The organism is Acidovorax kalamii, from assembly GCF_002245625.1.
Classification (GTDB): Bacteria; Pseudomonadota; Gammaproteobacteria; order Burkholderiales; family Burkholderiaceae_C; genus Acidovorax; species Acidovorax kalamii.
In genome coordinates this window covers 1-57671 of sequence record NZ_NOIG01000008.1, presented here as the reverse complement: position 1 = coordinate 57671, position 57671 = coordinate 1, and the positions used below count along the sequence as shown (strand labels likewise).

43 protein-coding genes (1 of these 43 running past the window's edge) are annotated in these 57671 nt (G+C 68.0%); 15 read left to right on the top strand and 28 right to left on the bottom strand.

The genetic code is table 11. From position 1 onward, the window contains the following. Together bcsB and CBY09_RS11665 are read left to right on the top strand one after the other, a co-directional pair. Nucleotides 1–916: the end of a cellulose biosynthesis cyclic di-GMP-binding regulatory protein BcsB gene (gene bcsB / locus CBY09_RS11670; RefSeq protein WP_094289707.1), read on the top strand. Its footprint begins 1409 nt before the window's first position; the window shows 916 of its 2325 coding nt (coding positions 1410–2325); its start codon lies off the left edge, out of view; its stop codon occupies nt 914–916. A gap of 88 nt (nt 917–1004) precedes the next feature. Then, nucleotides 1005–5357, top strand: coding sequence for a cellulose biosynthesis protein BcsC (locus CBY09_RS11665; RefSeq protein WP_240515694.1), 4353 nt, complete (start codon nt 1005–1007; stop codon nt 5355–5357). A gap of 160 nt (nt 5358–5517) precedes the next feature. Here the strand turns inward: CBY09_RS11665 and CBY09_RS11660 are convergent, their stop codons facing one another. The 7 genes from CBY09_RS11660 to CBY09_RS11635 form a co-directional block, all read right to left on the bottom strand. Continuing rightward, the gene (locus CBY09_RS11660) at nt 5518–7092 is read right to left on the bottom strand and encodes a hypothetical protein (RefSeq protein WP_240515693.1); all 1575 of its coding nucleotides are present in this window, start codon (nt 7090–7092) and stop codon (nt 5518–5520) included. A 455-nt stretch (nt 7093–7547) separates the two neighbouring features. Beyond that, the gene (locus tag CBY09_RS11655) at nt 7548–8261 is read right to left on the bottom strand and encodes a Bax inhibitor-1/YccA family protein (protein WP_094289703.1); all 714 of its coding nucleotides are present in this window, start codon (nt 8259–8261) and stop codon (nt 7548–7550) included. Nucleotides 8262–8357: 96 nt separating this feature from the next. Beyond that, a complete protein-coding gene (locus tag CBY09_RS11650) occupies nt 8358–8933 on the bottom strand; it encodes a hypothetical protein (protein ID WP_094289701.1) in 576 nt (191 codons plus the stop codon). A 340-nt stretch (nt 8934–9273) separates the two neighbouring features. Continuing rightward, a complete protein-coding gene (ssb, locus tag CBY09_RS11645; protein ID WP_094289699.1) occupies nt 9274–9831 on the bottom strand; it encodes a single-stranded DNA-binding protein in 558 nt (185 codons plus the stop codon). Between the two features lie 126 nt (nt 9832–9957). Then, on the bottom strand, nt 9958–11136 hold the full coding sequence (locus tag CBY09_RS11640; RefSeq protein ID WP_094289697.1) for an MFS transporter: 1179 nt from the start codon (nt 11134–11136) through the stop codon (nt 9958–9960). A 128-nt stretch (nt 11137–11264) separates the two neighbouring features. Next, a complete protein-coding gene (locus tag CBY09_RS23700; protein ID WP_133066282.1) occupies nt 11265–11654 on the bottom strand; it encodes a hypothetical protein in 390 nt (129 codons plus the stop codon). 133 nt (nt 11655–11787) lie between these two features. Continuing rightward, entirely contained in the window at nt 11788–12855 is a 1068-nt protein-coding gene (locus tag CBY09_RS11635; RefSeq protein ID WP_094289695.1) for a helix-turn-helix domain-containing protein, read from the bottom strand. A gap of 48 nt (nt 12856–12903) precedes the next feature. On the opposite strand from CBY09_RS11635, the gene uvrA reads away from it, so the two are divergent. Beyond that, entirely contained in the window at nt 12904–15993 is a 3090-nt protein-coding gene (gene uvrA / locus CBY09_RS11630) for an excinuclease ABC subunit UvrA (protein ID WP_240515692.1), read from the top strand. Between the two features lie 67 nt (nt 15994–16060). Here the strand turns inward: uvrA and CBY09_RS11625 are convergent, their stop codons facing one another. Further along, a complete protein-coding gene (locus CBY09_RS11625) occupies nt 16061–17047 on the bottom strand; it encodes an alpha/beta hydrolase (RefSeq protein ID WP_094289693.1) in 987 nt (328 codons plus the stop codon). A gap of 230 nt (nt 17048–17277) precedes the next feature. Here CBY09_RS11625 and ompR point away from each other — a divergent pair, with 230 nt between their 5' ends. Both ompR and CBY09_RS11615 read left to right on the top strand, forming a co-directional pair. Further along, nucleotides 17278–18021 carry an osmolarity response regulator transcription factor OmpR gene (gene ompR, locus CBY09_RS11620; RefSeq protein WP_094289691.1) on the top strand — a complete coding sequence of 248 codons (744 nt, stop codon included), beginning with the start codon at nt 17278–17280 and terminating at the stop codon, nt 18019–18021. Further along, nucleotides 18018–19400, top strand: a complete 1383-nt coding sequence (locus CBY09_RS11615) for an ATP-binding protein (RefSeq protein ID WP_094289689.1) — start codon at nt 18018–18020, stop codon at nt 19398–19400. The genes ompR and CBY09_RS11615 overlap by 4 nt, the downstream gene beginning before the upstream one ends. A 32-nt stretch (nt 19401–19432) precedes the next feature. Here CBY09_RS11615 and CBY09_RS11610 read toward each other — a convergent pair whose 3' ends face one another. Continuing rightward, nucleotides 19433–21382 (bottom strand): sigma-54-dependent Fis family transcriptional regulator, encoded by a 1950-nt coding sequence (locus tag CBY09_RS11610; RefSeq protein WP_094289687.1) that lies wholly within the window; start codon nt 21380–21382, stop codon nt 19433–19435. A gap of 313 nt (nt 21383–21695) precedes the next feature. On the opposite strand from CBY09_RS11610, the gene exaC reads away from it, so the two are divergent. Then, nucleotides 21696–23219, top strand: coding sequence for an acetaldehyde dehydrogenase ExaC (gene exaC / locus CBY09_RS11605; protein WP_094290186.1), 1524 nt, complete (start codon nt 21696–21698; stop codon nt 23217–23219). A 171-nt stretch (nt 23220–23390) separates the two neighbouring features. Next, nucleotides 23391–23765 carry a DUF779 domain-containing protein gene (locus CBY09_RS11600; protein WP_094289685.1) on the top strand — a complete coding sequence of 125 codons (375 nt, stop codon included), beginning with the start codon at nt 23391–23393 and terminating at the stop codon, nt 23763–23765. A 50-nt stretch (nt 23766–23815) separates the two neighbouring features. On the opposite strand, the gene CBY09_RS11595 is transcribed toward CBY09_RS11600, so the two are convergent. Further along, a complete protein-coding gene (locus CBY09_RS11595; protein ID WP_094289683.1) occupies nt 23816–25798 on the bottom strand; it encodes a methyl-accepting chemotaxis protein in 1983 nt (660 codons plus the stop codon). A 255-nt stretch (nt 25799–26053) separates the two neighbouring features. On the opposite strand from CBY09_RS11595, the gene CBY09_RS11590 reads away from it, so the two are divergent. Next, nucleotides 26054–26494 carry an acyl-CoA thioesterase gene (locus CBY09_RS11590; RefSeq protein WP_094289681.1) on the top strand — a complete coding sequence of 147 codons (441 nt, stop codon included), beginning with the start codon at nt 26054–26056 and terminating at the stop codon, nt 26492–26494. 138 nt (nt 26495–26632) lie between these two features. On the opposite strand, the gene CBY09_RS11585 is transcribed toward CBY09_RS11590, so the two are convergent. The 12 genes from CBY09_RS11585 to def form a co-directional block, all read right to left on the bottom strand. After that, the gene (locus tag CBY09_RS11585; RefSeq protein WP_094289679.1) at nt 26633–27643 is read right to left on the bottom strand and encodes a M14 family metallopeptidase; all 1011 of its coding nucleotides are present in this window, start codon (nt 27641–27643) and stop codon (nt 26633–26635) included. Further along, a complete protein-coding gene (locus tag CBY09_RS11580) occupies nt 27640–28617 on the bottom strand; it encodes a Bug family tripartite tricarboxylate transporter substrate binding protein (protein WP_094290185.1) in 978 nt (325 codons plus the stop codon). The genes CBY09_RS11585 and CBY09_RS11580 overlap by 4 nt, the downstream gene beginning before the upstream one ends. A gap of 150 nt (nt 28618–28767) precedes the next feature. Then, nucleotides 28768–29664, bottom strand: a complete 897-nt coding sequence (locus tag CBY09_RS11575) for a LysR family transcriptional regulator (RefSeq protein ID WP_094289677.1) — start codon at nt 29662–29664, stop codon at nt 28768–28770. 49 nt (nt 29665–29713) lie between these two features. After that, nucleotides 29714–30541: an orotidine-5'-phosphate decarboxylase gene (gene pyrF / locus CBY09_RS11570; RefSeq protein WP_094289675.1), complete on the bottom strand. Its 828-nt coding sequence runs from the start codon at nt 30539–30541 to the stop codon at nt 29714–29716. Nucleotides 30542–30714: 173 nt separating this feature from the next. After that, nucleotides 30715–31272, bottom strand: a complete 558-nt coding sequence (locus CBY09_RS11565; RefSeq protein WP_094289673.1) for a FlgO family outer membrane protein — start codon at nt 31270–31272, stop codon at nt 30715–30717. Next, nucleotides 31269–31955: a hypothetical protein gene (locus tag CBY09_RS11560; RefSeq protein WP_094289671.1), complete on the bottom strand. Its 687-nt coding sequence runs from the start codon at nt 31953–31955 to the stop codon at nt 31269–31271. Before CBY09_RS11560 ends, CBY09_RS11565 begins: the two co-directional genes overlap by 4 nt. A 205-nt stretch (nt 31956–32160) precedes the next feature. Next, on the bottom strand, nt 32161–33360 hold the full coding sequence (locus tag CBY09_RS11555; RefSeq protein ID WP_094289669.1) for a phosphoglycerate kinase: 1200 nt from the start codon (nt 33358–33360) through the stop codon (nt 32161–32163). A gap of 77 nt (nt 33361–33437) precedes the next feature. Further along, on the bottom strand, nt 33438–33773 hold the full coding sequence (locus tag CBY09_RS11550; RefSeq protein ID WP_063461553.1) for an AzlD domain-containing protein: 336 nt from the start codon (nt 33771–33773) through the stop codon (nt 33438–33440). After that, the gene (locus CBY09_RS11545) at nt 33773–34597 is read right to left on the bottom strand and encodes an AzlC family ABC transporter permease (protein WP_094289667.1); all 825 of its coding nucleotides are present in this window, start codon (nt 34595–34597) and stop codon (nt 33773–33775) included. The genes CBY09_RS11550 and CBY09_RS11545 overlap by 1 nt, the downstream gene beginning before the upstream one ends. Then, on the bottom strand, nt 34594–35568 hold the full coding sequence (gene fmt, locus CBY09_RS11540) for a methionyl-tRNA formyltransferase (protein WP_094290184.1): 975 nt from the start codon (nt 35566–35568) through the stop codon (nt 34594–34596). Before fmt ends, CBY09_RS11545 begins: the two co-directional genes overlap by 4 nt. Before the next feature lie 47 nt (nt 35569–35615). After that, nucleotides 35616–36095 (bottom strand): hypothetical protein, encoded by a 480-nt coding sequence (locus tag CBY09_RS11535; protein ID WP_240515690.1) that lies wholly within the window; start codon nt 36093–36095, stop codon nt 35616–35618. Between the two features lie 35 nt (nt 36096–36130). Further along, nucleotides 36131–36640: a peptide deformylase gene (gene def / locus CBY09_RS11530; RefSeq protein ID WP_094289663.1), complete on the bottom strand. Its 510-nt coding sequence runs from the start codon at nt 36638–36640 to the stop codon at nt 36131–36133. Between the two features lie 199 nt (nt 36641–36839). Here def and CBY09_RS11525 point away from each other — a divergent pair, with 199 nt between their 5' ends. Next, a complete protein-coding gene (locus CBY09_RS11525) occupies nt 36840–38051 on the top strand; it encodes a LysM peptidoglycan-binding domain-containing protein (RefSeq protein ID WP_094289661.1) in 1212 nt (403 codons plus the stop codon). 83 nt (nt 38052–38134) lie between these two features. Beyond that, the gene (gene dprA, locus CBY09_RS11520; protein ID WP_094289659.1) at nt 38135–39313 is read left to right on the top strand and encodes a DNA-processing protein DprA; all 1179 of its coding nucleotides are present in this window, start codon (nt 38135–38137) and stop codon (nt 39311–39313) included. A gap of 71 nt (nt 39314–39384) precedes the next feature. Here the strand turns inward: dprA and CBY09_RS11515 are convergent, their stop codons facing one another. The 5 genes from CBY09_RS11515 to CBY09_RS11495 all read right to left on the bottom strand — a co-directional run bounded on the left by CBY09_RS11515 (nt 39385) and on the right by CBY09_RS11495 (nt 48953). After that, the gene (locus CBY09_RS11515) at nt 39385–41739 is read right to left on the bottom strand and encodes a DUF1631 domain-containing protein (RefSeq protein WP_094289657.1); all 2355 of its coding nucleotides are present in this window, start codon (nt 41737–41739) and stop codon (nt 39385–39387) included. 17 nt (nt 41740–41756) lie between these two features. After that, nucleotides 41757–42707 (bottom strand): protein translocase subunit SecF, encoded by a 951-nt coding sequence (gene secF / locus CBY09_RS11510; RefSeq protein ID WP_094289655.1) that lies wholly within the window; start codon nt 42705–42707, stop codon nt 41757–41759. Between the two features lie 12 nt (nt 42708–42719). Continuing rightward, nucleotides 42720–44603, bottom strand: coding sequence for a protein translocase subunit SecD (secD, locus tag CBY09_RS11505; protein ID WP_094289653.1), 1884 nt, complete (start codon nt 44601–44603; stop codon nt 42720–42722). 137 nt (nt 44604–44740) lie between these two features. Beyond that, nucleotides 44741–45076 carry a preprotein translocase subunit YajC gene (gene yajC, locus CBY09_RS11500; protein WP_094289651.1) on the bottom strand — a complete coding sequence of 112 codons (336 nt, stop codon included), beginning with the start codon at nt 45074–45076 and terminating at the stop codon, nt 44741–44743. Nucleotides 45077–45377: 301 nt separating this feature from the next. Continuing rightward, a complete protein-coding gene (locus tag CBY09_RS11495) occupies nt 45378–48953 on the bottom strand; it encodes an indolepyruvate ferredoxin oxidoreductase family protein (protein WP_094289649.1) in 3576 nt (1191 codons plus the stop codon). Nucleotides 48954–49141: 188 nt separating this feature from the next. On the opposite strand from CBY09_RS11495, the gene CBY09_RS11490 reads away from it, so the two are divergent. The 5 genes from CBY09_RS11490 to CBY09_RS11470 all read left to right on the top strand — a co-directional run bounded on the left by CBY09_RS11490 (nt 49142) and on the right by CBY09_RS11470 (nt 56906). After that, nucleotides 49142–49627: an Lrp/AsnC family transcriptional regulator gene (locus CBY09_RS11490; RefSeq protein ID WP_094289647.1), complete on the top strand. Its 486-nt coding sequence runs from the start codon at nt 49142–49144 to the stop codon at nt 49625–49627. Nucleotides 49628–50014: 387 nt separating this feature from the next. Further along, nucleotides 50015–53026: a DUF2339 domain-containing protein gene (locus tag CBY09_RS11485; RefSeq protein WP_094289643.1), complete on the top strand. Its 3012-nt coding sequence runs from the start codon at nt 50015–50017 to the stop codon at nt 53024–53026. After that, entirely contained in the window at nt 53023–54516 is a 1494-nt protein-coding gene (locus CBY09_RS11480; protein ID WP_094289641.1) for a DUF3999 domain-containing protein, read from the top strand. Before CBY09_RS11485 ends, CBY09_RS11480 begins: the two co-directional genes overlap by 4 nt. 97 nt (nt 54517–54613) lie before the next feature. Then, nucleotides 54614–56371 carry an MFS transporter gene (locus CBY09_RS11475; protein ID WP_094290183.1) on the top strand — a complete coding sequence of 586 codons (1758 nt, stop codon included), beginning with the start codon at nt 54614–54616 and terminating at the stop codon, nt 56369–56371. A 91-nt stretch (nt 56372–56462) separates the two neighbouring features. Then, the gene (locus CBY09_RS11470) at nt 56463–56906 is read left to right on the top strand and encodes a hypothetical protein (protein WP_240515689.1); all 444 of its coding nucleotides are present in this window, start codon (nt 56463–56465) and stop codon (nt 56904–56906) included. A 75-nt stretch (nt 56907–56981) separates the two neighbouring features. On the opposite strand, the gene CBY09_RS11465 is transcribed toward CBY09_RS11470, so the two are convergent. After that, nucleotides 56982–57671, bottom strand: a 690-nt coding sequence (locus CBY09_RS11465) for a DUF3482 domain-containing protein (protein WP_133066281.1), incomplete at its 5' end; no start/stop codon positions are given.

Below are 57671 nucleotides of genomic sequence, written 5' to 3'. Positions count from 1 at the left end.
GTCGCAGCTGCAAATGCACTACTACTACGACGTGGTCAAGCAGGGCGCCTGCAAGGACGTGCCGCTGGACAACGTGAGGGGCTCGGTGGAGGCCGACTCCACCATCGACATCTCTGGCTTCCCCCACTTCATCGCCATGCCGGACCTAGCCGCGTTCGGCAACGCCGGTTTTCCGTTCACGCGCATGGCCGACTTGTCGGAGTCGGCCGTGGTCATGCCCGACAGGCCGGGCGTGCAGGAGCTGGGCACCTACCTGGGGCTCATGGGCCTCATGGGCCGCGTCACGGGGTTCCCGGCCCTGGGCGTGACGGTGGCGCAGGCGCAGCAGGTTGATCGCCTGGGTGACAAGGACCTGCTGGTCATCTCCTCGGGCGGTGGCAACCAGCCCCTGCTCAAGCAGTGGGCCAGCGCCATCCCGGCGGCGCTGCAAGGCGATGCCAAGAGCTTCCAGCTCGCGGACCTGGCCCAGCGGATGCTGCGCTGGTGGGGCTTCGAGGATGAATCGGGCACCCGCGCGCACCGCAGCCAGGTGGCGTTTTCCAGCAGCAGCACCGACGCGTTCATTGCGGGGTTTGAATCGCCCCTGCGCAGCGGCCGCAGCGTGGTGCTGGTGGCCAGCAACCAGCCTGCGGGCCTGGCCCAGGTGATGGATGCGCTGCTGGATGCCGACGCGGTCACCAAGGTGCAGGGGAGCACCACGGTGATCCGTGGCAAGCAGGTGGACAGCCTGGTGGCCGAGAAAAACTACCATGTGGGCCAGCTGGGACCGCTGCTGTACGCGCAGTGGTACCTGTCGCGCAATCCGCTGCTGCTGATCCTGCTGGGGGTCTCGGCGTCGGTGCTGGTGGCCATCATCATGTACCTGTCGCTGCGGGCCCGGGCCCGCGCCCGGTTGAAACAGCAAAAGAAGGGCTGAGGCCGTGCGTGGCACGCCCCGTTGATTCGGAATCACGCAACACCCTCCCGGCCCTGGCGGCCGGGAGACTCGCAGGGAGAAGGTAGGCATGTCCTCCAAACGTCGTCGTCACCACCACACACTCGCCATGGGCCTGCTGGCCTCGCTGATGGCACCCACTGCCGCCTGGGCTCAGACTGGGGCCGAGCAGACCTTGCTGGACCAGGGGCAGTACTGGCAGGAGCGCGGTGATACCGAACGCGCTGGTGAAGCCTGGCAGAAGCTGCTGCGCCTGAACCCGCAGAACGCCCAGGCGCTGTATGGCATGGCGCTGGTCGAACTGAACGCACAGCGCCCCGAAAGCGCGCAGCGCTACCTGACGCAGCTGCAGGCGGCGCACCCGCGCAGCCCGCTGGTGAGCCGTTTGCAGGAATCCATCCGCACCGGGCGCAGCGCGCCCCAGATCGAGACCGCACGCCAGCAGGCCCGTAGCGGCCAGGCCAGCCAGGCGCTGAGCACCTACCAGGCCGCGCTGGGCGAGCGCCCCCCCACCGGGCCGCTGGCGCTGGAGTACTACCAGACCCTGGGCGCTACGGCCGGAGGCTGGGACGAAGCCCGCCGGGGCCTCAGCCGCCTGGCGCAGGAATCCCCCGAAGACCCGCAGATCGCGCTGGCCCTGGCCCAGCACCTGACCTACCGCGAATCCACCCGCCGCGATGGCATCGCGCAGCTGGCACGCCTGGCGGGCCGCCCCGATGTGGGCAAGGCTGCCACCGAGAGCTGGCGCAAGGCGCTGGCCTGGACGGGCAACCGCTCGGCCGACATTCCGCTGTACCAGGAGTTCCTGCGCGCAAACCCCGGCGACACCGCCGTGCAGACACGCCTGGCCCAGGCCCAGAACCTGCAAAAGCAGAGCCAGGTGGCCAGCCGCCCTGTGGCGACAGACCCGCTGCGCCTGCGCACCACGGCCGGGTTCCAGGCGCTGGAGGATGGCGAGCTGGACGCGGCAGAAGCTGCGTTCCTGCAGGTGCTCGAAACGCGCCCCAGCGACGGCGATGCCCTGGGTGGCCTGGGCATCCTGCGGCTGCGCCAGGAGCGGTTTGCCGATGCCCGGGGGCTGCTGGAGCGCGCCTCGCGCGCCGGCTCGGCCGCGCGCTGGAAGCAGGCGCTGGACAGTGCCACCTACTGGAGCCTGGTCGAACAGGCCACCAGCGAGCGCGAGCGGGGCGACACCGCTGCCGCACGCCGCACGCTGGAACAGGCCGTGCGCCTCAACCCCGCAGAAGTGACGGCCGAGACCGACCTGGCCGACCTGCTGGTGGAAGCTGGTCAGTACGACGCAGCCGAGGCGGCTTATCGCCGGGTGCTCGCGCGGCAGGCCGACAACCCCGACGCCGTGCGGGGCCTGGTGGGCGTGCTGGCCCAGAACAACAAGGCCGCCGAGGCGCTGGCTCTGGTCGAGAAGCTCTCGCCCTCGCAGCAGGAAAAGGTGGGAGCCCTGGGGCGTCTGCGCGCTGCGCAGGCCCTGGGCCAGGCCCGGGCCGCCACGGAGCGTGGCGACCTCGCGGCCGCGCGCGCGGCGCTGGAAGACGCGCTGCTGAATGACCCGGCCAGCCCCTGGGTGCGCCTCGACCTCGCCCGCCTGTACCTGCGGCTGGGCGCCGTGGCCGAGGCCCGGGGCGTGATGGACGGCTTGCTGCTCTCCAACCCCAACATGCCCGAGGCGCTCTATGCCAGCGCGCTGCTGGCGTCCGAAGCCAGCGACTGGCCGGGCGCCCTGGCGCTGCTCGACCGCATTCCTGAAAAACACCGCACCCGCGACATCGCCGCACTGCAAAAGCGCGTCTGGGTCCATGTGCAGGCGGCTGCCGCATCGGCGCTGGCGGCCGAGGGCCGGCAGTCCGAAGCCCTGGCCACCCTGGCCCAGGCCGAATCGTTTGCCACGCAGGACACCGAGCTGCTGGGCGCACTGGCCCTGGCCTACGCCGATGCGGGTGAGCCGCAGCGTGCGCTGGGCATGGTGCGCCAGGTGCTGGCGCGCACGCCCCGGCCCGATGTGGGGCTGCGGCTGCAGTACGCGGCCACGCTGCTCAAGACGCAGCAGGACGTGGAGCTGTCAGGCATCCTGCGCCAGCTGCAGAACGCGCCCATGAGCGAGCGCGAGCGCCGCAGTTTCGCCGACATCCGCCGCGCCTACATCGTGCGCCAGGCCGATGGCCTGCGCGAGGCGGGCGACCTGGTGGCCGCCTACGACACCATCGCCCCGCTGCTGGCCGAGCAACCGGACGACCCCCTGGCCATGGCAGCCCTGGCCCGCATGTATGCGGCCAACAACGACTATGCGCCCGCGCAGGCGCTGTACGCGCGGCTGCTGGAACGCTCGCCCACCGACGTGCCCCTGCTGCTGCAGACCGCAGCCATGGCCACCGGTGCGAAGGACTACGCCTATGCCGAGTCGCTGCTGTCCGTGGCGCTGGCACGCGCACCGCGCGACCCCGAGGTGCTGACGGCGGCTGGGCGCCTGTACCGTGCGCAGGGCAAGAACACCAAGGCCACCGAATTCTTCACCGCCGCCGTGGCCGCCGAAAACGCCCAGCGCGACGCCGTGCTGGCCGCCAGCGGCGTGGCAGCAGGGCCCGGACGCTCGGGCAACCCCTTTGCCCAACGCGCCGGGCTGCAGCCGCAGCGTGTGGGTGGCGGGCTGACCGTGCCGGGCGCTGCCGCCGTGGCGCGCTCCCCGGTGGGCTACACGCCCATGCAGTACGCGCCACAACCCGTGGCACGCAGCAATGCAACGGCGGGGCTCTACATCCCCGATCCGGCCGGGGCCAGCCGGTTTGCTCCCGCTCCGCAGATGGCGGTCGCGCCGCCCCTGACCCCGGCCAACTATTACCCGGAAGTGGCCAGCCAGGCCCCCGCCGCCGAGAAGGCGGCTTCATCTTCGTCCGCCGAAGCGCGGCGCAGTAGCACGGCAGCGACGCCTACGGTTACCCGCGCGGCCGTGGCCCCGACGCGGCGGCAAGCACCTGTGTCATCGGCCTCCTCAGCGACCGCCACGGGCGGCACCGGGGCGGCCATCGTGCCTGCCTATGCGCCTGTGCATACCCCCGGTGCAGTGCCAGCGCAGCAGAATGCCGCTGCAGGCTACCCGGGCATGCAGCCCTCTGCACAACTGCAGATGCAGCGGGCGCCTGCGACGGCCCAGCCGTCCGTGTGGTCCAGCGCAGGCACAGTGAATGCCGTGCCGGACCCCGCGCGCCCGCGTACCGCGCGCGATGAGCTGCGCGAGGTGCAGCAAAGCCAGATCAGCAGCTTCTCCGTGGGGGCTACGGCCCGCGCCCGGCAGGGCGAGGCGGGTATGAGCCAGCTTTCCGAGATCGAAGCGCCGGTACAGCTCAAGATGAGCGTGGGCGATGGACACCTCATCCTGGGTGTGACGCCGACGGGCGCGAGCGCCGGCTCGCCGGGCTCGCCGTACGGGACGATCAGTCGATTCGGGGGCGGGCCAGTCACGGCCCTGGACATGCCCGAGCGAGCTCCAGGCTCTCAGAGCGACAGTGGGATTGGGCTGAGCGTGGGTTATGAATCCGGAAACTTCAAGGCTGACATCGGTACCACGCCGCTGGGCTTTGGCCAGGCGGACGTGACAGGCGGCGTGCGCTATCGCATGCCCATCAACAACGAGTTGACCATGGCCGTGGATCTGTCCCGACGCCCTGTGACCGACAGCCTGCTGTCCTTCGCTGGCGCCCGCGATGCTCGCACCGGCGACCGCTGGGGCGGCGTGTCTGCCACCGGTGGCCGTGTGGACCTGACCTGGGACGACGGCGAACTGGGCGTGTACGGATACGGCTCGTTGCACGGGCTGACTGGTACCCGCGTGCGCAGCAACGCACGCGTGGAAGCCGGCGGTGGCATGTACTGGCACGTGCATCGAACGCCCAACGCAGATCTGACCGCTGGCCTGAGTTTCACGGGGCTGTCGTACCAGCGCAATCTGCGTTACTTCACGGTGGGCCATGGCGGGTACTTCAGTCCGCAACAGTTCCTCTCATTCGGTATCCCCATCGAGTGGGCCCAGCGCAATGGTCGCCTGTCCTACCAGCTCAAGGGTTCAGTAGGCGTGCAGTATTTCAAGGAGGACGCAGCCCCCTACTTCCCCAACAGCCCCTCGCGCCAAGCTGCAGCGGTTGCGGCGGCCAGCGATGCGCTGGCGTTCGGTGAAACCGGCGCCACCGCCATCTACCCTGGCCAGTCCCGCACGGGCCTGGGCTACAACCTGGGGGCTGCCATGGAGTACCAGATGCACCCGCAGGTGTTCCTGGGGGGGCACCTGGCGCTCAACAACGCACGCAACTACCGCGAGTTCGCCGGTGGCCTGTATGTGCGCTATGCCTTCCAGCCCTACAACGGCCTGCAGGCTTTCCCGGTGAATCCGCTACGCTCTCCATACGCGAACTGAGCACTAGACGCTGCCCGGGCCGGTCCTGGTGGTGGCCTGTCGGCTGTGCGGACAGATAGGCGCATTGCAAAGCCCCTCAGTGCCAGAGGTATCGGGGGGCTTTTTTTGGTGCCGTGTGCGGCGCAGTGGCCTGGGGCAAGATGTCTCGGCGTCTCCTCCTTCAGCGTGTACCGATGAAGATCGTCTGGAAGCGCTGGCCCGTCAAGGTGCGCGCAGCGGTGAGCACGCGCAGGCCCGTCACAACCTGGCCCGCAGCGTCGAAGCGGGCGGATGCGACACCCGACTGGTTGGGCGAGCTGTTGAACGGGCAGCCGCCACCGGTATAGGCCAGGTTCTGCACGCGGTAGAGGTTGTTGCCGCCGCCTTCGTACGGAACGACCATGCCGGTGAGTGCGCAGCCGCTGCTGGTGGTGCCCTTGATCTCACCCAGCGCGTTGAGCGTGAGGGTCATGCTCGTGCCGCCAAAGCCGATAGATGGGCTGCCGTAGGTGCCTGCCAGGCGTGCGACCGACGAGGACAGCAGCGCGTTGTACGGGAAGGTGGTGTCGGGCACCATCGAGAACGATGTCGCGGCGCTGCCCTGGGTGGGGTTGGCGTAGGTGCCGGCGAAGCTCACGCCAGTGCGCGCGTCACCGCTGAGCACCATCGACTCGGTGTACTGCGTTGCCAGCGGGTTCTGGTGGTTGAAGTAGGCTCCGTCGTTTGAGCTGACGAGACTGCTGCCGGCGGCCACCAGCAGCGTGCCGTACAGGGCGTCGTAGCCAGCGCCGATGGGGCGGTAGAAGAAGTAGCCGCCGTCGGGCAGCACGGCGGCAGACACCGACGTCGCACCCGCACCGCTGACCGTCCCGGTCCAGTTGCCTGCCGCGCTCTGGGCCGTGGGAGCGGGCGTCGGGTTGTTCGGGCCGTCAGCCTTGCCTTCCAGAACGAATGTGTTCGCCGGGCCGGTGGCGTTGCGGGTCATCATCCAGATGCCGCTGCGCTCGGTGGCACTCACGTCGAACTTGAGAACTGCCACGCCTGACTGCGTGGTGCCGGCGCCGGCGCACAGCGTTTCGTTGCCCGAGAGATTCATCGACACGCCGTACACGGCAGAGTCGCTGGCACGCGGAATCACTGTACCGGTGACCGCGCAGGCGCCGACTGACCCGGTGAGCGCGCCTTGTGCGGTAATGGACAACACCCAGCTGCCCCCGAACACGCCGCCGCCTCGGTAGGTGCCTTCCATGAGTGACAGCCGCGCGGGGTGGTTGTTCAGATCGCTGTAGTTGAGCTTGAAGGTGGTCGTAGACCCGGTGGCTGCAGCCGTCGCGACGGGGTCGCTGTAGTTGCCGCTGATGGCATCGGTGCGTCCCGTGGTTGTGCTGGCCGATGCAGTGCCCCGCAGGGTCACGTTGGTCGCGAATTTGCCGTCCCGCACTGAGAAGTAGGTAACCCCAGTGGCCAGCACCGTGGTGCGGTCCACGTTCAGTCGGCCATAGAGCCCGTCGTATCCCGCAGAACTGGCTGCCTCACGGGCCAGGTAGAACTCGCCACCCGTTCCCTGCGGGCCTGGGTCGATGTAGCCGAACACTTGGCGCTGCAGGGCGCCTGTGCCCACCGTGCCCGACCAGACACCGCCCGGGTACTGCTGTACGCCGGGTGCCGGACCCACGTCCCCGCCATCGGAGGAGCCGCCACCGCAGCTGGCGAGCAAGGCCGCACAGGTCAAGGAAAGCCAGGAGTTTTTGCGCATAGTGGAAAGAACGAAGAAACTGGGAATAACAGGAGTTCGGGAATGGCGCTCTGAAGTGTGGGCGGGCAGGATGCTCGCCGCGCGAGCGCGGCCCGCACGGCTGGCCGCTGAGGAACGCGCCATTCAACCAGAGAGACCACTTGGCCCATGCACGAGTGCATGCACCAAGCCGCTGTATCTAATTGTGCCAGCTATGGGTCGGGAGGCCTTTGGAAAACGCTTCCAGGCATTGCGCGCACGCCTGTTGCGCCTGCTTTGACATACCCGCACCAACACTCCGGGACGGTGCGCCGAAAAGCTATGCAAGTAATAGCTACAAATGGATACACATCCAGCGATGCTGAGCACTTTGGCATGGGCATTGCGGCATGCCAAAGAAAAAGGCCGGACACTTTGCATGTGTCCGGCCTCATGGGGTCTGCAGGCTGCACTACCAAGGGCAGCAGCCTGTCAGATCAATCGTCGTTGGTCGCCAGGCTGATCAGGATGCGCAGCACATACCAGAGCATCAGCGCAATCGACGCAAACAGGTGCAGCGCGGCACCGGCAGGGCGGTCGGCGGGGTAGTCGTGGATGATGCGCGAGGTGTCGTACAGCACGCAGGCGCCTGCAAACAGCACCATGATCCCCGAGAACCAGATGCCCAGCTTGAAGCCGAAGATGGCGCCCGCAATGATGGTGCCCAGCGCCACCAGGCCACCCACCTTCAGGATGCCGCCCAAAAAGGAAAAGTCCGTCTTGGTGCTGAACGCCGTCCAGGTGAGCGCGCCCACCAGCAGCAGCGTGATGAAGCCCGCCGCACCAATCGCGCCGGGCGCCACCAGCTGGGCGATGCCGAACATGGGGGCGAAGATCAGGCCCTCGGCCAGCACGTAGATGCCCAGGCCCATGAGCTGGGTCTGCGGGTTTTCGGCGTTGTCGGCCAGGTGGGAGGCCAGCCAGCCCACCAGCATGAAGGCGCCCATCACGCCCAGCCAGATGAACTTGTTGCCGCTGGCCATCAGCATCTTGGCCGTGGTGTTGGAAAAACCGCTGGCCATCAGCACGGCCGACAGCACGACAAAAGCCAGCATGGCCACGCCCAGGTGCTTGTAGGTCGAGACGATGAAGTCGCGGCGCTCCATGGGCGCGCCGGACGGGGTCTGCGGGGAAAGTGCATTGGGGTTCATGGTGATGTCCTCCTTTGGATCTGCGTGTGCAAAAAACTCAGGAGGAGCGCCACCTGGGCGCCCCTCCCTCCCTCTCTTTGTTATGGGGTGTGGCCGTCAGGCGGCGGCCAGTTGCTGGGCCTCGTCGGCGGCGCGCAGCTTGCGGTTGGACCAGACACCGGCGGCACCCACCAGCGTCAGCAGGATCGCCAGGACCCAGGTGCCCGCGCCGCTGAAGGACTGGGCCGACGACGTGGCTTCGGCCTGCAGGCGTTGCTTGGTGGTGTCGTAGCTGATCACGGGTGTGCCGCCTGCCGAGACTTCGTAGACCAGGTCGTGGTCGCTGCTGTCCACCAGGGCGGTGACCTTTTCATCGATCAGATTGCCCACCAGCTGCTGTGGCGTGCTGTAGTCGATGCGCAGCTTGCGCACCTCGGCACCGGCGGTGTCGGGCTGCACGCTGATTTCGTAGTACTTCTTGGTGGCGCGGCGCTTGCGCTTGACGGTGACTTCTGCGGCTTGTGTCACGGTGCCCGACACGGTCTGCAGGCTTTCGCGCGCCACGTAGGCGTGGTCCCCCTCGGCCTTCCAGCCGCTGTACACCGACAGCCCGATCAGGCCGGGCCCGGCCAGCAGCAGCAGCCAAGCATAGCCGGTGATGAAAATCAGAATCTTGCGGACGAATCCAGGCATGGCAACCCTCTCTCTTCAGTTGGAATATTGATTTTTGGTAACTGCTTGCCGCCGGGCTTTGCGCCTCTTTGCGAGCAAGGCCGCGATGATCTGCGAAATTTCCGTATCGGATGTAAGAAGTTGTTGATCCGTGGCGGCGCTGTCGCACTGGACAAAACGGAGAAGCGGCGCGCCTGCGCCCCGTTGTAAAAGCACGCGGGCGATGCATGGAGCACGCTGTTTTTCCGTGCCATGCGAAGTGATTCTTGTTGCGAGTTGCTACGTTTTGAAGTGCAGCGCCCAAAGAAAAAGGCCCACACCTTGCGGGTGTGGGCCTGGGAATCGACGCGTTGCCTGGGGATCAGAACGGAATGTCGTCGTCCATGTCGTCAAAGCCGGACGCTGCGCGCGGGGCCTGCGCCACCGGTGCGGGGGCGGGGCGTGGCGCGGGCGCTGCCATGGGTCGGGGTGCGGGGGCCGCACGGCGCGGGGCCTGGTCGTAGCCACCCTGGTCGCCACCGTAGCCATCGTCGTAGCCGCCGCCCTGCTGGCCACCGCCACCCTGGCCACCACCGCCCATGCCCTGGCGGCTGCCCAGCATCTGCATCTGGTCGGCGCGGATCTCGGTGCTGTACTTTTCCACGCCGTTCTGGTCGGTCCACTTGCGTGTGCGCAGGCTGCCTTCCACATAGACCTGAGAACCCTTGCGCAGGTACTGACCGGCGATTTCGGCCAGGCGGCCATTGAAGACCACGCGGTGCCACTCGGTGGCTTCTTTCATTTCGCCGGTCTGCTTGTCTTTCCACTTGTCGGTGGTGGCAATCGTCACGTTGGCCACCTGGTCGCCACTGGGAAAAGTGCGCATTTCAGGGTCGCGGCCCAGGTTGCCGACGATGATGACTTTGTTTACGGATGCCATGGTGCTGTCTTTGCCTTAAAAGGAGAAAAGCGCCGGATTTGGAGAGGGATTCCGGGCGCCAAACGCGCCATTGTGCCGCAACCGAGGGGGAAAGGGGCACGCGCTGGCCGGGCGTGGGCGCCGGTGTCAGTGCCCGCCGCGCCCCACCGGGCGCAGAGGCCAGGTCAGCACCAGCCACAGGGCCGTGAGGGCGGCGGTGGCGGCAAACAGCCCCGGGGCCCCGGCCCATTTCACCAGGGCGCCGCCCAGCGCGCCCCCCGCGAACAGGCCCAGCGACTGCAGGGTGTTGTAGGTGCCCAGCGCCGCGCCGCGCAGCTGCTGCGGCGCCATGCGCGACACTAGGCTGGGCTGGCTGGCCTCCAGCGCATTGAAGCCACAGAAGAAAAGGAACAGCAGCGGCCCCAGAACCCACAGCGTGTCCGGCACCCCGCTGGCCGCGAGCAGCCCCAGACCCGCCTGCACCACCAGCACCAGGGCAATCGCCCCGAGCAGCGCAGCGCGCAGGCGCCCCGCGCGCTCCAGCGCAAACAGGCCGCCCATGGCCCCAAACGACAGCACCACCGCAGGCAGATAGACCTGCCAGTGCTGGTCCTTGGCCAGGCCCGCCTGCACCAGCAGCGCGGGCACGGCGACCCACATGGACAGCTGCACGGTGTGCAGCACAAACACGCCCAGGTTCAGGCGCAGCAGGTCGGGCTGGGTCCACACCTCGGCCAGCCGTCCCCGGGGCGCGTTCTGGTGCTGGGCGGGTTCGGGGGGCACCCACCACACCACCACCGCCACACCGGCCAGCGCCAGCGCGCAGGTCAGCCCAAACAGCCCGGCCAGTCCGACCTGGGCCGTGAGCACGGGGGCCAGCACCAGCGCCACGGCAAACATCAGGCCGATGCTGCCGCCCACCAGCGCCATGGCCTTGGTGCGCACGGCATCGCGGGTCTGGTCGGCCAGCAGGGCGGTCACGGCAGCCGACACCGCCCCCGCCCCCTGCAGCGCCCGCCCCACCAGCAGCCCGGTGAGCGAATCGGCCAGTGCGGCCAGCAGGCTGCCCGCCGCAAACACCAGCAGGCCCAGCACGATCACCCGCTTGCGGCCGAAGCGGTCCGACGCGATGCCCAGTGGCAGTTGCAGCACCGCCTGCGTGAGGCCGTAGATGCCCATGGCCAGGCCCACCAGCGCCGGGTCGTCACCCCCAGGGTACTTGCGGGCTTCGAGCGCAAACACGGGCAGCACCAGGAACAGGCCCAGCATGCGCAGCGCAAAAATGAGGGCCAGGCTGACGCTGGAGCGGCGCTCCAGCGCGGTCATGGGGGTGGCAGGTGCAGAGGGCTGCGGGGCAGCTGCGGCTGGCAGGGAGGAAGAATCCGGCACGGTGTGCGCTAAGGCCCAAAAAAGCAAAAGCGGGATTTTCGCCCATTGGCCCCCGGGGCTGCCGGTCAGAGCCGATCTGAGGGCTCCGGGCTTTCAGGTTTTGTCCCGCCTTGGGAGCGATCCATCCACAACACCCAGGCAGTAAGGACGGCCAGCAGCCCCAGCGCCCATGGGTTGTCGAAGGGGGTGGGAATGTGGGAGCCATCGTGGGATGTGGGGGCGCCGCTGGCATGGGGCCCCTGCGCCGGGGTGGGGCGGGGCTCCGGGGCCGCTTGCCCCCCCGGGGAGGCCAGCAGGGCCACGGTGGTGTTTTCAGGGGGTGGTGGTGGGGCTTCAGCCCGGGCCCCCGCCGACAGGGCCACGCCCAAGGCCACCGCCGCAGCCCAGGCCTGGCGGGAGGTCGCGGTGTGGTGCGTGAGGCGTTTGCGGCGTGGCAGTGCAATGGCGGGGGGCATGGAGGCAGGTCAGCGGAGCAGGGCTGGGCCCATGCTAGGGGCGCCCCCCGGCGGTGGCTTGCCTCTGTGTTTGCGTTTTGTTGACCTTGTGTCCCACGCGCCTCCCCCGCCTCGGTGGGCGCGCAAAGGGCAATCAGCCGACCGTGGCGCCCGCCCCCTGCAGGCCGCGCACCCAGGCGGCGTATTCGGCAGAGCTGCCCTGCGCCGTGGGCAGGTGTGGTCCCGCAGCACCCGCGCCACCGGGCGTCCGCACGTCCGAGGGCGCGATGCCAAACGCCGTGCGGAACGCACGGCTGAAATGCGCATTGCTGGCAAAACCTACCCGGCTGGCCACCTCGGCCACGCGCAGGCGGTGGTTGGCCGGGTTGGCCAGTGCCTGGTAGGCCGCCAGCAGGCGGCGCTGCTGCACATGGTGGGCCACGCCGCCCAGGGGCTCAAACAGCCGGTACAGCGCACTGCGCGAGAGGCCAAAGGTGCGGCACAGGGCGTCGGCGCTCAGGTCGGCCCCCAGGTGGCGGTGGATGTGCTGCTGGATGCGCTGCAGCGTCACGCCCTCGATGGCACCCCGAGCGCCCTGCAGTGTGCGGGCGCTGGGCAACACGCAGGCCGCCAGCATCTGCACGCTGGCGCGTGCCACGGCGGGGGCGTCGTCCAGCGCAACACCGGGCAGGCGGCGCTGCAGCGACAGCAGGTGGTCACTCAGCAGGCCACCCAGTGCGGAGCCACCGCGCAGCACCGTGCCGTGCAGGTCCGAGTCACGCACCCCCAGGGCCTCGTGAAGCAGCTCGCGCGGCACGATCAGGGTCATCACATGCGAGGTGCGCGCAAAGGTGCGCAGGGTGCGGCCCAGGTCCAGGATGGCGATGTCGCCAGGGCGCACCTCGATGTCGGTGTCCCCGTCGCGCTGGCCCACAAAGCCGCCGGTGCGGTACCACTGCACCAGGTAATGGTCGAGCCCGTCGCGCACCACCCGGGGTTCGGCACGCAGGAACTGCTGCTCGGCAAAGTGCAGGTCGCCCACCAGCAAATGCCCCAGGTGGGTGGCATGCACGGTGGCCTGGAACGCCGCAATGCTTTGGGGCACGAGCGGCGCCACGTCAAACACCACCGAGATGCTCTGGCGCCAGGCCTCAAACCGTGCTTCTCCGGCCTGCTGGTCGGTGGTGAACAGGGTGGAGGGCAGGGGCTGGGGGGTGGTCATGGCGCGCCCATTATGTGGGGGCTGCGCGCAAAGTGCGGGTGACCTATCATGGTGGGTTTTCCTGCACCGAGCCCGCCTGTGACCCCTCCCCCCGTTGCCGACGACCTATCCGCCGATGGTGTGTACCTCGCCCGTGCCCTGCGCGAGCAGCGCATCAGCATCCGGGGGGCGCGCACGCACAACCTCAAGAACATCGACCTGGACATCCCGCGCAACCAGCTGGTGGTGATCACCGGGCTGTCGGGCTCGGGCAAGTCCAGCCTGGCGTTCGACACCTTGTATGCCGAGGGCCAGCGGCGCTATGTGGAAAGCCTGTCGGCCTATGCACGGCAGTTCCTGGGGCGGCTGGACAAGCCCGATGTGGACCTGATTGAAGGGCTGTCGCCCGCCATCAGCATCGAGCAGAAGGCGACCAGCCACAACCCGCGCTCCACCGTGGGCACGGTGACCGAGATCCACGACTACCTGCGCCTGCTGTACGCCCGCGCGGGCACGCCGTTCTGCCCCGACCACGGCCTGCCGCTGGCGGCGCAGACGGTGAGCCAGATGGTGGACGCGGTGCTGGCCCTGCCCGAGGACACCAAGCTCATGATTCTCGCCCCCGTGGCGCGCGAGAAGAAGGGCGAGTTCACCGAGCTGTTTGCGCAGATGCAGGCGCTGGGCTACATCCGCTTTCGCGTGGACGGGAAGATCTACGAACACGAGAGCCTGCCCGCACTCAAGAAGACCGAGAAGCACGACATCGACGTGGTGATCGACCGCGTGAAGGTGCGCGCCGACCTGCAGCAGCGCCTGGCCGAGAGCATCGAGGCCGCCCTGCGCGTGGGCGGCCACGACGGCAACGGCCGCGTGCTCGCGCTGGAGATGGACACGGGGCAGGAGCACCTGTTCAGCAGCAAGTTCGCGTGCCCGGTGTGCAGCTACTCGCTGGCCGAGCTGGAGCCGCGCCTGTTCTCCTTCAACTCGCCCATGGGTGCGTGCCCGGCGTGTGATGGCATCGGCCAGCGCGAGGTGTTTGATGCGGCGCGTGTGGTGGCCTTCCCCACGCTGAGCTTGGCCAGCGGCGCCATCAAGGGCTGGGACCGGCGCAACGGCTACTACTTTGCGATGCTGGAGAGCCTGGCGCGGCACTACGGCTTTGATGTGGAGGCGCCCTTTGAGACGCTGCCGGCCACTGTGCAGCATGCGGTGCTGCACGGCTCGGGCGAGGACGAGATCGCGTTCAGCTACATCCTGGACAGCGGCGCCAACAAGGGCAAGGTCTACACCAAGAAGCACCCGTTCGAAGGCATCCTGCCCAACATGGCGCGGCGCTACCGCGAGACCGACTCGGTGGTGGTGCGCGAAGACCTGGCCCGCTACCGCAGCACCCAGCCCTGCCCCGAATGCCATGGCGTGCGCCTGCGCCGCGAGGCCCGCCACGTGAAGGTGGGCGAAGGCCCACAGGCCCGCGCCATCTACGAAGTGAGCCACGCCACGCTGAGCGACGCCCATGCCTGGTTCAAGGCCCTGCAGCTCACCGGCGCCAAGGCCGAGATCGCCGACAAGGTAGTGCGCGAGATCGCCACGCGCCTGCAGTTCTTGAACGACGTGGGCCTGAGCTACCTGAGTCTGGACCGGAGCGCCGAAACACTCTCGGGCGGCGAGGCGCAGCGCATTCGCCTGGCATCGCAGATCGGCTCGGGCCTGACGGGCGTGATGTATGTGCTGGACGAGCCCAGCATTGGCCTGCACCAGCGCGACAACGACCGGCTGATCGCCACGCTGCAGCACCTGCGCGACATCGGCAACAGCGTGATCGTGGTGGAGCACGACGAGGACATGATGCGCGCCGCCGACCATGTGATCGATATGGGTCCCGGTGCGGGCGTGCACGGCGGGCGCGTGATGGCGCAGGGCACCTACGACGAGGTGCGCGCCAATGCGCAGTCGCTCACGGGCCAGTACCTGTCGGGCACGCGCACGATTGCCGTACCAAAGCGCCGCACGCCCTGGCTGCCGGTGCTGGACCAGCCCGCACCTGTGGTCGAGGCCAAAGCCAAGTCGCGCTTTCCGCAGACCGAGGCCAGCAAGCGCCGCGCCGAACGCATGGCAGAACACCATGCGCGCCAGGGCGCCGTGCAGGCGCTGCGTGTGGTGGGCGCCACGGGCAACAATTTGAAGGGCGTGACAGTGGACTTCCCTGTGGGCCTGCTCACCTGCGTGACGGGGGTTTCAGGTTCGGGCAAGAGCACGCTGGTAAACGACACGCTCTATGCCGCCGTGGCGCGGCAGGTTCATCGCGCGCACGAGGAGCCCGCTGCACACGAAGAGATCGTGGGCATCGAGTATTTCGACAAGGTCATCAACGTCGACCAGAGCCCCATTGGCCGTACGCCGCGAAGCAACCCGGCCACCTACACCGGCCTGTTCACCCCCATTCGCGAGCTGATGGCCGAGACCAACACCGCCAAGGAGCGCGGCTACGGGCCGGGTCGTTTCAGCTTCAACGTGTCGCAGTCATCCGGTGGCGGCCGTTGCGAGGCCTGCCAGGGCGACGGCGTGGTGAAGGTGGAGATGCACTTCTTGCCCGACGTGTACGTGCCCTGCGACATTTGCCACGGCCAGCGCTACAACCGCGAGACGCTCGAAGTGTTGTGGAAGGGCAAGAACATCGCGCAGATCCTGGAGCTGACGGTGGAAGACGCGGCGGCCTTCTTCAAGGACGTGCCCACCATCGCCCGCAAGCTGCAGACGCTGCTGGATGTGGGCCTCTCCTATATCCGCCTGGGCCAGGCCGCCACCACGCTCTCAGGCGGCGAGGCGCAGCGCGTGAAGCTGGCGCAGGAGCTGAGCAAGCGCGACACGGGCCGCACGCTCTACATCCTGGACGAGCCCACCACCGGCCTGCACTTTGCCGACATTGACCTGCTGCTCAAGGTGCTGCACCAGCTGCGCGACGCGGGCAACACCATCGTCATCATCGAGCACAACCTCGACGTGATCAAAACCGCCGACTGGCTCATCGACATGGGGCCCGAGGGCGGTGCGGGCGGTGGCACGGTGGTGGGTGTGGGCACACCCGAGGAGCTGGCGGTCAACCCGGCCAGCCACACAGGGCGGTATCTGGCGCCCTACCTGCAGTCAAAAATGAAATAAAAAATGCCGTTTGCGCGCGATGGGTGTGCCTTTTGTGCTATCAAATTGGTAGTAATTGTGCAGGCTCTCACGGCAGGCGCCGCGCCACCTCGGCATCCAGCGAGCCCATGAAGGCCTCCACGGCCCGGGTGTAGGGGCTCTCCAGCCCCAGCTGGGCGTTGATTTCACAGTGGCTCAGGTCCTGCGGCAGCACCTCGGCGCGGCCGCCCAGGCTGTGCACGTGGCGGGCCAGGGCCTCGGCCTGGTGGCAGGGCTGGTCGGCGCGTTCGGTGGAGCACACCATTTGCACTGGCGGGGCGCCCGCCGTCCACTGGTGCCAGGGCGACAGCAGCCGCCAGTAGGCCGGGTCGGCGCCAAACGCGTCGTCGTACAGCGGCATGTGGGGTGCGCGCATGTAGGCGGGCACATTCATCACCGCACTGTCGAGCACCACCGTGCCCAGCCAGGGCCAGGCGCCTTCGCGCAGGGCCTGCGGCGCGCGGGCGTTGAGCAGCGCCACCAGGTGCGCGCCGGCCGAGTGGCCCATGAGGATGAAGCGGCTGGGGTCGGCGCCCCAGGTGGTGGCGCGCTGTTGCGCGGCCATCAGCGCGGCCTGCACGTCGCGCTCCTGCTGGTCCACGGGGGTGTCGGGCAAGAGCCGGTAGTTCACCGAGATCAGCACAAAACCCCGGGGCACCCAGCGCGCCACCTTCTCCTGCACCACGCGGCCCATTGCCTTGTCGCCATGGCGCCAGCCACCGCCATGCACCATGAAGACCACCGGCGCGCGCACGGCGCTGGCGGTGGAGGAGGAAGGGGTGGGCAGGTACACGTCCATGCGCTGGCGCGGGTCGCTGCCGTAAGGCACATCGGCAATGCGCTGCACGCCGGTGGGCAGGGCGGCGGCCTGGGCCTGGGCCTGTTTTTGGGCGATGAGTGCGCGCAGGCGCCCGCCGCCTTGCGCGCCTTCGGACGCAGGGGCTTGTGCCCACGCCGGGGCGGCCAGGGCGAGGGTGACCACGGCCGTGAGGGTGAGGTGGGTGAAGCGGGTGAGCGTGCGACGGGCGGTGGGCATGGGGAAGGCTCCTGAGGTCGTGGCGGGGCTGCCGATGACTGACTGTCGCATCCACAGACCCGCCAATGGTTGCAGCACGGCGCCAAGTCATGACAAAGCATGACAAACGCGCAGGGGGTTGTCACAGGCTGTCATCACCGGGGCGCTGGAGTGCGGGCGTGGCCCGGGTGGTGTGCGCCGTACCATCGGGACTGGGCCTGCACCTTGCCTGGCCACCAACCTTCGCCCCCATGACCGCCCCCCTCGCCAAGATCCTGGTCGCCGACGACGAGCCCGAGCTGCGCGCCCTGCTGCAGCGCTACCTGAGCGACCAGGGCTACACCGTGCGCACCGTCGAGGGCGCAGGCCCGCTCGATGCGCTGCTGCAGCGCGAGCGCTTTGATGTGCTGGTGCTCGACGTGATGATGCCGGGCGAGGATGGCCTGGCCATCTGTCGCCGCCTGCGTGCGCAGGGCGAGACCATTCCCATCCTGATGCTCACTGCGCGCGGCGACCCGGTGGACCGCATCGTGGGCCTGGAGATGGGCGCGGACGACTACCTGCCCAAGCCCTTCAACCCGCGCGAGCTGCTGGCACGCATCCAGGCCATGGTGCGGCGCCAGCGCCTGCTGGGCGCGCACACCGGGCCGCAGGGCGTGTTGAGCCGCCTGGCGTTTGGCGACTTTGTGCTGTGGCCTTCCGAACGGCGGCTGGAGCGCCGGGGGGAGGACATGCCCCTGACCACCGGCGAATTCGCGCTGCTGCTGGCCCTGGCGCAGAACCCCCACCGCCCCCTGGGCCGCGACCGGCTGCTGGCCCTGGCCTATGGGCCCGACCACGCCGCCACTGACCGCAGCATCGACGTGCAGATCATGCGGCTGCGCAAGATCATCGAGGCCGACCCGGCGCAGCCACGCCACATCCGCACCGTGTGGGGCGTGGGCTATGTGTTTGTGCCCGACGGCGCCGCGCCCGCAGGAGGGGCGCAGCCATGACGGCGCCCATCGCCACCGCCCGCCGGGGGCTCTGGCCGCGCAGCCTGCTCGGGCGCAACCTGCTGCTGATGGCCGCGCTCATCGTGCTGGGCCAACTGGTGGCCGCCGTGCTGGTGCGGCAGATGATCTTCCAGCCCCGCGTGGCGCTGGTGGCCGATGGCGTGGCCCGCAACGTGGCCGCGCTGCGTGCGGGGCTGCAGGCGCTGCCCCCGGCGCAGCGGGCGGCGTTTGTCGATGCGTTCAACCAGCAGGCCGTGGCGGCCACCCCGCCCGTGGCGCCCGAGAGCGCTGCGCGGCGCGCACTGCTCTCGCCCATGGAGCGGCAGTTTGTGCGGGCCGTGGCGCGCCGCCTGGGCGCAGACGATGCCGCCACCGCCCCCCAGCCCCTGTGGCGCCGCGACAGCGCCGGCATGCTGGCCCTGCGTGTGGAACACGCGGGTGCCGATGGCCCCGAGAGCTACTGGCTCAACCTGCCCAGCGTGTTCCCCACGCGCACCTTCACCGGCGCCTGGCTGGCCGCCACGCTGGCCAGCATGCTGCTAGCGCTGCTGGGCGCGTGGTGGCTGCAGCGCCACATCCACCGCCCGCTGGCGCAGGTGGTGGGGGCCGCGCGCCAGCTTGCGCAGGGCCAGACGCCCGCCGTGCTGCCCGAGGCCGGGCCGGAGGAAATCGCCACCGTGGCCCGCAGCTTCAACCACATGGCGCAGAGCCTGGCCGCTGCCGACCACGAGCGCGCGCTGATGCTGGCGGGCGTGTCGCACGACCTGCGCACCCCGCTGACCAAGCTGCGCCTGGGTGTCGAGATTGCCGGTGCGCAGGTCGATGCACCGCTGGCCGCCAGCATGGCGCGCAGCATCGACGAGATGGACGGCATCGTGGGCCAGTTCCTGCAGTTCGCGCGCAGCGGTGAGGCCGAGGCGTCCACCCCCGCATCGCTCAACGACCTGGCCCAGGCCGTGGCCGAGGCGCAGGCCGACCATGGGCGCACCGTGCGGCTGGAGCTGGGTGCCTTGCCCGAAGTGCCCGTGCGGCCCCAGGCCCTGCGCCGCGCGCTGGACAACCTGGTGGAAAACGCCTGGCGCCACGGCCAGCCGCCCGTGGTGCTGCGCACCGGGGCCGATGCCAGCAGCGTGTGGCTGGAGGTGCAAGACCAGGGCCCCGGCATCGGCGCCGACGACATCGACCGCATGCGCCAGCCTTTTGCACGCGGTGGCGGCACGGCGCGCACCGGCCCGCCAGGTGCAGGCCTGGGCCTGGCCATCGTGGAGCGCGTGGCACGCAGCCATGGCGGGCGGCTGGAGCTGCACAGCGCGCCGGGCGCGGGGCTGCGGGCGCGGCTGGTGTTGCCGTTTCAAGAAAAAATGGCCGCTACCGCCTGATGGTATTGCCTCATTAGCTATCAAATTGGTAGCTAATGTGTGGTGCGCCCACCCAGCTTGCGGTACAGCGTCTGCCGGCTGATGCCCAGCTGGCGCGCCGCCTGCGACATGTTGCCGCGCGCGGCCTGCAGGGCCTGGTCGATGGCGGCCTGGGAGAGTTGCTGCAGGTTCAGCGCGATCGGGAGCGTGGTGGTTTCGGTCTGTGCAGGCGTCGGCGTTGGGGCGGCCGTGAGCGCCTGCACCAGGTCGTCCGGCATGTGCTCCCAGCCCAGGGTGTCTTCGCCCTCGGCCAGCATGGCGCAGGCGGTGCGCAGCACATTGGCCAGCTGGCGCAGGTTGCCAGGCCAGGGGTAGGTGGCCAGGCGGGCCAGCAGGTCGGGCGCCACCTGCACCTCAAAACCCAGCCCCTGTTCCGTCGCCAGGTGGGCCAGCAGGCGCTGCAGCAGCGCCACAAAGTCGCTGCGCTCGCGCAGCGCGGGCAGTTGCACGGTGAGGCCGTTGATGCGGTAGTACAGGTCTTGCCGAAAGCGCCCTTGCTCCGCCGCCTGCATGAGCTGGTTGTGCGTGGCACAGACCAGTGCAAAGTCCACCGGCACGGCCTTGCTGGCGCCCACGGGCGTCACGCTGCGCTCTTGCAGCACACGCAGCAGGCGGGTCTGCAGGGCCAGCGGCATGTCGCCAATTTCGTCGAGGAACAGCGTGCCGCCATGGGCTTCGCGCAGGCGGCCCAGGTGGCCCTCCTTGCGCGCGCCGGTGAAGGCACCGGCCACATGGCCGAACAGTTCGGATTCGATCAGGTGCTCGGGAATCGCCGCGCAGTTGATGGCCACAAACGGCGCATCGCGGCGCGGGCCGCTGGCGTGCAGCGCGCGCGCAAACACCTCCTTGCCCACGCCCGACTCGCCCTGCACCAGCACCGCAATCGGTTTGCCCACCACGCGGCGCGCCTTGTCGGCGGCAGCGCGCCAGCGGGTGTCGCCGGTGTCCAGCAACGCCAGTGCGTCTTGCTGGGGCACTGTGGCCGCCGCAGCGGCGGGCCGTGTGGGTGTGGCAACCCAGGCGGTGTCCATCTGCACCTGGGCAAACAGCAAAGCGCCTTGCAGTGTGCGCAAGGCCTGCGGCTGCTGGGGGCGGCGCTTGTGGTGCGAGAGCAGGTCGTCCATCCGCACGTCCAGCACCCGCTCCAGCAAGGTGGCGCCCACGTCCCCCGCATGCAGGCCCAGCTGCGCCAGGGCCACGCGGTTGGCGCCGACGATCCAGCCGTCGGCCGACACGGCCACGATGCCCTCGGCCACGCTGCCAATCCCCTCGGGCGCGCTGTGCAGGTGCAGGCGGATGTTGCGCTTGCAGGTGGCAGCGAGCAGGCGGTTTTCGATCATGCGGGCTGCGGTGCTCACCAAGCCCAGCGCGTGGGCGTGGCCGTTGCGGTAGTCGCCCGAGATGTCGAGGATGCCCAGCAACTCGCCGGTGGCCGACAGGATGGGCGAGGCCGCGCAGGTGAGAAAGTTGTTGCGCTCCAGAAAATGCTCGCCGCCATGCACCTCCACCGCGCAGGCCTCGGCCAGCGCCGTGCCGATGGCGTTGGTGCCCCGGTGCGCCTCGTGCCAGGATGCGCCGCTGGTCAGCGCCACGCGCTCGGCCTTGTCCACAAAGTGCGGGTCGCCCAGTGTGTGCATGAGCATGCCGCGCCGGTCGGCCAGCACCACCACGCTCTGGCTGTGGCGCACTTGTTCAAACAGGTACTCCATCACCGGCCGCGAATGCGCGAGCAGCTCGGGGTTGCTGGCCAGCACCTGGCGCAGCGTGCCGCTGCTGGGGTGGTCGATGGCCTGGGGCCGCCCGGTGGGCAGCAGGCCGGCCGCCATGCTGCGCGACCAGGAGCGCGCCAGGCGCTCGTCCACCAGGCCGCTGGGGCACTGGCCAGAGTCCAGCAGGTGCTGGCGGGCCTGTCGCAGGGCGACGGGGGAGGTGTTGGGGCGCACGCTTTGTCTCCGTGCGGGCTCAGGGCGGCCCGCTTGTGGTGTGTGGGCCAGTATGGCGGGCTCGTCGGCGCGGGGCAAGGGTGTGGGCGCAAGCGGTGTGCCAACTGTTCCATTTCGTGACAGGTGTCGCGGCCCGGCACACTGCGATGCGGGTGGCTGCAACAGGTGTACGCCCTGGCCCACCGAAAAAATCCAATGAAATCAACACCTCGCGCGCCGTGGCCTGCTGGCATGTGTTTTGAGTAAGGGGTTGCCATCGGACAGGCTCCACCGAGTCCGCCCGATGCACACAACCATCGCAGGAGACAACACCATGACCGTTTACGCAGCCCCCGGCGCCGCTGGCGCCAAGATCACCTACAAGCCCCGGTACGACAACTTCATCGGCGGCAAATTCGTACCCCCCGTCAAGGGCCAGTACTTTGATGTCATCACACCCGTGAGCGGCAAGGTCTACACCCAGGCCGCGCGCTCTACCGCTGAAGACATCGAACTGGCCCTGGACGCCGCCCACGCAGCCTCCGACAGCTGGGGCAAGACGGATGCGGCCACGCGCGCCAACATCCTGCTCAAGATCGCCAACCGCATCGAAGAAAACCTGGAGCGCCTGGCCTACGCCGAGACCGTGGACAACGGCAAGGCCATCCGCGAGACGCTGAACGCCGACATCCCGCTCACCGTGGACCATTTCCGCTACTTCGCGGGCTGCCTGCGCGCGCAGGAAGGCGGCATCAGCGAGATCGACGAGAACACCATGGCGTACCACATCCAGGAGCCGCTGGGCGTGGTGGGCCAGATCATTCCGTGGAACTTCCCCATCCTGATGGCCGCCTGGAAGCTGGCACCCGCGCTGGGTGCGGGCAACTGCGTGGTGCTCAAGCCTGCAGAGTCCACGCCGATTTCCATCCTCATCCTGGTGGAGCTGATTGCCGACCTGCTGCCGCCCGGCGTGCTGAACATCGTCAACGGCTTTGGCCGCGAGGCGGGCATGCCGCTGGCGCAGAGCAAGCGCATCGCCAAGATTGCCTTCACCGGCTCCACCAGCACGGGCCGCGTGATCGCGCAGGCGGCTGCCAACAACCTGATCCCCGCCACGCTGGAGCTGGGCGGCAAAAGCCCCAACATCTTCTTTGCCGACGTGATGGACAAGGACGACGCCTTCCTGGACAAGGCGATTGAAGGCCTGGTGCTGTTTGCATTCAACCAGGGCGAGGTCTGCACCTGCCCCAGCCGCGCACTGATTCAAGAATCGATCTACGACAAATTCATGGAACGTGTCTTGAAGCGTGTGGCCGCCATCAAGCACCAGAACCCGCTGGATACCGACAGCATGATGGGCGCGCAGGCCAGCAAGGAGCAGCTCACCAAGATCCTGAGCTACCTCGACCTGGGCAAGCAGGAAGGCGCGGAAGTGCTGGCCGGCGGCGGCCAGGCCCACCTGGGCGGCGACCTGGAAGGCGGCTACTACGTGCAGCCCACGCTGTTCAAGGGCCACAACAAGATGCGCATCTTCCAGGAAGAAATCTTCGGCCCTGTGCTGGCCGTGACCACCTTCAAGGACGAGGCCGAAGCGCTGGCGATTGCCAACGACACGCTGTACGGCCTGGGCGCGGGTGTGTGGAGCCGCAACGGCAATGTGGCCTACCGCATGGGCCGCGCGATCAAGGCCGGGCGGGTGTGGACCAACTGCTATCACGCGTACCCTGCGCACGCAGCGTTCGGTGGTTACAAGGAGTCGGGCATTGGGCGCGAGACGCACAAGATGATGCTGGACCACTACCAGCAAACGAAAAATCTGCTGGTTTCGTATTCGGAAAACAAGCTCGGATTCTTCTGATGCAGGTCTGCGCACGTTGACAGCCCCAAACCGTTCGGGCTGAGCCTGTCGAAGCCTTGCGCAGCGCTTCGACAGGCTCAGCGTGAACGGGCGGGATGATGGAAATAGGAAGGCAAAAGGGGGCTGGCGGCAGACCCCCTTTTTGCCTTTTGCCGAGACAAGGAGACAACCATGGTCGAAAAAGTCATCGCCACCCCTGCCGCGCTGGAGCTGGTGGCCTTTCTGCAAGAAAAGCATGGCCCTGCGCTCATGTTTCACCAGAGTGGCGGCTGCTGCGACAACAGCGCGGCCAATTGCTATCTGCCCGGTGAGATCACCATGGGCGCGGGCGACGTGTACCTGGGTGACATCGGCGGCTGCCCGTTCTACATCGGGCGCGCGCAGTACGAGACCTGGAAGCACACGCAGCTCATCATTGATGTGATCGAGGGCACGGGCGGCACGTTCTCGCTCGAAGGGCCCGAGGGCAAGGCCTTCCACACCCGCTCGCGCGTGTTCACGGCGGCGGAGCTGGATGTGCTGGGCATCGCCCCGCCTGCGGCCTGAAAAATTACAAGAAAAATAGCCGTTTGCGCGCGACCAGTATGCCTTGGTAGCTATTGAAGTCGTAGCGTTGCAGCGCTACCAACGCTGCTGCCGCTGTGGCTGCCATCGCCCCCCAGGCGGAACACCGACACCACCTGCACCAGGTCCTGGGCCTGGTTCTGCAGGCTGCTGGCGGCGGCGGCCATCTCCTCGACCAGCGCGGCGTTCTGCTGCGTGACCTGGTCCATCTGCGTCACGGCCTCGCCCACCTGGGCCACACCCAGGGACTGTTCGTGGCTGGCTGCGCTGATCTCGCCCACGATGTCGGTCACGCGGCGGATGGACGCGACCACCTCGGTCATGGTGCTGCCGGCGCGGTCCACCAGGGCCGTGCCCTGCTCCACGCGCTCCACGCTGGCGCTGATCAGGGCCTTGATCTCGCGCGCGGCCTCGGCACTGCGCCCGGCCAGGCTGCGCACTTCGCTGGCCACCACCGCAAAGCCCCGGCCCTGCTCGCCCGCGCGGGCCGCTTCCACGGCTGCGTTCAGCGCCAGGATGTTGGTCTGGAAGGCGATGGAGTCGATCACGCCGATGATGTCCGAGATCTTCTGCGATGCGGCGTTGATGCCCTGCATGGTGTGGACCACCTGCGCCACCACCTCGCCACCCTGGGTGGCCACGGTGCTGGCGCTGGCCGCGAGCTGGCTGGCCTGCTGGGCGCTGTCGGCGTTCTGGCGCACGGTGGCGTTGAGCTGCTCCATCGACGCAGCGGTTTCTTCGAGTGAACTGGCCTGGCTTTCGGTGCGGGCCGACAGATCGGTATTGCCCTGTGCAATCTGCACGCTGGCCGTGGCCACACTCTCCGACCCGCTGCGCACCTGGCGCACCACCTGCGTGAGCTGGCTGCGCATCTGCTGCAGTGCCTGCAGCAGCTGGCCGACTTCGTTGGTGCCATGGGCAATGGGCGCACCGCTCAGGTCGCCCTGCGCCACGGCGCGCGACAGCGCCACGGCCTGCGACAGCGGCCCGGTCATGGAGCGCACAAACACCAGGGCCATGGCGCTGGTGGCCGACAGCGTGAGCACCATGGCCAGCGCCACCCACAGCAGGCCACGTTGCAAGTCGGACACGCGGGCCTGCAGCGCCTGGTCCAGGCTCGCCATCGACAGGTTGTTGAGTGCGTTCAGCGCCTCGATGGTGCGGGTGAAGGCGTCGAAGTAGTCTTTGGACGCGAGCTGCAGCTCGGTGGCGTTGATTACGTCGCGCTCAGCCATCTGCAGCGACTGCTGGATCTGGCCCTGCACCGTCTGCACGCTGCTGCCCAGCGCGCGCTGCAGGTCGGGGTTGCCCTGCAGGGCGCGGTCCAGGCCGCGGAAGGTGTCGGCCTGCAGCTCGGCCACGCGCTGCTGCAGCACCAGCAGCTGGCCCTTGCCCTGGGGCGTCAGTTCGCGTTTGCCCAAAGCGCTGGCGCCCTGGGCGCGCAGCATGCCCAGCTTTTCGCCCAGCATGGGCGCCTGGGCGAGAGACGCCTGGATCAGCGCATGGGTGTCGGCCTCAGGGTCGATCTGCAGGCCATAGGCGTGCACCAGGGCTTCGTTCAGCTGCAGCAGGCTGGCAATCAGCTGCGTATGCTGCGCCGTGCTCTGCGCCTGCTCGATGCTGCGCGCGCCCACGGCCTGCTCCAGCGTGCGCCAGGTCTGCTGGGCCTGGGTCCAGGTGGCCATCTGGGCGGCGGGCACCTGGGCGGCGGCAAAGCGGGCGGTGACATCGGACAGCGCGGCGTTCACCGCGTCGCGTGCGGCAGGTCGGCGCGCGGCCAGGGTCTCATCGCCCCCCAGCATGCCCACCGACAGGCCCCGGTGCACCTGCATGTGCTGCACCAGGCGGGTGAGCGCCTGGACGGGGGGCACGCCGCGTGCCTCCTGGCGCGCATGGCCGATAGCGTGCAGCGAATCGCTGACGGTGAGGTAGGTGGGCAGGGCGCTCATCATGAGCCCCAGCGTTCCCAGGATCAGGAACTTTTCGAGCAGGTTCAACCGGTGCAAAAGTGACATGGCAATGGGCGCACGGGCGGGCCGTGCGGCAATAGGAAACCCTCAGCGGGCGGGGTGTCGGCACCCGCCGACGGGGTGCGGCCTTCGTCGGAACGGGATCTCAGGCCGCGTGGTGTGTAACGCAATGTAGGTTTCTACGGGCAGTAGGGTTTTGACTCAAGTCAATTTCGACCATGTCGTGCCTTCACGGCGGTACACGCGCACCCGGGTGGCTGGGGAATAATTCCAGTTCACCCTTTCCTCGGGAGCTTCGGCATGCAGTCCATCACCCTCCGATTTCTGGCCCCGCAAGGCGCCCAGCCCCAGGCGGGCCGCGTGGCGGGCGGCACCGTGTTGCGCTGGGTGGACGAGGCCGGGTTTGCCTGTGCCAGCGCCTGGGCCCGGGGCGCTTGCGTCACCGAGTTTGTGGGCGGCGCCCACTTTGTGCGGCCCATTCGCCCAGGGGATCTGGTGGAGGTGCATGCGCGCCTGGCCTACACCTCCGACTCCAGCATGTGCCTGGCGGTGGAGGTGCGCAGCGGCGGCGTGCAGGGCGCGCCACTGGAGGATGTGGCGCACTGCGTGGTGGCCTACACCGCCGTGGATGCGCAGGAACTGCCCCGCCCGGTGGACGCCTGGAGCCCAGACACCCCGGGCGACATCGCGCTGGCCCAGCGGGTCAAGGCCCACATCGACGCGGCGCGTGCCGCGCAGTGAGCGCTATGGCAGCGCCGGGGCAGCGTTAGGGCGAGTTTTTGAAGATGTAACAAGCCTCTGCGCGCTATAGGCATGTCTTTTAAGCTATCAATGTAATAGCATTCGAGGCGCCACCTTGAACAGGCCTTGGGGCCGGGTCTACAGCACCTGGCGGCGCGCAAACCGCACCACCGTCACGCCCGCGCGCGCCTGCCGTACTGAGGGCATGACCAGCACGCACCCGTCGTAGGGCGTGGCCACCGGCACCCCATCGTTGTCACCGATCACTGTGCCAGCTTGCTCAAACAGCTCCAGCCCCGTATAGGGCGCCACAAAGCGGAAGGCGCTGCTGGTGGCGACCACGGGGCCGGTCACCTCCAGCGCCCATTGGCGGGGGGCGTCGGGCTGGCGCCAGCCGGGCAGCTGCTGCGCGAGGGTGCCAGCGTCCAGCACACCGGACTGTTCGAGGAAACGCACACACTGGTCCTGCGCCACCGTGCGGCTGGCGGGGTCGCCGTGGAAGCCACATTCGATGAGCAGCGAGCGGGTGTCGCCGCCCTCACCTTCGCCGTTTCCATCGGGCAGGCCAAAGCGGCCGTAGTCGCGCATGCGCACGCCATCCTTGTGGCCCGCGTCCACCACGATGTGTTCGGGCGAGCGCATGGCACGCGCCAGCGCCCGGTTGCGCGGCTGGATGCCGGTGAGCAGCAGCGGTGCCGAGGGCTCGTGCATGGAGTGGATGTCGAGCAGCCAGTCGGCCTGCGTCACCCACGGGCGCAGCGCGGCGGCGCGGCGGCGTTCGTTGGTATCAAGGGCATCGATGCGCTCATCCAGCCACTGGCGGTTGAGGTCTTCGTCGGTGAAGCGCGAGGCATCGTGGTTGGCCGGATCGAAACGGTCGAACGCGTCAAGGTTGCAGAACGCCAGCGTGAGCGTGCCCTGCTGCGGGCGCACACCGGCGTCGAGCAGACCCTTGAGCGCCCAGGCGCCGCACAGCTCGTTGCCGTGCACCAGGGCGCTGATCATCACGTGGCGGCCGGGTTGGCCCGAGTCGAAATGCCACACGCCTTCGGTGCCGGTGTTGCCCGCGCGCCAGGCGCTGATGTCGGGGGCGGGCAGTTCAAACGCCAGGGGGGGCACGGCGGTGGGGGCGAGGTCGGTGGGGTTCATTCTTCGATCTTGGCGAATTCAACAATCTTCTTGTACTTGGCCACTTCGGTCGCCAGGAACTGGTCGATGTTCACGGTGGGGGCGGCCACGGTGGAGCCGCTGGCTTCCATCTTTTTCTTGAAGTCGGGCGACTGCAGGCTGTCGGCCAGCGCTTTCTTGAGCTTGTCGAACACGGGCTTGGGCAGGTTGGCGGGCGCCATCAGCGCAAACCAGGTGCCGATGTCCACGTTCTTGTACTGCGGCGTTTCGGCCAGTGCGGGGATGTCGGGGGTCACGGCCGAGCGCTTGGCCTCGGTGGTGCCCAGGGCGATCACCTTGCCGCTCTTGATGTGCGGCAGGCCGCTGGAGAGCACGAATACGCCGTATTCGAGGTTGTTGCCCACTAGGTCGTTGGTGAGCGGCGCCACGCCCCGGTAGGGGATGTGCGTCATGAACAGCTTGCCCTGCTCCTTGACCATCTCGCCCGCCAGGTGCAGCGAGGTGCCCACGCCCGAGCTGCCGTAGCTGAACTTGCCGGGGTTCTTGGACACCTTCTGCGTGAACTCGGCCAGGGTCTTCACGCCCGTGCCCGTGGACGCCACCAGCACCAGCGGCTGCGAGGCAATCAGGCCGATGGCGGTGAAGTCCTTGATGTCGTACTTCACCTTCTTGGTCACCAGCTTGTTGATGGCGATCTCGTTGCTGGCGCCCACCAGCAGCGTGTAGCCATCGGGTGCACTGCTGGCCACCTTCTGCGCCCCGATGGCACCGCCCGCGCCGCCCACGTTCTCGATCACCACCGGCACGCCGAGCTTGTTGCCCAGCTCGGTGGCCACGGTGCGGGCGGTCAGGTCGGTGCTGCCGCCGGGCGGGTAGCCCACGACGATGGTGATGGGCTTGCTGGGGTAGGTGTCCTGCGCCAGTGCAGGGGTGGCGCCGAGCAGCGCCAGGCCGCACAGGAGTGCCGCGCGGCGCAGGGGAAGTGTGGGTTGCATGGAGAGGTCCTCGTCGTGGATCGGGGGGTTGTGGCCCGATTGTGCGAAGCCCCAGCCGCTGGCCTGGTGCTGAAGTGGCACCAGTTAGTGCCAATACGGTTCGGTGCCCTGATGAAAACCCTGTGCCCGGCTGGGAGCACCCGCCCAGGTTCAGCGCTGCGCCAGTGCCTTCCACAGCGCCTCGGCCAGCGGGCCCAGGCGGCGTTTGGGGCGGTACAGGCGCACGTCAAACCGTACCTCCATGCGCGCATCGCCTGCCAGCGCCATGCGCTGCGCCTGGCAGTCGGCGTGCACCATGGACCAGGGCAGCCAGGCCACGCCCAGGCCTTTTTGCACGTATTCGTAGTGCGCGTCGGCCGAGTCGCATTCCACCACCCGCTGTAGCCGGGGCGCGTGCGGGTTCTGGGCCAGGTGGTCTTCCACCAGGCGGCCCAGTGCCAGCTGCGGGGCGTAGGCCAGGTAGGGCACGCGCGTGGCGTCGGGCCCGAAGCGGTGCAGCGCCTGCCCCTGCGCGGTGGCGCGTGACACGGGCACCAGCCGGTCCGAGGCCACGGTCACATGCATGAACTGGCGCGCATCCAGGCGCACGGCGAGTGTGGGGTGGTGGTAGACGAGGGAGAAGTCGGCCTCGCTGCGCTCCAGCATGGCCACGGTGTCGGCCAGTGCCCGCGTGCGGATGCACAGCTCGCCGCCCTGCAGGATGGGCTGCAGGCGCACCAGCCAGTCGGCCACCACGGTGCGCGCCAGCGTGCGGCCCGTGGCCAGTGTCACGGTGCGGGCCTGGCGTCCGGCCAGGCTCTGCAGCTCCTCGTGCGACTGCGTGAGGTTGCGCACCATCTGCCCGGCGGTGTCCAGAAAACTCTGCCCCGCAGGCGTGAGGGTGACAGGCCCCCCGCCCCGCTCGACCAGCGGCGTGCCCGCCCAGGCCTCCAGCGCGCGGATGCGGCGGCCAAAGGCGGGGTGTGTCACGTGCCGCAGCTCGGCGGCACGGGTGAAGCTGCGCTCCTGCGCCAGCACGATGAAGTCCTCCAGCCACTTGAGCTGCATGGGCGTGCGGTGTGGCTGAGGGGCTGGGAGGGCTGCGCGTGGGGCGCTGCTAGCGGCTGCGCGAGGCTTCGAGCACCGCGCGGGTGTGCTGGGCGGCCGTGCGGGCGGCGGCCGCAAAGTCCGCACCCTGGGAGGCGTACAACACGGCGCGCGAGGAGTTCACGATGATGGGGCCGTCGTTGCGCAGCCCGGCGCGCACCGTGGCGGCTGCGTCGCCCCCCTGGGCGCCCACACCGGGGATCAGCAGGGGCAGCGTGGGGGCGATGGCACGCACGCGCTCGATCTCTTGCGGGTAGGTCGCGCCCACCACCAGGCCGAGCTGGCCGTTTTTGTTCCAGGGGCCTTGCGCCAGGCGCGCCACATGCTCGTACATCAGCGGCTGGCCTTCGATGCTGGCCAGACGCTGGTTCTGCAGGTCGTCCCCGCCCGGGTTGGAGGTGCGGCACAGCAGGAAGGCGCCCTTGCCGTGGTAGGCCAGGTAGGGTTCGATGGAGTCAAAGCCCATGAAGGGCGACAGCGTGACGGCATCGGCGCCATAGCGCTCGAAGGCCTCCTTGGCGTACTGCTCGGCGGTGGAGCCGATGTCGCCGCGTTTGGCATCCAGGATCACCGGCACCTGGGGGGCATTGGCGCGCATGTGCTGCATCAGGCGCTCCAGCTGGTCTTCGGCGCTGTGGGCGGCAAAGTAGGCGATCTGGGGCTTGAAGGCGCAGACCAGGTCGGCCGTGGCGTCCACGATGGCGGCGCAAAAGTCATAGATCTTGCGCGGGTCGCCCTGCATGCCCGCAGGGAAGCGGGTGGGTTCGGGGTCCAGGCCCACGCACAGCAGGGAGTTGTTCTGCGCCGTGGCGCCGCGCAGCATGTCGGTGAAGTTCATGGGGCGTGATTTTAGTGGGCGGCCTTTGCCGCCTCCCCCACGGGTTCATCTGGGGGCTGTGGTTCGCGGTGCCCGCAGCGGGGGCTGCGATTGTGCGGGCATGAAAAAAGGCCGTCGAGACGGCCTTTTGTCGTTGTTGCAGGCGGCGCCTGCGGGTGCATCAAACCAAGCGCTCAGCGTGGCACGGCCAGCAGGCGCTGCACGTCGCGGTCGTTGGGCAGCGCGTAGTCGTAGCCGCGCACGATGCGGCTGTCTTCGGTGCGCACCAGCTTCAGGCTCACGTAGGTGTAATTGGCAGCCGCCGAGTAGGTACCCACCAGCACCAGGGAGGCGTTGTGGTTGCGGGCAATGTCCTTGATCTCACGCGACAGCAGCAACTCGCCCTGGCCTTCGCGCACGAACACGTCGCCGCGCAGCTTGATTTCCTTCACGTTGAAACCGCTGGCGGCCATGCTGGTGGCGTACTGCTCGGACAGCGTGCGGCCCAGGGGGGCTGCGCGGCTCAGGTCGTTCACGTTGACCACGGTGGCCACGAGCACCGGGCCTGCGCCCAGGGCGTTCATGTCAAAGCCGGTGGTCAGCTTGGCCACGGCATCGCGGCTGGTCTGGATGAACTGGCTGCTGGCGGCTTCCTGGTAGGTGGGCTCGACGCGCGTGGGCGCAGCGTTGTTGGCACAACCGGCCAGAACCACGCCGGCCAGCACCGTCAGAAGAAGTGCGGGGGTTTTCATTGCGAGACAACCTTCATGTTGACGTTCTTGTACGAGGGACGCGTGAACAGCGGGGTGTCAGCGTTTTCCAGGTAGTACACGTCGGTCTTTCGGGCCAGGTACTGGCCACCGCGCGTGACGGTGGTGGTCAGGATCAGCTCGGTGTTGGTGGGGCCGCCCGAGTTGATGCTGTTGGCATAGTCGGCGGCGATTGCCAGGCCCAGGCCGGCAGCCAGCTGTGCGTCGATGTGCTCATGGCGCAGGCCGTGCGCGGCAAAAAGGCCCGCAGCCAGCATGGTGAAAGCGCCAGGGATGAAATGGGGGCGGTCGCTGTTGTGGCGCACCACCTGGATGCCATAGGAAACCTCCAGGGCTTGGCCTGGGCTTTGGTGCACCACGGCGCCGTTCTGAACCAGTTTGGTGATCAGGAACTCGCGGAACCCGGTTTCAAACTGCGTGGCATTGGCGGGCAAGGTCACGTGCAGCGGGGTATTGGGAGCGACACCGGCCTTGTCCAACGTGCCCAGGGTCTGGCTCACCACATCACGCGATACCAGGTCCCAATGGCCTGCAGAGCGGACCTTGGGTTGCGAGGTGTATTCAAAATTTTCCGCAACGGGAATAGGCGCTTTCTGTGCGCACCCAACCAAGGTTGCTACAGCGCCAGCCAGAACGGCCAAGCTGATTGCCTTTGAAAACGACATGATTCCCTCCTACGGACTAGATTTGCGAGGATCTGGACAGATACAGCCCGCACGATTGAAAATAATTCTGGGCGGGTTCCTCAACAAAAACAAGAAAAAATTACGCTAACTGCGCTTCGCCGTACACAGTTCGTTGTTTTTGGTCACAGTTGTGTGCTGCTGCAAGGCACGCAGGGCCCAATAGCCCGGTTTGCCTTGCATTTGCTTACACGGAAGCCGCTGCGCGCTGCTCCAGGATGTCGAAAGCAGGCAGTTTTTTGCCTTCCAGCACCTCCAGGAAGGCGCCGCCGCCGGTCGAGATGTAACCCACCTGTTTCTCGATGCCGTACTTGGCGATGGCAGCCAGTGTGTCGCCACCCCCCGCAATGCTGAACGCGGGTGATTCGGCAATGGCAGCGGCGAGGGTGCGGGTGCCGTTTTCGAACGCGGCAAACTCGAACACGCCCACGGGGCCGTTCCAGACGATGGTGCCTGCCGACTTGAGCTGGGCGGCCAGGCGCGCGGCGGTGTCGGGGCCGATGTCCAGGATCAGGTCGTCGGGCGCCACGTCGGCGGCGGCCTTCACGGTGGCGGGCGCATCCGCGGCAAAGGCCTTGGCCACGACCACATCGGTGGGGATCGGCACTTCGGCGCCCCGGGCCTTCATCGCGGCCATCACGGCCTTGGCGGCGTCCAGCAGGTCGGGCTCGGCCAAGCTTTTGCCGATGGGCAGGCCTGCGGCCAGCATGAAGGTGTTGGCAATGCCGCCGCCCACGATGAGCTGGTCCACCTTGTCGGCCAGGCTTTGCAGGATGGTGAGCTTGGTGGATACCTTGGAGCCCGCCACGATGGCGGCCAGCGGGCGCTGGGGCTGGGCCAGGGCCTTGGTCAGGGCGTCGATCTCGGCCGACAGCAACGGGCCCGCGCAGGCCACAGGGGCAAACTGGGCGATGCCGTAGGTCGTGCCTTCGGCGCGGTGGGCGGTGCCGAACGCATCGTTCACGAAGATGTCGCACAGCGCGGCCAGTTTGCGCGCCAGCTCTTCCTTGTTCTTCTTTTCACCCACGTTCAGGCGGCAGTTCTCCAGCAGCACGACCTGGCCGGGGGCCACGGTGACGCCATCCACCCAGTTCGCCACCAATGGCACATCGCGGCCCAGCAGCTCGGACAGACGTTTGGCCACAGGGGCCAGGGAATCCTCAGGCTTGAATTCGCCTTCGGTCGGGCGGCCCAGGTGGCTGGTGACCATCACGGCGGCACCGGCATCCAGTGCCATGCGGATGCAGGGGATCGAGGCGCGGATGCGGGTGTCTTCGGTGATCTCGCCTGCGTCATCCTGCGGGACGTTCATGTCCGCACGGATGAAGACACGCTGGCCTTGGGCCTTGCCTTGGGCACACAGATCGGAAAAGCGGAGGATGTTCATGGGGGAGGGCTTCCGGGAATGGCTCGTGGATCAGGGCCGCCATTTTAGGCGGCGCGCACCACGCGCCTGCCCTGGCGCTACCAGCCCCAACCTATGTGCAGCGGCAGGTACACCGCCATGCCCACCAGGATCGTGCCCAGGATGCCCCGACGCCAGAAATAGTAGGCGCTGGCGCACACCACGGCGGGCAGGCGGGCGTCCATGAAGGTGTCGATGAGTTCGCCCTGGGTCATGAGGATCTCGGGCGCGATCACGGCGGTGAGGGCGGCCAGGGGGGCGTACTTGAGCCCGCGCTTGAGCCAGCCGGGCAGCGGCAGCTCGCGCTCGGGGATCATGAAGAAGGAGCGCGACACCACGGTGATGACCGCCAGGCCCACGATGGCCAGCACCGGTTCGATCCAGGATCCGTTCATCATGGATGGCGCTCCTCGCGCAGCGGCACCACATCGCCCGCCGCGACATGCTCGCGTTCTTCGGGTGGCATCACGCTGTCGGCGGGCACCAGCAGCAGCTCGGGCTTGTGGCGACGGCGGTCCACCGCTTCCATCAGCAGCCCGGCGGCCACGGCCGCAGCCAGGGCCACCAGAATGTTGAGCTTGAGCGGCAGCGCAAACGCGGCAATCGCCGCCGTGGCCGCCACGCCCGTGGCCAGCCAGGTGGCGCGGTCGAACAGCAGCGACAGCAGCACGCCCAGCAGCGCCAGCACCCCGGCAAACCCCAGCCCCCAGGACAACGGCACGGCGTTGGCCAGCAGGATGCCCGCGATGGATGGCACCTGCCAGGCCAGCCAGTTGGTGCTGGCGGCGCCCCAGAAATACGGCACCTGCTCGGGCGCGGGGCGGGGTTCGGGGAACCGTTTCATGAAGGCCACATAGATCACGTCGCCGCTGAAGTACCCCAGCGCCAGCCGCTGGCGCAGCGGCAGGTGGGCGAAGTAGCTGCGCCACATGCTGCTGAAGATCACAAAACGCAGGTTCACGCAGGCGGCGGTGAGCCAGATGACCCACAGTGGCGCGCCCACGGACAGCAGCGGGATGACCGCCAGCTGCGCGCTGCCCGCATAGACCAGCAGCGACATGAACACCGCCATGCCCACCGGCATGCCGCTCTTGACCATGGCCACGCCCGTGACCAGGCCCCAGGCGGCAATGCCCAGCGAGGTGCCCGCCATGTCGGTCGCGGCGAGCCGGAACGAAGGGTGGCGCACGGTGCTGCGCAGGGAGGCGAGCACGCTCATGCGGCGGGGGCGCCCAGCACCATGCCGGGCTGCAGATCGAAGCCGCGCAGGAAATCGGCCGCAGGCAGCCGTTTGCCTCCCGCGCGCTGCAGCGTGGTCAGGCGCAGCGCCGTGCCCGCGCCACAGGCCACCAGCACACCGGTGTCATTTGCAGATAAAACAAGGCCTTTGCGCGCGTCTGTATTGCCTTTTGCGCTATCAATAGCATAGCTCCATACTTTGATGGTCTCGCCGCTGCACTCGGTGCTGGCGCCCGGAAACGGGTCGAACGCGCGGATGCGCTGGCCAATCACGCTGGCGGGTTGGGACCAGTCGATGCTGCTTTCGGCCTTCTCGATCTTGTGGGCGTAAGTGACGCCCTCGGCAGGCTGGGGCACAGGCTGCAGGCCGCCGCAGGCCGCCAGCTCCAGCGCTTCCACGATCATGCGGCCACCCAGGTGGGCCAGCCGGTCGTGCAGCGTCGCCGTGGTGTCGTCGGCGGTGATGGCCAGGCGCTCGGTGAGCAGCATGTCGCCGGTGTCCAGCCCCGCGTCCATCTGCATGATGGTGACGCCGGTGTCGGCGTCGCCCGCCTCGATGGCGCGGTGGATGGGGGCCGCGCCGCGCCAGCGTGGGAGCAGGCTGGCGTGGATGTTCAGGCAGCCTAGGCGCGGCATGTCCAGGGTCCACTGCGGCAGGATCAGCCCGTAGGCGGCCACGACCATCACATCTGCCTGGGCGGCCAGCAGTGCATCGCGCGCGGCGGCGGCTTCCTCGGGGTACTTGCCATCCAGGCGCAGGCTGCGCGGTTGCGCCACGGGAATGCCGTGGTCCAGCGCACATTGTTTGACGGGCGATGCCTGCAGCTTCATGCCCCGGCCCGCCGGGCGGTCAGGCTGGGTGAGCACCAGCGGAACGGTGAAGCCTGCGGCCAGCAGCCGCTCCAGCGCCACGCGGGCAAATTCGGGGGTACCGGCAAAAATGACTCTCATGGATGGCTGCATGCGGGTGTCTGAGGAGCGTTCAATGGCGCAACCGCTCAGTCGCGCGCATTGTCGAAAAAGGGGAGTTCGTCGGTGAACAGCACCTGCCGCACCACGCCCTGCCGGTCCAGGTGCACATGGGCCAGGCGCAGGTCTGAGTTCTGGCGGAAGCGGTAGGTCCAGATGTCGCCATCAAACCGCGCGACGCGCTCCACCCGCAAGGGGGGGCCAAAGCTGCGCTGCACATCGGCGGCGGTCCAGGTGCCGAGCGGAAGGCTCTCGAAACGCGCCTGGGTCAACACCTGTTCGTTGCGCAGCAGCCGACCACTGGCGTCGAAATCGAGGGCGTGGGCCTCAAAGCCTGCGGGCAGTTCGGAATAGAGCCACCGCTCGCCCTGCGCCAGCGCAAAGGTCGCGCTGGGCGGGCCCAGGCGGGTCCGCACGTCGGCGCGCAGTGCACCGGGCTGCTCGCGGGCAGGCAGCGCGCACCCGGCAAGGTGGATGAGCAGCGCCCCGAGCGCTGCCCGCGCCAGCACTCCGCCGCCCCGCAAGGCGCAGAGCGCTGGAGGCCTCACTCGCGGGCCTCCCGCTGCTGCTTGATCATCTTGGTCTTGATGCGGTTGCGCTTGAGGGGCGAGAGGTATTCCACAAACACCTTGCCCATCAGGTGGTCCATCTCGTGCTGGATGCACACGGCCAGCAGGCCGTCCGCCTCGATGACACGCGACTCGCCCTGGGCGTCGAGCGCCTTCACGTGCACAGCGTCAAAACGTTCCACGCCATCGTAGATGCCGGGGACGGACAGGCAGCCTTCGTCGTTCACATGCTTTTCTGCACTGGTCCAGACGAGTTCGGGGTTGATCAGCACCAGGGGCTGGTCGCGTTCTTCGGACACGTCGATCACCACCAGCCGTTCGTGCACGTCCACCTGGGTGGCGGCCAGGCCGATCCCATGGGCGTCGTACATGGTGGCCAGCATGTCGGCCACCAGCGCACGGATGCGGTCGTCCACCACCGCTATGGGGCGTGCGACCTTGTGGAGCCGGGGGTCCGGGTAACAGAGAATGGGAAGGATTGCCATGGCTGCAGGTAAAAGATGTCGCTATTTTCGCCACTTTTGCTGCCTGCCGCAGGGTTGCAGGCCAATAATCGTTGCCGAATCAAGGGCTTGAGCAGAGAATCTAAGAAGGTTTGTAACGTAGTTACCCGGGTGCCCGCATGCTGCAGGTGCCGGGTTGCCAGTGAGGGGGCGTTTCACAATGCATGAGAAAAGGAACAACATGACGGCATTCACCAGCGTGCGGCGGACCGCCCTGGGCGCGCTCACCATCATCGCTGGCGCCCTGCTGGTCATGCCGGCTCAGGCGCAAAACTACCCCATTTCCAGCGGCCAGCGCGCCACCGCGCAGCAGGTGTCCGAGCGGGGCGTGCCCCTGGAGGAGCTGGCGCCCAACGCGCCCGACAGCTACACCGTCAAGCGCGGTGACACGCTCTGGGGCATTTCGGGCATGTACCTCAAGCGCCCCTGGCGCTGGCCCGAGCTGTGGGGCATGAACCTCAAGGCCATTCCCAACCCGCACCTGATCTTCCCGGGCCAGACCCTGTATCTGGAAAAAGACGGTGGCTACGCCCGCCTGCGCACCAGCCGCCCCGGCACCACGGGCGAGCCCGAAACCGTGCGCGTGTCGCCGCGCACACGCAGCGACAGCCTGGTGGATTCAGCACTGCCGACCCTCAAACCCCACCTGATCGAACCCTTCCTGGTCGAGCCCCTGGTGGTGGACGAGCAAACGCTGCTGCGCGCCCCGCGGGTGATCGCCACGACCGACGAGCGCGTGTTGATGGGCGCGGGCGACCGCGTCTATGTGCGCGGTGACACCGCCTCGCCCATGCTGGCCGAGGCCGGGGAGCCGCGCTTCTACCGTGTTTTCCGCAACGCAGTGGCCCTCAAGGATCCGATGACGGGCGAGGTGCTGGGCTACGAGGCCCAGTACGTGGGCAAGGCCGAACTGGTGCGCGGTGAATCCTTCGAGGAAACGCCCAATGGCAAGGGCGGCTACAACGCCGAGTACGTGCCCGCCACCGTGGACCTGTCGGCCACCAAGGAAGAAGTCCAGGCCGGTGACCGTCTGCTGCCCGCACCTGCGCGCGCGTTCATGAGCTACACGCCGCGCGCCCCTGAGGTCGAGGTCGATGCGCGCGTGGTCTCCATCTACGGCAGCTCGGCCGTGGCTTATGGCGCCCAGAACCAGGTGGTGGCCATCAACATGGGTTCGGAAGACGGCGTGGAGCCCGGCCATGTGCTCAGCCTGATGACCAAGGGTGACCGCATCAAGGACACGACCGACAAGGCCAAGGCCATGGTCAAGCTGCCCAGCGAAATCAATGGCACGGCCATGGTGTTCCGCACCTTTGAGCGCGTGTCTTATGCGTTGCTCCTTGAAATCCGCAACGGCGTGCGCGTAGGCGATCGCCTCGTCAACCCCAAGTAAGTCGTGCACGCCTCCGTACGGAGGGGCCGCTGCTCTCGGCAGGAGGCTGCGGCACCAGACTGTGCGTGGGCGGCCTGAAACCCATGGACCATGAAGAGCTGGGGGCTTGGCTGCGTTTGACGCTGTCCCCTGGCGTGGGCAACGGCGCTGCGCGGCGGCTGCTTTCCCGCTTCGGGCTTCCGCAGGCGATTTTTCAGCAGCCCGAGGCGGCGTTGCAGCAATGTGTGACCAATGCCCAGGCGCGGGCTTTGTGTGAGATTCCTGCCGCCTGGCAGGCCTTGTGGGACACCACTGCCCAGTGGCTGTCCGGAGCGGGGCCCGAGGGCCCGGCACGCACCATCGTCACGCTGGGCGACGTCCGCTACCCGCAGTCCTTGCTGGACACGGAAGATCCTCCGTTGCTGCTGTACCTCACCGGCCCAGCACAGCTGCTCGCGCACCAGCCTTTTCCCAGCGACCGGTGTCTGGCAGTGGTCGGCAGCCGCAACCCGACCGCCCAGGGCGCAGAGAACGCCCGCTTGTTCTCGCGGGCATTGCACGGCGCTGGGCTGACCATCGTGTCGGGGCTGGCACTGGGCGTGGATGCAGCGGCACATGAAGGTGCACTGGATGCCTCTGTAGCAGACGTTTCGGCGGCAGCCACCATTGCCGTGGTGGGGACTGGCCTGGACCGGGTGTACCCCCGCAAGAACCTGGATCTGGCGCGCCGCATTGCAGCCCGGGGGCTGCTGGTCAGCGAGTACCCACTGGGAACGCCCCCGCTCGCGGCCAACTTCCCCAAGCGAAACCGCATCATCTCGGGCCTGTCCCAGGGGACATTGGTTGTTGAGGCCGCGCTCGCCTCGGGTTCCCTGATCACGGCCCGGATGGCGGTCGAGCAGGGCCGGGAGGTTTTTGCGATCCCGGGGTCCATCCATGCTCCCCAGTCGCGGGGCTGCCATGCACTGATCCGCCAGGGGGCCAAACTGGTCGAGTCGGCGCAAGATGTGCTGGAGGAGTTGCGGCTCCCGGCCACCACGGTACCGGGCTTGCCGGAGGCGCCCGCCGAAGAGGGGGCAGCGCTGGAGGAGCGCGCAGAAGCCGGGTCGGAAAACAACCCCGTGCTCACCGCGCTGGGGTTTGATCCTTTGGGCCTGGACGCCTTGGTGGCACGCACCGGCATGGACACGGCTTCCTTGCAGGTGATGCTGCTGGAGCTGGAACTGGATGGCCGCGTGGCGCGCCTGCCCGGGGGGCTGTTCCAGCGTCTGGGGCACGGCTGAAGCCGAAATCTTCAGGCCAGAGCGACGACGCCCCGGGCCCTTTGCCCGGGTGGCCAGAAACTGCTCTGCTGTCAGCCGAGCAAGCGTTCGGGGTTGGCGTCCAGCTTGGCCAGGGCGTCGCGCGTGGCGCGCAGGGTCAGGCCCTCTTCGTCCTGGGCCACGAGCAGGCCCGCCTGCAGGTAAGCGGCCAGGCGGCGCAGCTGGATCAGGTAGCTGCTGCCATCGACTGCTGCGAACAGGTGCAGCTGCTTGCGCTGGCTCTGCCAGGCGTACTGCACCTGGGTCGACGCGCCGTTGTGGTCCAGCGTGTACCAGGTGCCGGGCTGCAGCTCCTGCGCCCACACCACCATGGCGTCGTCCACCGGCGCGCCATTATCGGCCACCACATGGATGGACGAGGCATCAATGCCCAGCATCATTTCGATGTTGTCGGCGTTGAGCGGCATGTCGCCCAGGGTGGCGTCGCTCATGAAGTCTTCGAGGTTGGCCAGACGTTTGGCCATGGCCTCGATGTGCGCCTGCGGGATCGAGGCGGTTTTGGACAGGAAGGCATCCGCCAGCGTGTCGGTGAGGGTTTTGACCTGTATATCCTGCTCGGGCCCATTGACGCCGAGCAGCGCCAGGCCCTGGCGCAGGCGCTGCAGCAAGCCCGGCAGGTTCTGGATCACCTGGGCCCGGTCGCTGCGGTTGGGTTTGGCGCTGGCCGCCCAGACCAGGTCGGCTGCCGTGCGTTTGAACGCCACCGTGTCGGCATGCTGCGGGCCATCGCGCACGGCCGACAGGGCCAGCACCTCGGCCCAGGTCTTGAACAGGAACTCGCGGATTTCGTCGCGCACCGGCATGTCGCGCAGCATGGTGCGCAGCTCGATGGTGTACTGGATGGCCAGGGTTTCCCGCTGCTCCACCTGCTGGGCCACGCTGACAAGGCGGGAGGTGGCCTGCTTTTCGGTGAGGAACTTGGACAGAAATTTCTCGAACTCGTCGTACACGAGCTGGAACACCCGTCGGCCGGTTTCAGGGTACTGCTCGATCACCTGCACTACGCGGCGGATCTCTGTTTCCAGGGCGCTGCCGTTGATGCTGGTGGAGTCAAAGCCCAGCACACAGGCGCCCATGCGGTCGATCAGCTTGCGGGCGGGATGGTCGAGATTGCTGAAAAACTCGGGTTCTGCGAGCGCCACGCGCAGCACAGGCACCTGCAGGCGCGCAAACCACACGCGCACCGCCGGGGGAATACGGTCTTCGGCGAGGATGCTCTGGAACATCAGCGCCACCACCTCGATGATGGCCTTTTCGCCCGTGGTAGCGGCCTTTTTCTTGAGTTCCGTGGACCGCTCCCGCACCGTGCCCGCCAGCTGCACCACAGCGGCCGGGCTGTAGTCTTCTATCAGCGTGGCGACATTGGTGTAGAAGGTATCGGCATGCACGCGGTGGGCGGTGAGTGCATGGGCCAGCGCCGCCGACGCCGGCGGGGCGTTGACCATATCGAACCCGGTAGCGGGCTGGGTGAGCAGGCGGCGCAGTTGGCCCATGACCCCTTGCGCCCGCTGGCGGGCACGTGCGAGCGGGGTCATGCCCGTCGCGAAGGCGGTATGCATGCCATGCCCATGCCGGGGGTAGCCGGGCGGATACTGGGGCATTCGCGGCATCTGCGCCGGAAAGGGCGGGTTGCCGCGCGCTGCAGCCATGGCTTCACGGGTCTGCGCAAGGGCCTGCGATGCGAGGCCACCGGCGCCTGAATCGCTGCCGCCTGTGGCTGTCCCTCCGCTGGTGCGCCGCACCCGGGACTTCAGGTCCGTCTGCGGGGTGATGCCCTGCTCCACATAGAACACATTGACGGCTTGGTAATGCTTCTGGAGCAGATTGGCCAGGTCGCGCTGCAGAGGGTCCACCACGGTCTGCAGGTCGGTACGGGAGAGGCCGGATTCCACCCACTGCTCCACCAGCAGCAGGCACACGGTGTCGGGCCGAAGGATGTCGTTGCTGTCGAGTTCCTGGCCCTCCAGGGACTGGGTGCGCTGGCGCAGGGTGTCGAACTGGGGCCCAACCTGCTCAGTGATCGTCAGGGCCATGCGCGAGGCCAGGATCTTGTTTTCCACCACGTCGTCGCTGAGCAGCTCGAACTGGTTGCCGACAACCCCTCCGGCAAGGGGCCCCCGGGCGCTGATGGCATGGGGTGCCAGGGCTTCCTGCCAGGCCTTGGCCGTGCGCTGGGTCCAGGTGGCATGGAGCTGCTGGTACTGCATCCACGCATCCCGGCGCGATTGCATTTCGCGCGCCGTGCCCGTCTGGGCCATCAAGGCGGCCAGGAACTCCTGGACTGTCTTGCCCAACTCCGGGAGTCCGGAGCACAGGCCCTCTACGAACTTCTGGCGCGCCTGGCGGGCCAGGCGACGCTGTGGAACGGAAGAGGGCGTGGGCTGCATAAGCAGATATTAGCGGGTCAAACGGTCGCTCCGGCGTGGGGATCGTTGGGATCCCCTTCCTTTTTGGCAGGCTTGACAAGATCCTCGCGCTTGACCCCGAGCCACATGGCGATGGCGGCCGCGACAAACACCGAGGAATAGATGCCGAACAGAATCCCGATGGTCAGCGCCATCGCGAAGTAGTGCAGGCTGGGGCCCCCAAAAAAGAGCATCGACAGCACCATTGCTTCGGTCGAGGCGTGGGTGATGATCGTGCGGCTCATCGTGCTGGTGATGGCGTGGTCGATCACCTCGTGGGTGGTCATCTTGCGGTACCTGCGGAAAGCCTCGCGGATCCGGTCGAAGATCACCACCGACTCGTTGACCGAGTAGCCCAGCACGGCCAGCACGCCCGCCAGCACGGCCAGCGAGAACTCCCACTGGAAGAACGCGAAGAAGCCCAGGATGATCACCACGTCGTGCAGGTTGGCAATGATGGCTGCCACGCCGAACTTCCACTCGAAGCGGAAGGCCAGGTAGATCACGATGCCCACGACCACCATGGCCAGCGCCATGAGGCCGCCATGCACCAGCTCCTCGCCCACCTGCGGTCCCACAAATTCGGTGCGGCGCAGCGTGACTTCGGGGTCTGCCGCCTTCAGGGCGCCCAGAACCTGCTCGCTTTGCTGCGCAGAGGTCACGCCCTTCTGCACGGGCAGGCGGATCATCACGTCGCGCGCCGTGCCGAAGTTCTGCACCTGCACGTCGGTATAGCCCAGGCCGGAGACGGTCTCGCGGACCTTGGCCAGTTCGGCGGGCTGGCTGTAGGCCACTTCCATCACGGTGCCGCCCGTGAACTCCACCGACAGGTGCAGTCCGCGCGTGACCAGGAAGAACACGGCCAGTGCGAAGGTGATGAAGGAAATCGCGTTGAAGACCAACGCGTGCTTCATGAAGGGGATGTCTTTTCGGATGCGGAAGAATTCCATGGTCTTCCTCCTTTAGTTCGTCTTGGTCACGGAGGTACCGGCGTCGGGCTTCCACACCTGGCCGATCGACACGCTCTTGAGCTTCTTCTGGCGGCCGTACCACAGGTTCACCAGGCCACGCGAGAAGAACACGGCCGAGAACATGCTGGTCAGGATGCCGATGCAGTGCACCACGGCAAAGCCGCGCACCGGGCCGGAGCCGAAAGCCAGCAGCGCCAGGCCCGCGATCAGCGTGGTCACGTTCGAGTCCAGGATGGTGGCCCAGGCGCGTTCATAACCCGCGTGGATGGCCGCCTGCGGCGAGACCCCGTCGCGCAGCTCCTCGCGGATGCGTTCGTTGATCAGCACGTTGGAGTCGATGGCTACCCCCAGTGCCAGCGCCATGGCGGCAATGCCGGGCAAGGTCAGCGTGGCCTGCAGCATGGACAGGATGGCCAGCAGCAGCAGCACGTTTACGGCCAGTGCCACGGTAGAGAACACGCCGAACAGTGCGTAGTAGATGCACATGAAGACGGCAATCGCCACCATGCCCCAGACCACGCTGTGGATGCCGCGCTCGATGTTGTCGGCGCCCAGGCTGGGGCCGATGGTGTATTCCTCGATGATTTCCATGGGCGCAGCCAGCGAACCGGCGCGCAGCAGCAGCGCGGTGTCATTGGCCTCGGCCGTGGTCATGCGGCCGGAGATCTGCACGCGGCCACCGCCGATTTCGCTGCGGATCACGGGGGCCGTGACCACTTCGCCCTTGCCCTTTTCGAACAGCACGATGGCCATGCGCTTGCCGATGTTCTCGCGCGTGATGTCCTTGAAGATGCGCGAGCCCTTGGCGTCCAGCGTGAGGTTCACCGTGGGTTCCTGCGTCTGGCCGTCAAAGCCGGGCTGGGCGTCGGTCAGGTTCTCGCCGGTCAGGATGACCTGCTTCTTCACGATCACGGGCTGGCCGCTGCGTTCCAGATAGCGCTCGGAGCCAAACGGCACCGGGCCGCGGCCGGTTTCTGCAGCACGGGCTTCGGTGCCCTCGTCCACCAGGCGCACTTCCAGCGTGGCGGTGCGGCCCAGAATGTCCTTGGCCTTGGCAGTGTCCTGCACGCCGGGCAGCTGCACCACGATGCGGTCCAGGCCCTGCTGCTGGATCACCGGCTCGGCCACGCCCAGTTCGTTGATCCGGTTGTGCAGCGTGACGATGTTCTGCTTGAGGGCCTGCTCCTGCACGCGGCGTGTGGCCTCGGGCTTGATGGAGGCGCGCAGCTTGAATTCGGTGCCTTCGGGCGTGCTGGTGACCTGCAGGTCGGTGAACTGGTCGGCAATCAGGTTGCGGGTGGCTGTGAGCGTGGCTTCGTCGCGCACCTTGATGTCGATGTTCTGGCCTTCGCGGCTGATGCCACCGTGGCGGATGCTCTTGTCGCGCAGCGCGGTGCGGATGTCACCGGCATACGACTCGGCCTTCTTGGTCAGCGCGGCCTGCATGTCCACCTGCAGCATGAAGTGCACACCGCCACGCAGGTCCAGGCCCAGGTACATGGGGTTGGCGTGCAGGGCCTTGAGCCACAGCGGCGAGCGCGACACCAGGTTCAGCGCCACGATGTACGAGGCGTCGTTGGCATCGGGCACCAGGGCCTTCTGGATGGCGTCCTTGGCCTTGAGCTGGGTGTCGGGCGTGTCAAAGCGCGCACGCACCGAGTTGCCTTCCAGCGCCACAAAGTCGGGCGTGACGCCAGCGGCCTTGAGGGCCTCTTCCACCCGCTGCTGCACGGCGGTGTCCACCTTGACGGTGGCTTTGGCCGATGACACCTGTACGGCAGGGGCTTCGCCAAAGAAATTGGGCAGGGTGTACAAGGCCCCCACCAGCAGCACGATCACCAGGATCGCGTACTTCCAGACCGGATAACGGTTCATGTTTACGCCTTTTCCACGCCCTGCCAGCCGATGCCGTGCAAGGGCCGCCCCGCTGCGCTGGCCCCGCCGTCACCCGGTCTGCACGCAGCGCGAGCGACGGGAGGCGGTGTGCAGCGCCCGCAGGGGCTGTTCATTGATTACTTGACGGAGCCCTTGGGCAGGACCTGCACCACGGCGCTGCGCTGGATCTGCACTTCCACGTTGCTGGCGATCTCGATGTGCAGGAAGCCCTCGGACAGGCGAGTCACCTTGCCCAGAATGCCCCCGGCGGTGGCCACTTCATCGCCCTTGGCGATGGCGTCGATCATGGCGCGGTGTTCCTTCTGGCGCTTCATCTGGGGGCGGATCATGACGAAGTACAGCACCACAAACATGAGCACCAGGGGCAGCATGCCCGTGAGCGTGGACATCATGTCACCGCCACCAGCGGCTGCGGCAGGTGCGGTTTGGGCAAAAGCGGAAGAAATAAACACGGACTGGACTCCACAACGGATGGTCAAAATACACAAAAACCGCCAACGGCCAGCGCCAAAGCGCCCGCCAGGGCGGAACAGGACATTGTATGCGGCGCCCTGCCCGCGCCCCAAGGGGTAAGACCCAGGCCTGCGGCGGGTGTTTGCCCAGGCACACAGGTGCGGCAGACAGGGGGCGAAAAATCCATCAAAAATCGGCTTCTGCGCACATTTGATGAGCGCAGGTAGCTATGTTTTTGATAGTAAAAAGCCCGCGCAAGCGCGGGCTTTCTCCTTCAAGGTGCTGCTGGTTCGCAGAACTTCAAGCCGCCTGGCGCTGGCCGGTCGCCGCCTTGCCGCTGCGCCACTGGGCCATCAGGCCGTCCCACTTGGGACGCGCCGCTTTCAGGTGGCGCTCCTTCACATGGCCGTAGCCGCGGATCTCTTCGGGGATGCGCGCGATCTCCACGGCCAGGGCCAGGTTGTCGGTGTTCAGGCGGGCCAGCAGCTCGTCGATGCAGGCGCGGTACTCGACGATCAGCGCGCGCTCCATGCGGCGCTCCTCGGTCTTGCCGAAGATGTCCAGTGCCGTGCCGCGCAGGCCCTTCATCTTGGCCAGTAGGCCGAACGCGCTTCGCATCCAGGGGCCGAAGGGCTGCTTGACCAGCTCACCCTTGTCGTTCTTCTTGGCGGTCAGGGGTGGCGCGAGGTGGTGCACCAGCTTGTAGTCGCCTTCGAACATGTTGGCGATCTTGTCGGTGAAGGCCTGGTCGGTGTGCAGGCGCGCCACCTCGTACTCGTCCTTGTAGGCCATGAGCTTGAACAGGTAGCGGGCCACGGCCTCGGACAACTTCGTGCTGGTGCCCAGTTTCGCTTCCGCTGCCTTCACCTTTTCGACGAAGGCCTGGTACTCAGAGGCGTAGGCCGCGTTCTGGTAGCCGGTGAGGAACTCGACGCGCTTGGCCACCATCTCGGCCAGCGAAGGTTTCTTCACGAACTGGATCACCTGCGCCGCCTGGAACAAGGCCTGCACGGCCGCCAGGTCGTGCGCGCAGCGACGGCCCCATTCAAAGGCGGCCTTGTTGTTCTCGACCTGCACGCCGTTCAATTCCATGGCGCGCATCAGTGATGCGTGGGTGAGCGGCACGCGGCCCTTTTGCCAGGCGTAGCCCAGCATCAGCGGGTTGGTATAGATGCTGTCGCCCAGCAGCTGGGTGGCCACCTGTTCGGCATCGAAGCTGCCGACGCCACCCGCGCCCACGGCGGTGGCAATGGCTGCATCGCAGTTGCCGCCAGGGAACTGCCAGTCCGGGTTGTTCACAAACGCTGCCGTGGGCGTGCTGTGGGTGTTGAGCGCCACAAAGGTGCGGCCGGGCTGCATCACGGCCAGGGTGTACTTGTGCGCGGCCACGATGGCGTCGCAGCCGATCACCAGGTCGGCCTTGGCGGTATCGACCTTGGTGGTGTAGATGGCGTCGGGCCGGTTGGCGATCTGGATGTGGCTCCAGGTAGCGCCGCCCTTCTGGGCCAGCCCCCCGGCGTCCTGCGTGATCACGCCCTTGCCGTCCAGGTGCGCGGCCATGCCCAGCAGCGAGCCGATGGTGATCACGCCCGTGCCGCCCACGCCGCCGACCACGATGCCCCAGGCGCTTTCGGCCACGGGCAGCACGGGCTCGGGGATGTTGGGCAGCGACGAGAGGTCGCCCTTCTTCTCCTTCTTGGGCTTCTTGAGCTTGCCGCCTTCCACCGTCACAAAGCTCGGGCAGAAGCCGTTGACGCAGGAATAATCCTTGTTGCAGGTGCTCTGGTTGATGCGGCGCTTGCGGCCGAATTCGGTCTCCACCGGCTCCACGGAGAGGCAGTTGGACTTGGTCGAGCAGTCGCCGCAGCCCTCGCACACCAGCTCGTTGATGACCACGGTCTTGTCGGGCGTGGCCAGGGTGCCGCGCTTGCGGCGGCGGCGCTTTTCGGTGGCGCAGGTCTGGTCGTAGATGATGACCGTGCAGCCCTTGATCTCGCGGAACTGGCGCTGCAGCGTGTCGAGTTCGTCGCGGTGGTGCACCGTCACGCCCTCGGCCAGCGCCACGCCGTCGTACTTCTGCGGCTCATCGGTCACGATGATCAGCTTGGCCACGCCCTCGGACTTCAGGCTGTTCATGATCTGCAGCACCGAGTGGCCCTCGGGCCGCTCACCCACGGTCTGGCCGCCGGTCATCGCCACCGCATCGTTGTAGAGCACCTTGTAGGTGATGTTCACGCCCGCCGCGATGCTCTGGCGGATGGCCAGCAGGCCGCTGTGGAAGTAGGTGCCGTCGCCCAGGTTGGCAAAGATGTGCGCGTCGGTGGTGAAGGGCTGCTGGCCCACCCAGGTCACGCCCTCGCCGCCCATCTGCGTGAAGGTGCTGGTCTTGCGGTCCGGCATCCAGTTGACCATGTAGTGGCAGCCAATGCCGGCCACGGCGCGCGAGCCTTCGGGCACGCGGGTGCTGGTGTTGTGCGGGCAGCCGCTGCAGAACCAGGGCGTGCGGTCGCCGGTTTCCACTTTCAGCTCGGCCATGCCGCGCTCGGCGGCCTCAATCACGGCCAGGCGTGCGTCCATGCGGGCCACCACGTCGTCCGGCACGCCCAGCTTCTTCAGGCGCTTGGCGATGGCCTTGGCGATGATGGCCGGCGTGAGGTCGGCCTTGGCGCGCAGCAGCCAGTTCTGGCTGGGGTTGGGCATGCTCCACTCGCCGCCCGTCGCATCGCCCTCGGGCTCATCGAATTTGCCCAGCACATTGGGGCGCACATCGGGGCGCCAGTTGTACAGCTCTTCTTTCAGCTGGTATTCGATGACTTGGCGCTTTTCCTCGACCACCAGAATCTCTTGCAGGCCCTGCGCAAAGTCGCGGGTGATGGTGGCTTCGAGCGGCCACACCACATTGACCTTGTGCACGCGGATGCCCAGCTGGCGGCAGGTGTCGTCGTCCAGGCCCAGGTCCACCAGCGCCTGGCGCATGTCGTTGTAGGCCTTGCCGCTGGCGATGATGCCGAAGCGGTCCTGCGGGCCTTGCACCACGTTGTAGTTGAGCTTGTTGGCGCGGATGTACGCCAGGGCCGCGTACCACTTGTAGTCCATCAGGCGCGCTTCCTGCTCCAGCGGCGCGTCGGGCCAGCGGATATGCAGGCCGCCGGGCGGCATCACGAAGTCCTCGGGCAGGATGATCTTCACGCGGTCCGGATCGATGTTGATGCTGCTCGACGACTCCACCACCTCCTGAATGGTCTTCATGCCCGACCACACGCCCGAGAAGCGGCTCATGGCAAACGCGTGCAGGCCCATGTCCAGAATCTCTTGCACGCTGCTCGGGAAGAACACCGGCGTGCCGCAGGCCTTGAAGATGTGGTCGCTCTGGTGTGCGGCCGTGCTGCTCTTGCTGATGTGGTCGTCGCCCGCAATCGCGATCACGCCGCCGTGCTTGGCGGTGCCCGCCATGTTGGCGTGCTTGAACACGTCCGAGCAGCGGTCCACGCCCGGGCCCTTGCCGTACCAGATGCCGAACACGCCGTCGAACTTCTTGCTCTGCGGGTACAGGTCGAGCTGCTGCGTGCCCCACACGGCCGTGGCGCCCAGTTCTTCGTTCACACCGGGTTGGAAGACGATGTTGTTGGCCGCCAGGTGCTTCTTGGCCGCCCAGAGCGCCTGGTCATACGTGCCCAGCGGGGAGCCCCGGTAGCCGCTGATGAAACCCGCCGTGTTCAGCCCGGCCACGGCATCGCGCTGGCGCTGCAGCATGGGCAGGCGCACCAGGGCCTGCACCCCGCTCATGAAGGCCCGGCCGTGGTCCAGGGAATATTTGTCGTCGAGCGTGACGGTTTCCAGCGCCTTGCGGACGGATTCGGGCAACGGGGCATTCATGGCTATGTCTCCAATGGCTTCTTTGTGGGGCCGGGCCTTGTGGGCCGGTGGGGCAGGAGCCATCCGCCCGTTTAGGGCGGCGGCTCCAATGTGGAGGTAAGTGTATGTCTGCGCCGCTGATATGTCTTTGCTTTGTGTGCCGTGTTTAGGCTATTCTGAGAAAGGATCTTTCTCTTTTCCGCCATTTTGTGAACACTCTCGACAAATTCGATATCGCCATCCTCAACGAGCTGCAGGCTGACGCGCGCCTGACGAATGCCGAGCTGGCCCAGCGCGTGGGCCTGTCGGCCGCGCCCTGCTGGCGCCGCGTGCGGGCCCTGGAGGAGCAAGGCTTCATCAAGGGCTACCGCGCCGAGATCGACCGGCACAAGATTGGGCTGGGGGTGCTGGCCTTTGTGCGGCTCGATGCCGACCGCAGCACCGGCAACCTCACACGCAAGATGGAGGAAGCCATTCGCCAGATCCCCGAGGTCGTGTCCTGCCACTACATCAGCGGCACCGGCACCTTCGAACTGCAGGTGGTGGCGCGCGACCTGGACAGCTTTTCGCAGTTCGCGCGCGACGTGCTGCTGAACCTGCCCAATGTGAAAGACATGCACACCAGCTTCTCGCTGGGCGAGGTGAAGGCCAGTGGGGCGCTGCCACTCACGCACCTGGCGCGGGTTAAAGGATAATTGCTACTAATTTAATAGCTATTGTGGCTTGATGGACGGGCGCAGAGGCCAGTTTTGGCCTCAAATCCGGGCAGCACAAGCCCCTCCCGGGGCAAGGGGCGCGATGTGGCTGGGCGCCCTGCAGCAAGGTAACAAGGCGTTAGGGCATGGTTCCTGCGCAGGGTGTGCTGTATAAGCCTGCGGAACCACAGCGGGGCTGCCAAGCTGCCGCACGCAACCTCTCCGCCACGCGCCTGCAAGGCCCTGCACCTCGTGTCCCTGACCGGGGTGTTGGTTCGCAAGGCGGCTGCGCGAGCGGTTGCCGGTGGGTCTACCAATACGACGGCTCCTTTCGCGCAAAGCCCCAGGGCCTGCCGACCGGAGCCTAAAAAAGAGGGCGAGGGCGGCATGATCATCTGGGGCATTTTCTGGGGCGCGGTGCTGGGCTCGTGGTTCGGCGGCTACGGCGATTTCGGGCCGTTTGTGGGCGGCATTCTGGGCTTTTTCGCCGGGCTGTCGCTGCGCTGGGCGATCCGCTCGGCCATCCGCACCGAGCTGCAGGCGCACGCCACCAAGGCCACCGCCCAGCCCACGCGGGCACCGCAGGCGGCGGCGGTTGCCGAAGACCGGCCTGAGGCGGCGGCGCCCGTGCCGCAAGGGCCCGTGCCACACGCACCCCCTTCACCACCTACCCCCAGCGACAACCCCCGGGATGCGGACGACGCTTTCTGGACTGGCGAACTCACGTCCCAAGGCCTGCCGCGCGTCCCGTCGGTGGCCCCGGCGGCGGCCCCGGTAGCCGCCCGCATGGATGCGCCTGACGCGCCTGCTGCGCTCGCCGAGTCCCGGAAGACAACAACCCAGCCCGCCCAACCCAACCCCGTCGAGCTGGCCGTGCTTGCAGCCAAGAACTGGCTCCTGGGCGGCAACACCATCGTGCGTGTGGGCCTGGTGATTCTGTTCATCGGCCTGTCCTTCCTTGCGCGCTACGCCGCCTCGGCAGGGCTGTTGCCGGTGGAGTTCCGCCTGGCGGCGGTTGCAGCGGTGGGCATTGCGCTGCTGGGGGTGGGTTTCCGCAAGCGCACCGACAAACCCGGCTTTGCGCTGGCCCTGCAGGGCGGCGGCGTGGCGGTGATGTACCTCACCGTGTTTGCGGCCTTCCGGCTCTATGGGCTGCTGCCGCCGCTCTGGGCCTTCGGGCTGATGATCGCGGTCTGCGCGGCCAGCTGTGCGCTGGCGCTGCTGCAGGATTCGCGCGCGCTCGCGGTGGCGGCGTTCGCCGGCGGCTTCGCTGCGCCCATCCTGCTGTCCACAGGCCAGGGCAGCCACGTGGGCCTGTTCAGCTACTACACCCTGCTCAACCTGGCGATTCTCTTCATCGCCCACAAGCGCTCCTGGCGCGTGCTCAACGTGGTGGGTTTTGTCGCCACCTTCGGCGTGGCCACGGCCTGGGGGGCGCTCAAATATGTGCCCGATCACTACGCCAGCACGCAGCCCTTTCTCGCTGGCTTTGTGCTGATCTACTTGTTCACAGCCATCCTCTATGCGCGCAACACGCCCACGAAGCTGGGCAAGACGGTGGACAGCATGCTGGTCTTCGGCACGCCGCTGGTGGGCTTTGGGCTGCAGGCCGGGCTGGTGCAGCCGTTTGAGCTGGGCGCGGCCTTCTCGGCACTCGCCTTTGCGGCGGTCTACCTGCTGACCGCGACCATGCTGGCGCGCCGCGCGCAAGCCAGCTGGCGCCTGCTCACCGAATGTTTCATTGCCATCGGCGTGGGTTTTGCCACGCTGGCCGTGCCGCTGGCGCTGGATGCGCAGTGGACCTCGGCGGTGTGGGCGCTCGAAGGCGCGGGCGCCTTCTGGGTCGGCATGCGCCAGGCGCGCTGGATGCCGCGTGCCTTTGGCCTGGTGCTGCAGGTCGTGGCCATGCTGGCGTTCATGGGTGGCGTGGACGGTGGTGGCCTGCAGGTCTCGCCCCTGCCGCTGGCCAACCCGGCCTTCCTGGGCGCGATGCTGATTGCGTTGCCCGCGCTGCTGCTGGCCTGGTGGCTGCGCCAGCCGCTGCCCCACAGCGGTTCGGCCTGGGCCCAGGGCTATGCCCGGGTGGAGGTGCTGCTGCCCAACCCGGCCTACCTCTACGGCTTTGTCTTCTGGTGCCTGGCCTGGTGGCTGGAGATCACGCGCAGCGTGCCAGCCACCGAGGCGAATCAGTGGCCCGTCCCGGTGTTCTCGGGCCGCGTTGCCGAACTGCTGGGCATGCTGGCCGTGGTGCTCAGCGCCGCGCTGTCGATGGTGCTCGGCCTGCGCACGCGCTGGGCCGTGGCCACCTGGCCTGCGCGCGCCACCATCGGCGTGCTGGCGCTGGGTTTTGTCGCGCAGGTGGTGGACGGCCACCGCGTGCTGACTACGCCCGCCTGGGCCGTGTGGCCCATCGTGCTGGCGCTGCATGGGTGGATGCTGTGGCAGACCGATCGCTGGCAGGCGGCGGGCGCTGAGGGCCCGTCCGCCCACAGCGCGCCGCGCTTCGGTTGGTTCCACGCCGCCACGGCCTGGCTGGTGACCTTGCTGCTGGCCGACTGCCTCTGGTCCGGCATTGGCAAGGCCGAGCTGTGGCGCACCTCGTGGGCCGGTGTGGTCCTGCTGGTCAGCGCGATTGCGGTGCTGATGCTGCTCGCGCTCTGGGCGGGCCGTGGCAACCAGCCTGCGGCACGCGCGGCGCTGCCCTGGCCGTTGAACCCCCATGCCGAGGCCTACTACTGGTTGGCGGCTCTGCCTCTTGCGGTGCTGGTGTTCGGGGGCGCGCTGCTGGCCGCCGTGCATTCGTCCGGACACACGGCGCCGCTGCCTTACATCCCTTTGCTTAACCCCACCGACCTCACGCTCGCGCTCGCGCTGGGCGGTCTGGTGTTCTGGCGGCGGGTGCTGCTCGCAGCGCTGCCGCCCCCGGTCCGCTCGGGCGGGGTCACCGGGCGCCATGCGCTGGTGGCCTTGGCGCTGCTCGCGTTCATCGTGATCAACACCGTGTGGCTGCGGGTAGCCCACCACTTCTTTGGCGTGCGCTGGGATGCCTCGGCGCTGTTCAACAGCTTTGTGGTGCAGACCGGCTACGCCATCCTGTGGACGCTGCTGGCACTTACCATGATGGTGCTGGCGCACCGCCGTGCGCAGCGGCCGTTGTGGCTGGTGGGCGCGTGCCTGCTGGGCGTGGTGGTGGTCAAGCTGCTGCTGATCGATCTGTCCAACGCGGGGGGGGCCGAACGCATCATTGCCTTTATCGCCGTGGGCGTGCTCATGCTGGTGGTGGGCTACTTTGCGCCTTTACCGCCCAAGTTAACTCCCAAGTTGCCACCCAAGGCAGCCGCCCCTGCGGAGCCTGCCGCGCCACCGCTGGCGCCGTCGCAACCAGAGACACTGCCATGAAGAAGCCTGTCGCCCTGAACCTGCCCCTAGTGCTGGCCGCAGCCGCCCTATCCCTGTGCGCCGGTGTGGCCCAGGCGGCGGCCGATGCCAACAGCCCTGCGGCCTACGCCATCCGCATCCCCGTCACGCTCGCGGCCGATGCGCCGCTGCAGCGCGTGATGCTGCCCGCCGAGGTGCTGGTGCGCCTGCAAAGCCCGGGCTATGCCGATGTGCGCCTCTTCAACGGCGCGGGCCAGCCCGTGCCGATGGCCCTGGCCGGTGTGGCGGCGGCCAGCGCGCCCGAGGAATCGGTGACCCTACCCGCGTATCCCATCCTGGGCGCCGCCAGCACGGGCACGGCCGGGCTGGAGGGGCTGTCGCTGCGCATCGAGGAGCGCCAGGGCCAGCGTGTGGTGCAGATCGACACGGCCGCCACGACCACCACGGCAGGCCCTGCCACCCCGCAAGCCGTGCGCGGCGCGCTGCTCGACGCGCGCAATGTGCAGCTGCCCGTGGCCCGCATAGCCCTGGACGCCGATCTGCCTGCGGGCCAGCCCGTGACGTTCCGGGTGCAGGCCAGCAAGGACCTCAAACATTGGCAGCCGCTGACCGAGACCGTGCTCTACCGTGCCGACGCTGCAGCGGCACCCACGGTGTCCACTGCGCCAGGCCGCCTGGGAAACGAGCAGATCGACCTGCAGCGCGCCGATCTGAAGGGCCACTACCTGCGCGTGACCTGGGGCGACGCTGCAGTCACCCTGCGTGGCGCCGCGCTGGCCACCGCGCGCAGCACGGGCCCGCGCGAGCGCGTCAGCGCCAGCATGGCCGCGCCCGCCCTGGCCAACCCGCGCGAGCTGGTGTTTGCGCTGCCGTTTGCCACGCCGGTCGCCGCGCTCGCCATCACGCCGCCCGGCAGCAATGTGCTGATTCCGGTGCGCGTGCTGGGCCGCAACCACCGCGAGCAGCCCTGGTCGCCACTGGCCAGTGCCGTGGTCTACAAGATGGCAACCGGCGGCAAGGAGCAGGCCAGCGGGCCCGTGGAGCTGGGCGGCGCCTCGGTGCGCGAGATCAAGATCGAAGCCGACCCCAAGACCCCCGGTTTTGCTGCCGCGCCCGCTTTGGCGCTGCAGTTCGAGCCCGCGCAGCTGGTGTTCCTGGCCAGCGGACAGGGGCCCTTCACGCTGGCGGCCGGGCTGCCCGGGGCCACGGCGGCGGCCAGCGCCTTCCTGCCCCTGGCCAGCCTGGTGCCGGGCTACCAGCCCGCGAAGGAGAACCAGCTGCCCGTGGCGCTGGCCGATGTGGCCCGGGCCGACATCACCGGCGGCCAGCCCGCAGACGGCGCGATGGTGCCCGCTGCGGCGGCCAGCGGCGGTATCTCCACGCGCAGCGCCGTGCTGTGGGGCGTGCTGCTGGCGGGCGTGGCGGCACTCGGACTCATGGCCTGGCTGCTGCTGCGGCAAACCAAACAGGCGGGCCACCAGGCCCCGGCTGCGCCGACCGATGCGGCGTGACGAGACGTGAAAAGGCGCGATGTTTGGCGCAGGCCCGCAGTGGGCTATTGGGCGCTGGGCCACCACGGCCGCGCCAACCGTCGCACAATGCGCAGACATGCCGCCATTGCCGTCCCACGAAAGCACGCGCAGCGTTGCGCCCCCGCCCTCCCCTGATGCCCCGGACCTGAGCCCGGGCGCCCCGCCGCAAAGCGATGCGGCTGCAGACCGTGCCGCGCGTGCGGATCTGGCGCATGGCACCGAAGAGTCCGTTGCCGCCCAGTTGGGGGACAGCGCGGCGCTGAACCAGGCGGCTTCGCTCTCACCGTTTGCTCCCTTGTCGGTGCCCGTGTTCCGCATGCTCTGGCTCACCTGGGTGGCGGCCAACACCTGCATGTGGATGAACGACGTGGCGGCCGCCTGGCTCATGACCACGCTCACCACCTCGCCCGTGCTGGTGGCGCTGGTGCAGACCGCTTCCACGCTGCCGGTGTTCCTGCTGGGCCTGCCCAGCGGCGCGCTGGCCGACATCCTGGACCGGCGCCGCTACTTCATCGCCACGCAGTTCTGGGTGGCGGCCGTGGCGCTGGTGCTGTGTGTGGCCATCCTGGCCGGGGGCATGACGGCGCCGCTGCTGCTGGCGCTGACCTTTGCCAACGGCATTGGCCTGGCCATGCGCTGGCCGGTGTTTGCGGCCATCGTGCCCGAGCTGGTCAGCCGCCCGCAGCTGCCCGCCGCGCTGGCACTCAACGGGGTGGCCATGAACGCCTCGCGCATCATCGGCCCTCTGCTGGCGGGCGCCATCATCGCCAGCGCGGGCAGTGCCTGGGTGTTTGTGCTCAACGCCGTGCTGTCCCTCATTTCCGGCTTCACCATCATGCGCTGGAAGCGGGTGCACACGCCCAGCCCGCTGGGGCGCGAAAAGCTGACCAGCGCCATGCGCGTGGGCCTGCAGTTTGTGCGCCAGTCGCCGCGCATGCGGGCCGTGCTGTGGCGCATCTCCATCTTCTTTCTGCACGCCACCGCGCTGCTGGCCCTGCTGCCGCTGCTCGCCAAGGGGCTCGAAGGCGGCGGCGCGGGCACCTTCACGCTGCTGCTGGCCAGCATGGGCGCGGGCGCCATCACGGCGGCCATGTTCCTGCCGCGCCTGCGCCAGGCCATGGCGCGCGATGTGCTGGTGATCCGCGGCACGGCGCTGCAGGCCGCCGCCACGGGCGTGATGGCCGTGGCGCCCAATGTGTACGTGGCCGTGCCCGCGATGTTCGTGGCGGGCATGGCGTGGATCACCACGGCCAACTCGCTCAGCGTGTCGGCCCAGCTCGCGCTGCCCAACTGGGTGCGCGCGCGCGGCATGTCCATCTACCAGATGTCCATCATGGGCGCCACCGCGCTGGGCGCCGCCGTGTGGGGCCAGGTGGCCACGGTCACCGATGTGCATGTGAGCCTGGGCATTGCCGCCGCCACCGGCGTGGTGGCCATGCTGCTGGTGCAGCGCCTGGTGGCCGACCGCAGCATGGAGGAGGACCTGAGCCCCTCACGCGCCTTCAAGGCCCCGGTGGCCGACACACCGCCCGGATCGGGGCACCTGGTGGTCACCATCGAATACTTCATCGACCCCGCCCGCGCCGCCGAATTCCGCGCCGTGATGCAGGAAAGCCGCCGCAGCCGTCTGCGCCAGGGCGCCCTGGGCTGGCAGCTGCTGCACGACATCAGCCAGCCCGCGCGGTATGTGGAGCGCATCGAGGATGAGTCGTGGACCGAGCACCTGCGGCGGTTTGACCGCGTGACGGCCTCGGACGTGGCGCTGCGCGACCGCAAGCTGGCCTTCCATGTGGGCGATGCGCCGCCGCGCGTGACGCGGTGGACGGTGGAATAGGCGCCTGCCTGTAGGGGGCCTCCCCGGCTTCGCCTACCATGGCGGCCTTCCCAGCCTGACCGCGTGCCCTTGGCGGGCCCGCCCCTTCCGCATGCCGAGCTATCTGCGTTCTGTCCTCTGGACCCTGGCCCTCGGGGCCCCTGCCATCCATGCCGCCGCCCCCGATCCCGCCCTGCTTGGCTGCTGGCGCGCCACCAAGATCGTGCTGCACACGCCGGATGGCGAGAAGGCTGAAGACAGCTCGGGCCGCTGCACGCTGCAGTTCAAGGACGACCAGTTCGACTCCGTCTGCAAGACCACCAGCGGTGTGTCCACCACCACCTACCGCTACCAGGTGGTGCGGCCCCAGGTGTATGCGGCCACCATGGCCAGCAGCAGTTTTCGCACCGAGATGGTGGGCTCGACGCGTGAATACGAATACCGCCTCGACGGCGACCGGCTGCGCACCGTGACCGTGCCCCCGGCCATGGCGTTTGCGGCGGCGGCTGCGGCCCCCCGCGTGGAGACTGAGGCGGCCCGGGTGGCCTGCCCGTAAAGGCAGTGGATAACTCCTGTTTTGATAGCTAACAAGGCAATACCAACAGGCGTTAGTGGCCAAAAAGGCCATTAGTCAAACCACCGGTGGGCTTGCGGGGGCGGCGCCAGCCCCCTCTGCCGCACAACTGCGTTGAAGGATCCCCATCAGCACCGTGCGCAACAGCGGCGTCAGGGCCTCAGCGTTTGGGCCGTCCTGCAGCGCGGCAGCCAGCGCCGCGCCATGGGCGGCCACCGTGCCGGTGACCTCGGCGTGCCAGCGCGCGGCCCTGGGGGCAGCATCGCCCGGCGGCATGCGCTGCTGGTGGGCGATGGCAAGGTAGTGGCTGCAGGCCGCTTCGGCGGCGTGTTGCAGCAGGTCCTGCCGCCCTTCGTCTTTCTTCTGCAGCGATCGCACCACCCAGGCCGTGGTGCCGCCCAGCAGCGCGCCCAGGGCTGTGCCTGCGCCCAGGGTCAGGCCGCCCGTGCCCAGGTCGATCAGTGCGCCCGCCTTGGCCCCGGCGGCAGCGCCCGCTGCGGCCCCGGCTGAGGTGCCCAGGGCCAGGGCTGTGCCGTCGATGCGGCGCGGCGCGGGCAGCGGTGGGGCCAACTGCGCCGACGGCATGGCAGGCGCGGCGGGCTCGCCATGCAGGGCGCGCAGCGTGGCGTCCAGCGCGCGCACCTGGTCTGCGTACTGCGCAGCGGCGGCATCTGGCGGCAGGCGGGTGAGTGCGGCGCAGGCGCGCAGGTGCTGCGCCAGCGCCTGCAGGGCCTGGCCAAAACGCAG

Excerpts from the sequence above, each read along its gene's own strand:
- CBY09_RS11665 (WP_240515694.1), top strand. The coding sequence starts at position 1,005 with ATGTCCTCCAAACGTCGTCGTCACCACCACACACTCGCCATGGGCCTG.
- CBY09_RS11660 (WP_240515693.1), bottom strand. The coding sequence starts at position 7,092 with ATGCGCAAAAACTCCTGGCTTTCCTTGACCTGTGCGGCCTTGCTCGCC.
- CBY09_RS11655 (WP_094289703.1), bottom strand. The coding sequence starts at position 8,261 with ATGAACCCCAATGCACTTTCCCCGCAGACCCCGTCCGGCGCGCCCATG.
- CBY09_RS11650 (WP_094289701.1), bottom strand. The coding sequence starts at position 8,933 with ATGCCTGGATTCGTCCGCAAGATTCTGATTTTCATCACCGGCTATGCT.
- ssb (WP_094289699.1), bottom strand. The coding sequence starts at position 9,831 with ATGGCATCCGTAAACAAAGTCATCATCGTCGGCAACCTGGGCCGCGAC.
- CBY09_RS11640 (WP_094289697.1), bottom strand. The coding sequence starts at position 11,136 with ATGACCGCGCTGGAGCGCCGCTCCAGCGTCAGCCTGGCCCTCATTTTT.
- CBY09_RS23700 (WP_133066282.1), bottom strand. The coding sequence starts at position 11,654 with ATGCCCCCCGCCATTGCACTGCCACGCCGCAAACGCCTCACGCACCAC.
- CBY09_RS11635 (WP_094289695.1), bottom strand. The coding sequence starts at position 12,855 with ATGACCACCCCCCAGCCCCTGCCCTCCACCCTGTTCACCACCGACCAG.
- uvrA (WP_240515692.1), top strand. The coding sequence starts at position 12,904 with ATGGTGGGTTTTCCTGCACCGAGCCCGCCTGTGACCCCTCCCCCCGTT.
- CBY09_RS11625 (WP_094289693.1), bottom strand. The coding sequence starts at position 17,047 with ATGCCCACCGCCCGTCGCACGCTCACCCGCTTCACCCACCTCACCCTC.
- ompR (WP_094289691.1), top strand. The coding sequence starts at position 17,278 with ATGACCGCCCCCCTCGCCAAGATCCTGGTCGCCGACGACGAGCCCGAG.
- CBY09_RS11615 (WP_094289689.1), top strand. The coding sequence starts at position 18,018 with ATGACGGCGCCCATCGCCACCGCCCGCCGGGGGCTCTGGCCGCGCAGC.
- exaC (WP_094290186.1), top strand. The coding sequence starts at position 21,696 with ATGACCGTTTACGCAGCCCCCGGCGCCGCTGGCGCCAAGATCACCTAC.
- CBY09_RS11600 (WP_094289685.1), top strand. The coding sequence starts at position 23,391 with ATGGTCGAAAAAGTCATCGCCACCCCTGCCGCGCTGGAGCTGGTGGCC.
- CBY09_RS11595 (WP_094289683.1), bottom strand. The coding sequence starts at position 25,798 with ATGTCACTTTTGCACCGGTTGAACCTGCTCGAAAAGTTCCTGATCCTG.
- CBY09_RS11590 (WP_094289681.1), top strand. The coding sequence starts at position 26,054 with ATGCAGTCCATCACCCTCCGATTTCTGGCCCCGCAAGGCGCCCAGCCC.
- CBY09_RS11585 (WP_094289679.1), bottom strand. The coding sequence starts at position 27,643 with ATGAACCCCACCGACCTCGCCCCCACCGCCGTGCCCCCCCTGGCGTTT.
- CBY09_RS11580 (WP_094290185.1), bottom strand. The coding sequence starts at position 28,617 with ATGCAACCCACACTTCCCCTGCGCCGCGCGGCACTCCTGTGCGGCCTG.
- CBY09_RS11575 (WP_094289677.1), bottom strand. The coding sequence starts at position 29,664 with ATGCAGCTCAAGTGGCTGGAGGACTTCATCGTGCTGGCGCAGGAGCGC.
- pyrF (WP_094289675.1), bottom strand. The coding sequence starts at position 30,541 with ATGAACTTCACCGACATGCTGCGCGGCGCCACGGCGCAGAACAACTCC.
- CBY09_RS11565 (WP_094289673.1), bottom strand. The coding sequence starts at position 31,272 with ATGAAAACCCCCGCACTTCTTCTGACGGTGCTGGCCGGCGTGGTTCTG.
- CBY09_RS11560 (WP_094289671.1), bottom strand. The coding sequence starts at position 31,955 with ATGTCGTTTTCAAAGGCAATCAGCTTGGCCGTTCTGGCTGGCGCTGTA.
- CBY09_RS11555 (WP_094289669.1), bottom strand. The coding sequence starts at position 33,360 with ATGAACATCCTCCGCTTTTCCGATCTGTGTGCCCAAGGCAAGGCCCAA.
- CBY09_RS11550 (WP_063461553.1), bottom strand. The coding sequence starts at position 33,773 with ATGAACGGATCCTGGATCGAACCGGTGCTGGCCATCGTGGGCCTGGCG.
- CBY09_RS11545 (WP_094289667.1), bottom strand. The coding sequence starts at position 34,597 with ATGAGCGTGCTCGCCTCCCTGCGCAGCACCGTGCGCCACCCTTCGTTC.
- fmt (WP_094290184.1), bottom strand. The coding sequence starts at position 35,568 with ATGAGAGTCATTTTTGCCGGTACCCCCGAATTTGCCCGCGTGGCGCTG.
- def (WP_094289663.1), bottom strand. The coding sequence starts at position 36,640 with ATGGCAATCCTTCCCATTCTCTGTTACCCGGACCCCCGGCTCCACAAG.
- CBY09_RS11525 (WP_094289661.1), top strand. The coding sequence starts at position 36,840 with ATGACGGCATTCACCAGCGTGCGGCGGACCGCCCTGGGCGCGCTCACC.
- dprA (WP_094289659.1), top strand. The coding sequence starts at position 38,135 with ATGGACCATGAAGAGCTGGGGGCTTGGCTGCGTTTGACGCTGTCCCCT.
- CBY09_RS11515 (WP_094289657.1), bottom strand. The coding sequence starts at position 41,739 with ATGCAGCCCACGCCCTCTTCCGTTCCACAGCGTCGCCTGGCCCGCCAG.
- secF (WP_094289655.1), bottom strand. The coding sequence starts at position 42,707 with ATGGAATTCTTCCGCATCCGAAAAGACATCCCCTTCATGAAGCACGCG.
- secD (WP_094289653.1), bottom strand. The coding sequence starts at position 44,603 with ATGAACCGTTATCCGGTCTGGAAGTACGCGATCCTGGTGATCGTGCTG.
- CBY09_RS11495 (WP_094289649.1), bottom strand. The coding sequence starts at position 48,953 with ATGAATGCCCCGTTGCCCGAATCCGTCCGCAAGGCGCTGGAAACCGTC.
- CBY09_RS11485 (WP_094289643.1), top strand. The coding sequence starts at position 50,015 with ATGATCATCTGGGGCATTTTCTGGGGCGCGGTGCTGGGCTCGTGGTTC.
- CBY09_RS11480 (WP_094289641.1), top strand. The coding sequence starts at position 53,023 with ATGAAGAAGCCTGTCGCCCTGAACCTGCCCCTAGTGCTGGCCGCAGCC.
- CBY09_RS11475 (WP_094290183.1), top strand. The coding sequence starts at position 54,614 with ATGCCGCCATTGCCGTCCCACGAAAGCACGCGCAGCGTTGCGCCCCCG.
- CBY09_RS11470 (WP_240515689.1), top strand. The coding sequence starts at position 56,463 with ATGCCGAGCTATCTGCGTTCTGTCCTCTGGACCCTGGCCCTCGGGGCC.